General features: G+C 68.4%; 42 protein-coding genes. 19 read left to right on the top strand and 23 right to left on the bottom strand.

From position 1 onward, the window contains the following. Positions 1-507: 507 nt before the first annotated feature. Positions 508-1371: a helix-turn-helix domain-containing protein gene (locus ACFWMR_RS18120; RefSeq protein WP_378379174.1), complete on the top strand. Its 864-nt coding sequence runs from the start codon at positions 508-510 to the stop codon at positions 1369-1371. A 6-nt stretch (positions 1372-1377) separates the two neighbouring features. Here ACFWMR_RS18120 and ACFWMR_RS18115 read toward each other — a convergent pair whose 3' ends face one another. Beyond that, positions 1378-2475 (bottom strand): ThiF family adenylyltransferase, encoded by a 1098-nt coding sequence (locus ACFWMR_RS18115; protein ID WP_378379173.1) that lies wholly within the window; start codon positions 2473-2475, stop codon positions 1378-1380. Positions 2476-2776: 301 nt separating this feature from the next. Here ACFWMR_RS18115 and ACFWMR_RS18110 point away from each other — a divergent pair, with 301 nt between their 5' ends. Both ACFWMR_RS18110 and ACFWMR_RS18105 read left to right on the top strand, forming a co-directional pair. After that, on the top strand, positions 2777-3646 hold the full coding sequence (locus ACFWMR_RS18110) for a helix-turn-helix domain-containing protein (RefSeq protein ID WP_378379172.1): 870 nt from the start codon (positions 2777-2779) through the stop codon (positions 3644-3646). Then, a complete protein-coding gene (locus ACFWMR_RS18105) occupies positions 3636-3869 on the top strand; it encodes a DUF397 domain-containing protein (RefSeq protein ID WP_378273655.1) in 234 nt (77 codons plus the stop codon). Before ACFWMR_RS18110 ends, ACFWMR_RS18105 begins: the two co-directional genes overlap by 11 nt. Positions 3870-3933: 64 nt before the next feature. Here ACFWMR_RS18105 and ACFWMR_RS18100 read toward each other — a convergent pair whose 3' ends face one another. After that, positions 3934-4800 (bottom strand): TetR/AcrR family transcriptional regulator, encoded by an 867-nt coding sequence (locus tag ACFWMR_RS18100; protein WP_378379171.1) that lies wholly within the window; start codon positions 4798-4800, stop codon positions 3934-3936. 87 nt (positions 4801-4887) lie between these two features. On the opposite strand from ACFWMR_RS18100, the gene ACFWMR_RS18095 reads away from it, so the two are divergent. Further along, entirely contained in the window at positions 4888-6687 is a 1800-nt protein-coding gene (locus ACFWMR_RS18095; protein WP_378379170.1) for a right-handed parallel beta-helix repeat-containing protein, read from the top strand. 39 nt (positions 6688-6726) lie between these two features. Continuing rightward, a complete protein-coding gene (locus ACFWMR_RS18090; RefSeq protein ID WP_378379169.1) occupies positions 6727-7356 on the top strand; it encodes a hypothetical protein in 630 nt (209 codons plus the stop codon). 18 nt (positions 7357-7374) lie between these two features. On the opposite strand, the gene ACFWMR_RS18085 is transcribed toward ACFWMR_RS18090, so the two are convergent. Continuing rightward, complete coding sequence (locus ACFWMR_RS18085) at positions 7375-8757, bottom strand: aminotransferase-like domain-containing protein (protein WP_378379168.1); 1383 nt, start codon at positions 8755-8757, stop codon at positions 7375-7377. Here ACFWMR_RS18085 and ACFWMR_RS18080 point away from each other — a divergent pair. Then, positions 8756-9979: an aminotransferase class V-fold PLP-dependent enzyme gene (locus tag ACFWMR_RS18080; protein WP_378379167.1), complete on the top strand. Its 1224-nt coding sequence runs from the start codon at positions 8756-8758 to the stop codon at positions 9977-9979. The two genes, ACFWMR_RS18085 and ACFWMR_RS18080, sit on opposite strands and share 2 nt — an antisense overlap. A gap of 57 nt (positions 9980-10036) precedes the next feature. On the opposite strand, the gene ACFWMR_RS18075 is transcribed toward ACFWMR_RS18080, so the two are convergent. The 4 genes from ACFWMR_RS18075 to ACFWMR_RS18060 all read right to left on the bottom strand — a co-directional run bounded on the left by ACFWMR_RS18075 (position 10037) and on the right by ACFWMR_RS18060 (position 14884). Then, positions 10037-12079, bottom strand: coding sequence for a M3 family metallopeptidase (locus ACFWMR_RS18075; RefSeq protein WP_378379166.1), 2043 nt, complete (start codon positions 12077-12079; stop codon positions 10037-10039). A gap of 103 nt (positions 12080-12182) precedes the next feature. Next, on the bottom strand, positions 12183-12893 hold the full coding sequence (locus ACFWMR_RS18070) for a histidine phosphatase family protein (protein WP_093935232.1): 711 nt from the start codon (positions 12891-12893) through the stop codon (positions 12183-12185). Between the two features lie 105 nt (positions 12894-12998). Beyond that, positions 12999-13838: an undecaprenyl-diphosphate phosphatase gene (locus ACFWMR_RS18065; RefSeq protein ID WP_093935183.1), complete on the bottom strand. Its 840-nt coding sequence runs from the start codon at positions 13836-13838 to the stop codon at positions 12999-13001. Next, positions 13838-14884, bottom strand: coding sequence for an LLM class F420-dependent oxidoreductase (locus tag ACFWMR_RS18060; protein ID WP_378379165.1), 1047 nt, complete (start codon positions 14882-14884; stop codon positions 13838-13840). The genes ACFWMR_RS18065 and ACFWMR_RS18060 overlap by 1 nt, the downstream gene beginning before the upstream one ends. 136 nt (positions 14885-15020) lie before the next feature. On the opposite strand from ACFWMR_RS18060, the gene ACFWMR_RS18055 reads away from it, so the two are divergent. The 3 genes from ACFWMR_RS18055 to ACFWMR_RS18045 all read left to right on the top strand — a co-directional run bounded on the left by ACFWMR_RS18055 (position 15021) and on the right by ACFWMR_RS18045 (position 17330). Beyond that, complete coding sequence (locus ACFWMR_RS18055; protein ID WP_167406181.1) at positions 15021-15986, top strand: aldo/keto reductase; 966 nt, start codon at positions 15021-15023, stop codon at positions 15984-15986. A 112-nt stretch (positions 15987-16098) separates the two neighbouring features. Then, entirely contained in the window at positions 16099-17112 is a 1014-nt protein-coding gene (locus ACFWMR_RS18050; RefSeq protein ID WP_378379164.1) for a YncE family protein, read from the top strand. Next, positions 17109-17330, top strand: coding sequence for a DUF5703 family protein (locus ACFWMR_RS18045; RefSeq protein WP_093935187.1), 222 nt, complete (start codon positions 17109-17111; stop codon positions 17328-17330). Before ACFWMR_RS18050 ends, ACFWMR_RS18045 begins: the two co-directional genes overlap by 4 nt. On the opposite strand, the gene ACFWMR_RS18040 is transcribed toward ACFWMR_RS18045, so the two are convergent. The 7 genes from ACFWMR_RS18040 to ACFWMR_RS18010 all read right to left on the bottom strand — a co-directional run bounded on the left by ACFWMR_RS18040 (position 17323) and on the right by ACFWMR_RS18010 (position 25835). Continuing rightward, positions 17323-18066: an SRPBCC family protein gene (locus ACFWMR_RS18040; protein ID WP_378379162.1), complete on the bottom strand. Its 744-nt coding sequence runs from the start codon at positions 18064-18066 to the stop codon at positions 17323-17325. The two genes, ACFWMR_RS18045 and ACFWMR_RS18040, sit on opposite strands and share 8 nt — an antisense overlap. A gap of 1 nt (position 18067) precedes the next feature. Then, positions 18068-18664, bottom strand: coding sequence for a winged helix-turn-helix domain-containing protein (locus tag ACFWMR_RS18035; protein WP_093935189.1), 597 nt, complete (start codon positions 18662-18664; stop codon positions 18068-18070). A 40-nt stretch (positions 18665-18704) separates the two neighbouring features. Further along, positions 18705-19583 (bottom strand): alpha/beta fold hydrolase, encoded by an 879-nt coding sequence (locus tag ACFWMR_RS18030; RefSeq protein WP_378379161.1) that lies wholly within the window; start codon positions 19581-19583, stop codon positions 18705-18707. After that, positions 19583-20905 (bottom strand): M20/M25/M40 family metallo-hydrolase, encoded by a 1323-nt coding sequence (locus ACFWMR_RS18025; protein ID WP_093935191.1) that lies wholly within the window; start codon positions 20903-20905, stop codon positions 19583-19585. The genes ACFWMR_RS18030 and ACFWMR_RS18025 overlap by 1 nt, the downstream gene beginning before the upstream one ends. A gap of 266 nt (positions 20906-21171) precedes the next feature. After that, a complete protein-coding gene (locus ACFWMR_RS18020) occupies positions 21172-21687 on the bottom strand; it encodes a hypothetical protein (protein WP_378379160.1) in 516 nt (171 codons plus the stop codon). A 97-nt stretch (positions 21688-21784) separates the two neighbouring features. Next, positions 21785-25306 (bottom strand): ALF repeat-containing protein, encoded by a 3522-nt coding sequence (locus ACFWMR_RS18015; protein WP_378379159.1) that lies wholly within the window; start codon positions 25304-25306, stop codon positions 21785-21787. 13 nt (positions 25307-25319) lie between these two features. Further along, positions 25320-25835 carry a hypothetical protein gene (locus ACFWMR_RS18010; protein WP_378379158.1) on the bottom strand — a complete coding sequence of 172 codons (516 nt, stop codon included), beginning with the start codon at positions 25833-25835 and terminating at the stop codon, positions 25320-25322. A gap of 381 nt (positions 25836-26216) precedes the next feature. On the opposite strand from ACFWMR_RS18010, the gene ACFWMR_RS18005 reads away from it, so the two are divergent. Both ACFWMR_RS18005 and ACFWMR_RS18000 read left to right on the top strand, forming a co-directional pair. Beyond that, entirely contained in the window at positions 26217-28619 is a 2403-nt protein-coding gene (locus ACFWMR_RS18005) for a ricin-type beta-trefoil lectin domain protein (RefSeq protein ID WP_378379157.1), read from the top strand. Between the two features lie 29 nt (positions 28620-28648). Further along, entirely contained in the window at positions 28649-28918 is a 270-nt protein-coding gene (locus ACFWMR_RS18000) for a hypothetical protein (protein WP_378379156.1), read from the top strand. Positions 28919-29092: 174 nt separating this feature from the next. Here ACFWMR_RS18000 and ACFWMR_RS17995 read toward each other — a convergent pair whose 3' ends face one another. Together ACFWMR_RS17995 and ACFWMR_RS17990 are read right to left on the bottom strand one after the other, a co-directional pair. Next, a complete protein-coding gene (locus tag ACFWMR_RS17995; protein ID WP_378379155.1) occupies positions 29093-30205 on the bottom strand; it encodes a hypothetical protein in 1113 nt (370 codons plus the stop codon). Between the two features lie 160 nt (positions 30206-30365). Beyond that, on the bottom strand, positions 30366-31232 hold the full coding sequence (locus ACFWMR_RS17990; RefSeq protein ID WP_378379153.1) for an AraC family transcriptional regulator: 867 nt from the start codon (positions 31230-31232) through the stop codon (positions 30366-30368). 92 nt (positions 31233-31324) lie between these two features. On the opposite strand from ACFWMR_RS17990, the gene ACFWMR_RS17985 reads away from it, so the two are divergent. Further along, the gene (locus ACFWMR_RS17985; protein WP_378379152.1) at positions 31325-34639 is read left to right on the top strand and encodes a DUF5107 domain-containing protein; all 3315 of its coding nucleotides are present in this window, start codon (positions 31325-31327) and stop codon (positions 34637-34639) included. A gap of 35 nt (positions 34640-34674) precedes the next feature. Here ACFWMR_RS17985 and ACFWMR_RS17980 read toward each other — a convergent pair whose 3' ends face one another. After that, positions 34675-36357 carry a beta-N-acetylhexosaminidase gene (locus ACFWMR_RS17980; protein ID WP_378379151.1) on the bottom strand — a complete coding sequence of 561 codons (1683 nt, stop codon included), beginning with the start codon at positions 36355-36357 and terminating at the stop codon, positions 34675-34677. A 128-nt stretch (positions 36358-36485) separates the two neighbouring features. On the opposite strand from ACFWMR_RS17980, the gene ACFWMR_RS17975 reads away from it, so the two are divergent. The 5 genes from ACFWMR_RS17975 to ACFWMR_RS17955 are packed head-to-tail and all read left to right on the top strand — an operon-like array spanning position 36486 to position 42754. Then, positions 36486-37793, top strand: a complete 1308-nt coding sequence (locus ACFWMR_RS17975; RefSeq protein ID WP_378379150.1) for a glycoside hydrolase family 36 protein — start codon at positions 36486-36488, stop codon at positions 37791-37793. A 22-nt stretch (positions 37794-37815) separates the two neighbouring features. Further along, positions 37816-38766, top strand: coding sequence for a carbohydrate ABC transporter permease (locus tag ACFWMR_RS17970; protein ID WP_378379149.1), 951 nt, complete (start codon positions 37816-37818; stop codon positions 38764-38766). A gap of 12 nt (positions 38767-38778) precedes the next feature. Continuing rightward, positions 38779-39615, top strand: coding sequence for a carbohydrate ABC transporter permease (locus ACFWMR_RS17965; protein WP_378379148.1), 837 nt, complete (start codon positions 38779-38781; stop codon positions 39613-39615). A 17-nt stretch (positions 39616-39632) separates the two neighbouring features. After that, positions 39633-40967 carry an ABC transporter substrate-binding protein gene (locus tag ACFWMR_RS17960; protein WP_378379147.1) on the top strand — a complete coding sequence of 445 codons (1335 nt, stop codon included), beginning with the start codon at positions 39633-39635 and terminating at the stop codon, positions 40965-40967. Between the two features lie 11 nt (positions 40968-40978). After that, entirely contained in the window at positions 40979-42754 is a 1776-nt protein-coding gene (locus ACFWMR_RS17955; protein WP_378379146.1) for a bifunctional metallophosphatase/5'-nucleotidase, read from the top strand. Between the two features lies 1 nt (position 42755). Here the strand turns inward: ACFWMR_RS17955 and ACFWMR_RS17950 are convergent, their stop codons facing one another. Beyond that, on the bottom strand, positions 42756-43667 hold the full coding sequence (locus ACFWMR_RS17950) for a phytanoyl-CoA dioxygenase family protein (RefSeq protein WP_378379145.1): 912 nt from the start codon (positions 43665-43667) through the stop codon (positions 42756-42758). 84 nt (positions 43668-43751) lie between these two features. Here ACFWMR_RS17950 and ACFWMR_RS17945 point away from each other — a divergent pair, with 84 nt between their 5' ends. After that, complete coding sequence (locus ACFWMR_RS17945) at positions 43752-44612, top strand: helix-turn-helix domain-containing protein (protein WP_378379144.1); 861 nt, start codon at positions 43752-43754, stop codon at positions 44610-44612. 16 nt (positions 44613-44628) lie between these two features. On the opposite strand, the gene ACFWMR_RS17940 is transcribed toward ACFWMR_RS17945, so the two are convergent. The 4 genes from ACFWMR_RS17940 to ACFWMR_RS17925 form a co-directional block, all read right to left on the bottom strand. Beyond that, on the bottom strand, positions 44629-45375 hold the full coding sequence (locus ACFWMR_RS17940) for an SDR family NAD(P)-dependent oxidoreductase (protein WP_378379142.1): 747 nt from the start codon (positions 45373-45375) through the stop codon (positions 44629-44631). Next, positions 45363-46511, bottom strand: coding sequence for an ROK family transcriptional regulator (locus ACFWMR_RS17935; RefSeq protein ID WP_378379141.1), 1149 nt, complete (start codon positions 46509-46511; stop codon positions 45363-45365). Before ACFWMR_RS17935 ends, ACFWMR_RS17940 begins: the two co-directional genes overlap by 13 nt. Before the next feature lie 2 nt (positions 46512-46513). Continuing rightward, positions 46514-47824 (bottom strand): MFS transporter, encoded by a 1311-nt coding sequence (locus ACFWMR_RS17930; RefSeq protein WP_378379140.1) that lies wholly within the window; start codon positions 47822-47824, stop codon positions 46514-46516. 174 nt (positions 47825-47998) lie between these two features. Beyond that, on the bottom strand, positions 47999-48862 hold the full coding sequence (locus tag ACFWMR_RS17925) for a LysR family transcriptional regulator (RefSeq protein ID WP_378379139.1): 864 nt from the start codon (positions 48860-48862) through the stop codon (positions 47999-48001). 70 nt (positions 48863-48932) lie between these two features. On the opposite strand from ACFWMR_RS17925, the gene ACFWMR_RS17920 reads away from it, so the two are divergent. Beyond that, positions 48933-49661 (top strand): SDR family NAD(P)-dependent oxidoreductase, encoded by a 729-nt coding sequence (locus ACFWMR_RS17920; protein WP_378379138.1) that lies wholly within the window; start codon positions 48933-48935, stop codon positions 49659-49661. Between the two features lie 237 nt (positions 49662-49898). Here the strand turns inward: ACFWMR_RS17920 and ACFWMR_RS17915 are convergent, their stop codons facing one another. Beyond that, entirely contained in the window at positions 49899-50348 is a 450-nt protein-coding gene (locus tag ACFWMR_RS17915; RefSeq protein WP_378379137.1) for a DUF6294 family protein, read from the bottom strand. Positions 50349-50713: the final 365 nt, after the last annotated feature.

Genomic DNA, 50713 nt, shown 5'->3' with positions numbered 1-50713 from the left:
TTTTTTTTTTTTGTTTTTTTTCTTTTTTTTACTGTTTTCTTTTGCTTCTTGTTGGGGGTTTTTTAATAAATTTTGACTTCGAGACCTGCCGCCGCCCTCCCCCACCCGGAGGTTCGACGTGTCCGGCGTCCTCCCTCCCCTGGGGTCGGCTATCTGGCCGATCCCCAAGTGGCGCCCACGTCGGGGGCAGGGTCCTGATACTCCGAAACCAAGCCAGGGTGAGTGAACGTCACTCCCCCGTCGAACGAGGCGCGCTCTTCCTGGCGACAGATTCGCCCAGCGGCGTAGCCGACTCCCAACCCCAGCGGCAGCAAAGCGAGTTCGGCGATTTGGATCCAGTTGGCGAACATCGGTCTCCCCACTCTTCGACCCGGCTGGTGCCACTTGATGCTATTCGCTAACTATGCGCGCACGAAGCGGCTATTCGTGTACTATTCGCGCTCTAGTGCTGAGCCGGAGTATGATCACGCACCGAGCCGCAGCCCCGCCCCCCTGCGAAAGAAGCCCATGCCCACGTCGTCGCCCCACCCCAGCTCCGATCGCGCACGGCTGGCCGCGAAACTCCGCGAGATCCGCGCCGCCACCGGGCAGTCCGGCAACCAATTCGCCAAGACCTTGGGCTGGCCCCAATCGCGAGTGTCCAAAATAGAGACCGCGACCCAGTTCCCGACCGGCGACGACATCACGAGCTGGCTCACCGCGGCTGACGCCGTCGACGAAGAAGACGCAGTCGCCGACTTGCTCAAGCGCGCCCGGGTGGAGTCGGTGTCGTTCCGACAGGAGTTCGGAAAGACCGGCGGAGCGGTCGCCAAGCAGCGATCGGTCCGCGAACGGGAGCGAAAAGCCTCTCGCGTCGCGATCTTCCAGCCCGCACTGGTTCCCGGACTGGTGCAGACACCGGACTTCATGCGGAAGCTGCTCGCGCTCCCCTCCGGCCCGGCACGAACGGGCGGCGCCACTGACATCGAGCAAATGGTGGCCGTCCGGATCGACCGGCAGACGCTGTTGCACGATCCGCGTAAACCCATGCCGCTGGTGATCGGCGAAGCCGCCTTGTGGACCCGGATCGGCGACCTCGAAACCCAACTCGGTCAGCTGGACCGGCTGCACACGCTCGCCGGCCTGCGCACCGTCGACCTGCGGATCGTGCCCTTCGACCGCGTCATACCGGTCGCTCCGTTGCACGGCTTCAGCATCTACGACGACCTGGTCGTAGTGGAACTGTTCGCCGGCGAGCACCTGATCAGGGATCCGGAAGAGGTCGCCTTGTACGAGCACATGTTCGGCCTCTTACAGGCCGAAGCCGTGTCCGGTGCCGCGGCGGCCCGGCTGATCCAGGACGTGGCGCGACAGCTGACGTCCGGCTCCTGACCTCGATCAGACGGCGGCCCGGCACGTCCGGCATTCCGCGTGCGGCTCTTCCAGGCTCGTGACGAAGCTGTGGTCCATCGTGGCGAGACTGAAGCCGTACTGACAGTTCAGCGCGAGCTTCGGCGCGTTGGTGATCAGGCACATCACGGCGTGCGCCACCAGATTGCCCGCGACACCCGCGGTCACCGCGTTGGCGGCGTGTGCCGGAATGCTCGCGGCGGGCCGCCACGTCGCCAGCGGCGGCCGCGCGGCGTCGCGATCCTGCTCGGTGAGGCGGGCACACTCGTAGCAAGGCCCGGCCCCGGGCCGATAGATCCCCAGGTTGACCTGCGGGCCGTGATATCCCCCATAAACCCAAGGCGTACCCGTCGACGCGCACGCCTGGTTCGTCCAGGTCCGGATCTCCGGCGGGCGATCGGCGGTCATGATCAAGACGTCGCAGTCGGCGGCCAGTCTTCGCAGCGACGCCACTCCCCTGATCCTGGTCGACTCTCCGGTGACCTCGACGTCCGAATTGGCCGCTCGCAACCTGGCCACCGCCGCGTCCACCTTCGGCAGACCCAGATGCTGCTCGGTGTACAGGATCTGGCGGCCGAGGTTCGAAAGTTCGACCAGGTCCGGCTCGACGCAGTGCAGCCGTCCCACCCCCGACATGACGAGGCCCAGGGCGGCCGTGCAGCCGACGCCGCCAACGCCGACCAGCACCACCCGCGCCTGAGCCAACAGCACCTGGAAATCCCAGCTCGAAGTTCTTCGCGTCAGATCGATCCACCGGTAGAGCGACCGGCTTCGCGAGTGACGCTCGAGTTGTCGCGCGGTCAGCGCGACCACGGCAGGCTCATCGGCGTCCTCGACGTACCCGAGCTCGGCCAGCGTCTCGATGGCCGCGGCGACCTCGTCGGGACAAGAGTCCGGGAATCGATCAGCCAGGTCGGCGCCGACCTGGCTCACCGTTCGCGTTCCGTCGAGAAGGTCCAGTAACGCCCACACCGCACCGTCGGAGTCCCTCAACTCCGCGGCGATGCCGAACACCTCACCGCCGATCCGGATCCAGCCGTCGCCGAATCGAACCGGACGATGCTCATTCTTGATTCGTGGACGCACGCCGAACCCCTCCCAAGGTCAACCGTTGTCTGAGCTGTAGACGTGGCGAATCGCGTCGTCGCGCTCCACCATCACGATCTCGATCATCACCGGTCACCCCCTTTCCCCCGACCACGCCGAGAAACGAGCCTGACGCGCCGACCCGCCTACCGGCGGAAGAATCTCTACATTGTAGAGTGCCCCGTTGTGGACGCCTCAAATGTAGAGCGATACATTGGAGACGTCTACGTGCTTCTGTGGGGCCAAGCGGGTGATCCTGGGGTCACTCTCAGCAACAAGACTATGAGGAGGTGGTGACTTCGTGGGCACACTGACCCCCACCGCCATCAAGCGCTGGATCGCACTCGAGATGAAGCGCCTCCGGGAAGCGGCGGGCTACGACCGGGCCACCGCGGCCGAGCGCATCGGCAAGGCGACGACGGTCATCGCACATATCGAAACCTCGCGAAATCTGCCTGCGCCCGCCGATCTGGAAATCCTGCTCGACTTTTACGGAGTGCCCGAAAGGGCACCGCGTTTCCTCGACCTGACCAAGCGAGCGAAACGCGGCCGCGACTGGTGGATCAATTTCGACGACGGAGTGTTCGACTGGTTCAATCTGTATCTCGGCCTGGAAACCGGCGCCGCCCGGATCCGCACTGTGGACCTGGTCGTACTACCCGGCTTGTTCCAAACGCGCGACTACGCTCTCGCCATCATCAGGGAAGGCCGTCGCTGGGACACCAACGCCGAACTCGAAACCATGGTCGACCTGCGGATGGCGCGGCAAGAAATACTCGATCGACCTGCAGACGCACCACAGATATGGTCGATATTGGACGAGAGCGTCCTCCGCCGACAGGTCGGCGGACCGGCAGTGATGCGTGATCAACTGCAGCACCTGATGGATTTGACCGAGCGATCGAACATAGACATCCAGGTGCTCCCTTTCACCGCGGGCGCCCACGGCGCCTCGGACGGCATGTTCGTACTCCTGGACTACCCGCCCGAATTCACCGGTGACCCCGGAACCGTGTACGTCGAAAACCGACGAGAAGGCCTCTATTACGACGACAAAGAAGACCTGCGTCGATTCCGCAACACCTTCGAACGTCTCCAGGCACAAGCGGAAAACCCTGGACGGACACGGGCTTTCATTCAAAACTTGGCAAGGGAAATCAATGAACAATGATACAGCCCGTCCCACACTCCTCGGCCTTTCAGGCTGGTGGAAATCGAGCTACAGTGCTGGTTCAGCCGGCTGCGTCGAGGTCAACGACTCGGTGACCGGCTACGTGGGAGTGCGGGACTCGAAGCTCGGCGACAACAGCCCGGTCCTCGTCTTCGAACCGCATGAGATCCGGGCCTTCGTCCTCGGCGCGAAGAACGGCGAATTCGACCACCTGCTCACGTGATGCGAAGTGATCCGCTCCGGCAATCGGGTGATGGCCGGAGCGGAACACTCCGCGAACCCAAGCTTCAACCTTGAGCCTGACGCTGTCGATAGGCGCGTTGCTGACAAGCCCTCGAGCAGTAGTCCCGAGGCCTGCCCCGCCTTCCCGCGTCCAGTGGCTTGCCACAGATGACACACTCCCCACCCTCTGTTTCATCACGCATTACCTCACTGCCCTGGCCTTCGACGAGCATCTGCACTCCGTCGAGAGTGCGACTCAGCCCGAATTCGAAGGGATCGAGCGGCGCGTCCATTCCCCCGCTCTTCCACAGCGCTTCCAAGGCCGGATAGCGGTCGAGGCGCTCGAACAGGGACTCTCGTTCGCTCCACCAGCGCTCATGGGACACGCCCGTGCGCCGCTGCAGTTCCGCGACCTCCCCCGCCTGACGCGCGGCCGACTCGACGAATCCGCCCACCAGGTTCACCACCGCGATCACCTGAGACGGCGCCAGGCCACTTCGCGAAGCCACGTCCAGCGCGTGGTCGTAGCCGACCATGATGTTCGGACCAGGAAGACGACGGGTTCCGGCACTGTGGACCAGCCACGGGTGCCGTCGGTGCATCTCCCACGCCCGTCGCGCCCAGCGTTCGAGACCCGCCCGCCAGCCGAGCTCCGCCGAAGGCTCCACCGGGAACTCGCCGTACACGGCGTCGCGCATGAGTTCCACCAGTTCCGCCTTGCCGGGAACGTACCGGTACAGCGACATGGTGGTGGTGCCGAACCGCTCCGCGACCTTGCGCATCGACAAGGCGGCGAGCCCGTCGGCATCCGCGACGTCGATCGCCGCGGCGACGACGCGGCCGAGGCTCAACCCGGGCCGATCCGGCTCGGGTGCCCCCCAGAGCAGCTCGATCGCGCGCTCCGGATCCGGCTGCGAGTCGTCTTCCGTCACCAGTACTCCCTTGACGCTCGTCACTCACCCATGTTTAGGTAATAAACATCAGTATATCCCATAAACCTCACCCAGGAGCGCTTCAGCATGCCCGAAATCAGGTTCTTCGTATCCCCCGACGGCCAGGACGACTGGCCCGGAACCGCCGACCGGCCGTTCGCGACCCCGCACGCGGCGCAAGAAGCCGTTCGCGCCGTCACCGCCGGGATGACCGGCGACATCGTCGTCACCTTCACCGCCGGCGTCCACTACCTCGCGCGACCTCTTGTTTTCGACGACGCGAAGGGCGATTCCGGCATGAACGGCTTCCGCGTGATCCATCAAGCGCAGGGCTACGGAACGCCGGAGCAGGCGAAGGTCGAACTGAGCGGCGGCCGTGAAATCACCGACTGGTCCATGGACGGCGACGGCGTCTGGTCCGCACCGATCGGCGACCTGGCACCACGACGGCTCACCGTTGACGGCCACCCCGCGACACGGGCTGCCCGCAGCACTGGGCTACCCGGAACCGTGACGAAAACAGCGACTGGTTACGTCACGGACAGCACGGAGCCCCAGTCGTGGCCGGACCCGTCCGGCCTGGAGTTCGTGTACCCCGGCGTCTACCCGTGGTCCGAAGCCCGGATCGCGGTCGCGTCGATCTCCGGCGACGCGTCCTCGACCACCATCACGATGGCCCAGCCCGCCTTCGACCACGCCGGCTCCCTCTACGACTCGAAGTGGTACGGCGCCGGCGGCGACGGGACCTGGGACGGCCTCGCCGCCCCTTCCGTACTCGAGAACAGCGTGGCCTTCCTGACCGAGCCGGGCACTTTCGCCGTCAGTCGCACCGAAGCGGGCGACCACGTCCTGCACTACCGCCCGCGCACCGGCGAGGAGATCGGCAAGACCACCGTCGTCGTCCCCGTGCTCGAAACGCTCATCAGCGGTCAGGGCGTGCACGACCTCGTCTTCCGCGGCTTCACTTTCGCCGACGCGGCCTGGACTGGCCCCACTCGCACCGGCGGCTATCTGCACTACCACGGCAACGCCCGCTACGAACGTGGCGAATTCCAGAAGATCGACCTCGGTGCGGACGTCGGGTACGTCCACGTTCCGGCAGAGCCCGTCCAGTTGCCCGCCAACGTCGGCTTCACCTCGGCCTGCCGGGTCACGGTGGAGGGCAACCACTTCACCCGCCTCGGCGCGGGAGGCCTGCTGGTCGAGGGCGGCACCGACGTCGAGGTCCGGGAATGCGTCTTCGACGAGATCTCCGGCAGCGGGATCGCCGTGCACGCGGGCACCCGGGTCTCCCTTGAGGACAACCTCGTCCACCACATCGGCACCGAGTATCGCGGCTCGTCCGCCGTCCTCGTGGTCGAATCCGAAGAGACCATCGTGGCCCACAACGAGATCCGCGACGTCCCGCACAACGGCATCGTGATCACCGGAGGCGAGCGGGCAAAGGGCACCCAGGTGCTCTCGAACCTCGTCGAACGCAGCATGGGGAAGCTGATGGACGGCGGTGGGATCTACCTCTCGGCACCGCAGGGTTCGTCGTTCGCCGGCGGGGCGATGGTCCGCGGCAACGTGATCCGCGACGTCCTCACCTCGTACAACTTCGGCCTTTACACCGACTACGGCGCCGCGTGGATCACCGTCCTCGGCAACATCGTCCACGGCGCCGACACACCGATCGTGCTCCAGGTGGGTCCTCCGATGGAGAACGTCGCCTTCGTGGGCAACCTCTGGGATGCCCTCCCCGACGGCTACGACGATCCGCCCGAGACGGTGACCGTGGCCGCGAACACCGTGCTCCCCAAGGAGAGCTTCGCCGAAGCGGTCCGGGCCGATCCGGCGGGTGCCGACATCCTCGCGCGGGCGGGACGTCGCCGTCTGGAACGATGATCATCGCTCTCGCCACGATCTCCGAGGAGACCACCTGCCATGCCGACCCAGTCCACGGAAGCGCCCGGGACCCGCCGACGGCTCGCGCGGATCGCGACCGAGGTGCTCGCACCCTGGGTCTGGGTGCTCGGCCTTCCGCTGATCGTCGCCTGGAAGGTCACCGGGTACCACCTCGGCGAGACCTTGCTCTGGGGTCTCATCGTCGGTGTCACCGGCTCGCTGATCCCGATGGCGGTGATCGTGCGTGGCGCCAAGAAGGGCAAGTGGGACAGCCACCACGTCACCGATCGAGCGGGCAGGCTCGTTCCGTTCGCGGTCTGCATCGGCTCGCTGGCCGCCGGATTCATCCTGCTCGTCATCGGAAACGCCCCGCACGAGATGATCGCGCTCGCGGCCGCCGAACTGGTCTGTCTGGTCGCCGCGCTCGCGATCACCTTCGGGTGGAAGTTCAAGATCTCGATGCACGCGATGGTGGCGGCAGGCGCGGCCGTGATGCTGATCCGCGTCTACGGCCCATGGCTGGGGCTGGTCTTCCTCGGCGTCGGCTGGGTCTGCTGGTCGCGCGTCGAACTCGGCGACCACACCAGGGCCGAGGTCACCGCCGGGACGGCCGCCGGTGTTGTCCTCGGTGGTGGTGTTTACCTGGCTCTCGAAATGATCTTGGCCTGACCGACGCCGTATAGGTCGTTATACATTTCTCCCGAGTCGCCGGATGCCTTCGGCGAGTTCGGCGAGGTCGGCCGTGGCGGCGAAGCCCAGTCGCAGGAACGATCCGGCCGGCTCGGCGGCGAAGAAGCGCTCCCCTGCCCCGACGACGACTCCTCGCTCTCTGGCGGCACGGGCGAGCGCGTTCGCGTCACTCCCCTCCGGCAGCCGCACCCAAAGGTGCAACCCTCCCGAGGGAAGGCGCGCGACGGTCCACTCAGGACACTCCCTCGCCAGCTCCGCCGCCGCCTTGACACACCGTTCCCGCAGTCCGGCGCCCAGTTTCCGCACGTGACGTTCCCAGGACGGCGCACTGAGCAGTTCGAGGGCCGCCTCCTGCAACGGCCGGGAGACGAAGAAGTCGTCGACCCGCCGGATCGCCTTCATCCGGCCGAGAACCGGTCCTCGCGCGATCAACGCCCCGATCCGAAGGCTCGGCGCGGCGGCCTTGGTGAGCGAAGTCAGGTGGACGACGGTGCCGTCGCGGTCGTCGGTGATCAGCGGACGCGGCGCCGTGGTCCCGTGCGACAGGTGGCGGGCGAAGTCGTCCTCCAGCACGAACGCCCCCGCCGCCCTGGCCACCTCCAGCACCCGGGTGCGGCGCTCGGCCGCGAGCACTGTCCCGGTCGGGTTGTGAAACGTGGGCTGGCAGTAGAAGAGCCGGGCGCCGGTCATCGCGAACGCCTCGGCGAGCAGGTCCGGGCGGACGCCGTCGTCGTCGATCGGCACCGGCACCGGGCGGAGCCCCGCCGCCCGCGCCGCGGCGAGCGCTCCCGGGTAGGTCGGCGATTCGACGAGCACCGGGCTTCCGGGTGCCGCGATGGCGCGGAACGCCATCGACAGCCCGCTCTGCCCTCCGGCGGTGATCAGGACGTCGTCCGGCGACGCGGCCGCCGGTCCCGCGAACACCGACCTCAGCGCGGTCAGGCCGGTGGCGGGCGCGCGGTCCCAGGCGTCCGGCCGCCTGCCCGCCCGGGCGAGTGCCGCGCTCAGGAACCTGGTCGCTTGCAGGGAGCGGTGCGGATAACCGCCGTCGAGGAGGATCGCGCCGTCGGGCGGCGGGCCGAGGGTGCCGGTGAGGGACCTGGTGTCGACACTGCGGTCGGTCAGCGCGACGGTCTGCCACGCCGTGTCGAGCGGTTCCCCCGCCTTCGTCGGTTTGACCGCCACGTACGTCCCGCTGCCGGGACGGGTCACGACCACGCCTTCGGCGGCCAGCTGGGCGATCGCGCGAGAGACCGTCACCGGGCCGACCCGGTAGCGCTCGATCAGCTCGCGGCTGCTGGGCAACCGGTCCCCCGACGCCGCCGCACGGACCAGCGAGCGCAGCTGGGCAACGAGCGCGGAAGTGCTACTATCCGACATGAAAGAACATGATAGTGCTACTGGACCCGGGACGGAATCACTACTGGACGTTCCGGCCCTGCGGGCGGACACCCCCGGCAGCGAGAAGGTCGTCCATTTCAACAACGCGGGCTGCGGGCTTCTGGCGAAGCCGGTCCTGAAGACGATGCTCGATCATTTGAATCTCGAAGCCGGGATCGGCGGTTACGAGGCCGCTGCCGCACAGGCGGACGAGGTCGCCGGTTTCTACCGCGAGATCGCCGCTTTGATCAACGCGAGGCCGCGCAACATCGCCTTCGCGGCGAGCGCCACCCACGCCTACTCCACCGCGCTGTCCTCGATCCGGTTCGAACCCGGCGACGTCGTCCTCACCACCCGCAACGACTTCATCTCAAACCAGATCGCGTTCTTGTCGCTGCGAAAGCGATTCGGGGTCGAGGTGGTGCACGCACCGGACGCTCCCGAAGGCGGCGTCGACGTCAATGCGATGGCCGCGCTGATGCGCGCGCAAAGGCCGAAATTGGTCGCCGCTACGCACATCCCGACCAACTCGGGACTGGTCCAGCCGGTCGCCGGGATCGGACGGCACTGCCGGGAGCTCGAACTCCTCTACCTCGTCGACGCCTGCCAGTCGGTCGGCCAGTATCCCGTCGACGTCGAGGAGATCGGCGCCGATCTGCTCACCTCGACCTGCCGCAAGTTCCTCCGCGGTCCTCGCGGTTCGGGGTTCTTGTTCGTCTCCGACCGCTTCCTCGAAGCCGGGCACGAGCCGCTGTTCATCGACATGCACGGTGCCCGGTGGAACGCGCCCGGCGAGTACGAAGCCGCGGCGTCGGCCGCCCGGTTCGAGGAATGGGAGTTCCCGTACGCCGCGGTGCTCGGCTGCGCCGCCGCCGCGAAGTACGCCCGTGAGGTCGGCCTGGAGGCGATCTCACGGCGCACCCCCGCGCTCGCGGCTCGACTGCGTGCGGGCCTCGGCGATCTCTCGGGCGTCCAGGTGCTCGACCGGGGTCCGGAACTGGGCGCGCTGGTGACGTTCTCGATCAAGGGCTGGGAAGCCGTCCCCTTCAAGGAGGCCATGGACGCCCGGAGGATCAACTCGGCACTCAGCTACCGGGAATTCGCGCAATTCGACTTCGGGGACAAGGACGTCGACTGGTGCCTGCGGCTGAGCCCGCACTACTACAACACGGAGCGAGAGGTGGACGACGTGGTCGCGGCCGTCGCCGAACTCGCCGGCTGAACGCGGTTCCCCCGCCTGGGCACTGGGGGTGTCCGGGCGGGGGAACCGTCAGGCGGGTCAGGCCCCGGAAAGACCGCGGCGCTTGAGCAGCGGCTCGATCTCCGGGTCGCGGCCGCGGAACGCGCGGAAGGCGGCCATCGGGTCGATGCTGCCTCCCCGGCCGAGCAGTTCGCGGCGGAAGTGGTCGCCGTTCTCCCTGCTGAGCCCGCCGTTCTCGCGGAACCACTGGACGGTGTCGGCGTCGAGGACCTCGCTCCAGATGTAGGAGTAGTACCCGGCGCTGTAGCCGCCGCTGAAGATGTGCGCGAAGTAGGTGGTGCGGTAGCGCGGCGGCACGGCTTCCAGCGCGACACCGGCCTTGGTCAGCGCCTCGGCCTCGAACCGCTGGACGTCGTCGACCTTGTCCTCGGTGCCGAGCCCGTGCCACGCCTGGTCGAGGAGTGAAGCCGCGAGGTACTCGGTCGTCGAGAAGCCTTCGCCGTACTGCTGCGACGCCAGGAGCTTGTCGACCTGCTCCTGCGGCAGCGGCTCACCGGTCACGTGGTGCTTGGCGTAGTTGGCCAGCACCTCGGGCCACAGCATCCACATCTCGTTGACCTGCGAGGGGTACTCGACGAAGTCACGCGGGACGTTGGTGCCGGAGAACATCGGGAACTCGACGTCGGACAGCAGCGAGTGCAGCGCGTGCCCGAACTCGTGGAAGGCGGTCACGACCTCGTCGAAGGTCAGCAGGGTCGGCTCCCCCGCCGGCGGCCTGGCGACGTTGAGCACGTTCACCACGACCGTCTTGGTGCCCAGGAGTTTCGTCTGGTCGACGAAGTTGTTCATCCAGGCGCCGCCGCGCTTCGAATCGCGGGCGTAGTAGTCGAGTAGGAACAGGCCGAGTGCCGTGCCGTCGGCGTCGAAGACCTCGAAGATCCGGACCTCGGGGTGGTACTTCGGCAGGTCTTCCCGCTCGGTGAAGCTCAGGCCGTACAGCTTGGACGCGGCGAAGAAGACGCCGTCGGCCAGCACCCGGTTCAGCTCGAAGTACGGGCGCAGCGCGGCGGTGTCGACCTCGAACCGGTCCTTGCGGACGCGTTCGGCGTAGAACGACCAGTCCCACGGCCGCAGGATCGCGCCCGGGATGTCGGCTTCGAGGTAGCGCTGCAGCTCTTCGGCCTCCGCCTTGGCGTTGGCGGCCGCGACCGGGGCGAGGCGTTCGAGCAGTCCCACCGCGGCTTGCGCCGTCTTCGCGGTCTCGTCCTCGATGACGTACGAGGCGTGGTCGGGGAAACCGAGCACGGCGGCCCGCTCGGCGCGCAGCCGGACCATCCGGGCGACGACCTCGTTGTTGTCGAACTCGTTGCCCCGGTTGCCGCGGGACACCGACGCGGTGAAGATCCGCTCGCGCAGCGCGCGGTCCTCCAACGGGGCCAAAGCCGCCTGCGCTGTCGGCAGGGTCAGCTTGAGGACGTACTTGCCCTTCTCCCCCGCGGTTTCGGCGGCAGTGGCGATCTCGTCCTCGCTCAGCCCCGCGAGTTCCGAGACGTCGTCGACGACCACGGCGAGGTCGTTGGTGTCCTTCAGGAGGTTCTGCTGGAAACGGGTCGACAGGGTCGAAAGCTGCTCGTTCAGCTCGCGCAGGCGTTTCTGGTCGGCTTCGGGAAGTCCGGCGCCCGCGCGGCGGACGTCGGTGTGATGACGCTCCAGCAGGCGGAGCGACTCGGTGCCGAGGCCGAGTTCGTCCTTGCGCTCGAACAGGGTGTTGATCCGGGCGAACAGCGCCGGGTTCAGGTTGATGGCGTCGGCGTGCGCGGCCAGCCGCGGCGCCATCTCGGCCTGCACGCGCTGGATCTCGTCGTTCGCGTTCGATCCGGCGAGGTTGAAGAACACGCTGGACACACGGGACAGCAGCCTGCCGGACTTCTCGAGCGCGACGATGGTGTTCTCGAAGGTCGGCGGCTCGGCCGAGCCGGCGATCTCCTCGATCTCGGCGGTGTGCTCGGCCAGACCCGCTTCGAAGGCGGGAAGGAAGTGCTCGTCGGCGATCCGGTCGAACGGAGGAAGGGAGTAGGGCAGCTCACTCGGCGCGGCGAACGGGTTGTCCTGCGAAATCATCGGTGTTGCTCCCGGGTCGTCGAATCTGCTGTTCTGGCCACCTTACGGGCAGTGAGGGGCCGGTGGATGCCGTCCGTGGCGGTGATGCCACCGACTGCGATGGTCACGCTCCGGTGGTACCGCCCACCACCGCGTCGGAGCTCTGCTTTCCCTTGCCGCGCTTGGCTTTCGCCTTCGGTTCGGGTGGGGCGATTCCGGCCAGGTCGCCGCCGTTGTCGTTGACCCGCAACACGAACGGACGAGTCTCGGTGTAGCGGACGACCGAGACCGACGCCGGGTCGACCACGATCCGCTGGAAGGAGTCGAGATGCTGGCCGAGCGCGTCGGCGAGGATCGACTTGATCACGTCGCCGTGGCTGCACAGGAGCCAGACCGCGTTCTCGCCGTGCTTCGCGGTGATCCGGGCGTCGTGCGCGCGGACGGCCGCGACCGAGCGGGCCTGCATCTCGGCCAGGCCTTCGCCGCCGGGGAAGACCGCGGCCGACGGATGCGCCTGCACGACCCGCCACAGGGGTTCCTTGACCAGATCCTTGAGCGCGCGACCGGTCCATTCGCCGTAGTCCACTTCGGACAAACCGGGCTCTTTGACCTTGTCCAGGCCGCGCGCCTCGGCCAGCTTCGCGACCGTCTGGCGGCAGCGGAGCATCGGCGAGACCACCAGCTCGGCGAGCGGGACCGGCGCCAGGCGCTCGACGAGCGCGGCCGCCTGCGCCTGACCGGTCTCGTCCAAGCCGACCTTGGGCGTGCGCCCGGCGAGGACGCCCGAACCGTTCGCCGTGGACTTGCCGTGGCGCAGAAGGATCACAGTACTCACGTGGCCCACCCTACGTGTCGTGCTTTGCCCGCTCCCGCGTTCAGTCCTCTGAATGCGGTCCTTGCGCGTTGCAACTACCGCAATCAGAGGACTAAATGCGAGGGGTTACACGTGCGGGCCGGCCTGCGGGTCCAGGACGCCGGCGAAGATCAGCACGAACAGCAGGACACCGAGCACGAGCCGGTAGATCACGAACGGCACGAAGCTCTTGGTCTTGATGTAGGACATCAGCCAGGCGATGACCGCGTAGCCGACGCCGAACGCGACCAGCGTGGCCAGGATCGTCGGCCCCCACTGCGCCGGGGCGCCGTCCTTGCCGATGTCGGTCAGCTTGTAGAGGCCCGAGCCGAACACCGCCGGCAGCGCCAGCAGGAACGAGTACTCCGCGGCCTCCGCGCGGGTGTAGCCCAGCAACAGCCCCGCACTGGTGGTACCGCCGGAACGGGAGACGCCCGGGATCAGCGCCAGCGCCTGTGCGAACCCGAACCCGAGACCGTGCGGCACGGTCAGGTGGTCGAGCGTGCGCTGCTGCTTCCCGATGCGGTCGGCCACCAGCAGGATCAGGCCGAACACGATCAGCGTGGTCGCGGTGATCCGCAGGTCACGGAAGGACTCGTCGATGGCGTCCTGCAACAGCAGGCCCAGCACCACGATCGGCAGTGAACCGACGATGATCAGCCAGCCGAGCCGGGCGTCGGGGTCCTGTCGCCAGTCCTTCTTGTAGATCGAGAAGAACCAGGCGCGGAGGATCTTCCCGATCTTGGTCGAGAAGTACAGGATGACCGCGAGTTCGGTGCCGATCTGGGTGACCGCGGTGAACGCGGCGCCCGGGTCGTCCCAGCCGGCGAGCGCCGCGGTGATCCGCAGGTGCGCGCTGGACGAGATCGGCAGGAACTCGGTCAGGCCCTGGACGAGGCCGAGGACCAGTGCTTCGAACCAGCCCATCAGGCGACACCGGCCAGTTCGATCGCTTCGGCCGCGACCTCGAGAGCGTGTGCGGAGCTCTCGGGGTCGGGCATCGAGGGTGCGACGGTCAAGGTGGTGACGCCTGCCTCGGCGAAGGCACGCATCCGCTCGGCGATCCGTTCCTTGGGTCCCAGCAGCGACGTCGCGTCGATGAACTCCAGCGGGACGGCCGCCATGGCGCCCTCGTAGTCCCTGCCCAGGTACTTCTGCTGGACGTCGGCCGCTTCGCGTTCGAAGCCCATCCGGCAGGCGAGCTGGTTGTAGAAGTTCTTCTCGCGGCTGCCCATTCCGCCGATGTACAGCGCCGCGTACCCGCGGACCGCGTCGGCACAGGCCTTCCAGTCGTCACCGACCACGAGCGGGACGGTGGGGACGACGTCGAAGCCGTCGAGGGAGCGCCCGGCCTTGTCCGCCCCCGCCTGGATCAGTTTCAGCTGCTCACCGGCGTGCTCGGGCGAGAAGAACACCGGCAGCCAGCCGTTCGCGATCTCACCGGTCAGTTCGAGGTTCTTCGGGCCGATGGCGGCCAGGTACACGGGGATCTCTTCGCGAACCGGGTGCACGGTCAGGGTCAGTGCCTTGCCGGGTCCGCCGGGCAGGGGCAGCTGGAAGTGCTCGCCCTCGTACTTGACCCGGTGACGGCTCAGCGCCTTGCGGACGATCTCGACGTACTCGCGCGTGCGGCCGAGCGGCGACGCGAACTTCACGCCGTGCCAGCCCTCGGAGACCTGCGGACCGGAGACGCCGAGGCCGAGACGGAACCGGCCGCCCGAGAGCGTGTCCAGGGTCGCAGCGGTCATCGCGGTCATCGCCGGTGTCCGCGCCGGGATCTGGAGGACCGCGCTGCCCACGTCGATGCGTGAGGTCTGCGCCGCCACCCAGGACAGCACCGTCGGGGCGTCCGAGCCGTACGCCTCCGCGGCCCAGACGACCGCGTAGTCCAGTTCGTCCGCCTTCTTCGCCAATGCCAGGTTGGCCGCGTCGTTTCCCGCGCCCCAATAGCCCAAGTTCAGTCCGAGTCGCACGGCGTGAATGTATCCATCGGAGTGTCACTCCTCCGTTCAGGGTGTTGACAGCCGATGACCCGCCCGGTGGTACTCGATCACGACACGCTCACCTGCTCCGCGTCCCGCACTTGCCTTCCGGCTAGGCTCGCCCGTCGTGGAAAAGCGACAGCTCGGCCGGTCGGGACTGCGGGTCTCGCGGATGGCCCTCGGGACCATGACGTGGGGTGGCGACACCGACTCGGAGGAGGCGGCCAGCCAGCTGGTCGCGTTCGTCGACGCCGGGGGCACCCTGGTCGACACCGCCGACATCTACGGTGAAGGCGAGAGCGAACGCGTCCTCGGAGGGTTGCTCGGCGACCTCGTGCCCCGGGACGACATCGTGCTCGCCACCAAGGCCGTCGCCCGCCGCACCGACGGCCCGTTCGGCGGCGGGGCCTCGCGCGGCGCCCTGCTGAGCGCGCTCGAAGGTTCGCTGCGCCGTCTCGGCACCGACCACATCGACCTGTGGCAGCTGCACGCGTGGGACACCACCGTGCCGGTCGACGAGACCCTCGCGGCGCTCGAATACGCCGTGAACAGCGGGAAGGCCCGCTACGTCGGCGTCTCCAACTACTCCGGCTGGCAGCTGGCGACCGCCGCGTCCCGCAGTTCCGCCGTCGCTCCCCTGGTCTCGACGCAGGTCGAGTACTCGCTGCTGGAGCGCGGGGTCGACCGTGAGGTCGTCCCCGCCGCGGAGCACCACGGCATCGGGCTCCTGCCTTGGGCGCCGTTAGGCCGGGGCGTGCTCACCGGCAAGTACCGCACCGGGACGCCCGCCGATTCGCGCGGCGCTTCGAGCGTTTTCGCGGGCTATGTCGAACATCACCGGACCGATCGCGCGGCCCGGATCGTGCAGGCGGTCGCGACGGCCGCCGACGGCCTCGGGACCTCACCGCTGGCCGTCGCGCTGGCCTGGGTCCGTGACCGGCCCGGAGTGGTCGCGCCCGTGGTCGGGGCCCGTGACACCGGTCAGCTGACCGGTTCGCTCACGGCCGAGGAGATCACGCTCCCGCCCGCCATCCGATCGGCGCTCGACGACGTCAGCGCGATCGAGGTCGGGTACCCGGAACGCGGCCTTTGAGCCTCTCGAATACTGGATTAGGTGACTGTTGGGTGACACAGACGTGACGCGGTGGGGTTCCAGGAGGATGCTGGAGAGGTCCATTCGACGAGTAGCAGGTGGAGGCACCAAGGTGGGTCGGCTGTCCGCCGTTTCCCGGATCGCGATCCCGCTCGCCGGTGCCCTGGTGCTCTCGTCCTGCAGTACGGACGACACACCGAACGACACCTTGCAGATCGTGCAGAACCCCGTCGCGGCGACAGCGGCGGTCTCCCCCGCGGTCGCGGTCAAGCCCGCCGGTTCGGTGTTCGCCGCGCCGGGGGTGAAGGCACTGGTGACGGACGAGGCGAGCAAGACGCTCGTCGTCGCCGTCTCGGAGCCGCCTTCCCTGCGTGTCTACGACCTCGCGGCCCTGGACGCCCCGAAGACGACCGTGCCCCTGCCCGGCCCTGCCGAGCGGCTCACGGTGTCGGGTTCGCAGGTGCTCGCGAGCGTTCCGAGCAAGAGCCTGCTGGCGAAGGTCTCCCTGCCCGGTGGCGCGCTGGAGACGGTCCCGGTCGCGGGGCAGCCGTCGGCCGGTCTCGCCGACGGCGACGCGACGCTGGTTTCGGTGCGGGACCGCAAGGCCGTGGAGGTGCTGTCCGGGACCGGCGGCCCGAAGACCATCACCGGCCAGATCTACAGCGCCGACGACGTGCTGAACACCGGTGACGGCGTCGTCGTGCTCGACAAGCTGCGCACCGCGTTGTTCGCCGTCGACCTCACCGAAGGCAAGATCGGCGAGGGCCTGCGCGCGGGTGACGGCGCCGCCAACGCCGTCACCGACGACCTCGGACGCGTCTTCGTCACCGACGCGCGAGCGGGAGCGCTCCTGGCGTTCTCCACGACTCCGTTGCTGCTTCGCCAGCGCTACCCCGTCCCCGGCGGGGCGTACGGCATCGCCTACGACCGCACCCGTGGCCTCGCCTGGGTCACCCTCACCGAACGCAACGAGGTCGTCGGCTTCGACGTCCGCGGCGGGGAGCCGATCGAGAAGCACCGGTTCCCCACCTTGCGGCAGCCAGATTCGGTCACCGTCGACGAGCAAGGCGGCCGCGTGGTCGTCGGTTCGGCCATCGGAGAAGGGATCCAGGTGATCACGCCATGACAGTCGTGGACGAGGCGGTGGTCGAAGGGGATTGGGAATACCGGCGGCTGCAACTGCCTCCCGGTGTTTCCCGGCGGGCGGCGGCGACGCAGCTGTCGATCCACGCCGAGTTCGCCGGATGGGAGCTTTCGACCGTCCGGCTCTACTCCGACGGGACCAGGAGGGTGTGGTTGCGCCGCAAGCGCACCGCCACCCCCCTGCCCGGCATCATCACCTGAACACGCGGCCGAGCCAATCGGCCCAAAGCCCGTCCTGTCCGGCGGAATCGACGTCGCCGAACAGGTGATGCATCACGACCACCGGGCCGACGAAGCCGCGGACGAACCTCAGCAGCGCGTCCGGGGTCCGGATCCCGACGGTCTGCGCGTTCGCGAAGTAGACCTCGCCGTCCACAGTGGACACCGCACTGGTGGACAGGCGGACCCGGTCCCCCGTCTCCGGCCGTCCGGCCAGCCCCAGTTCCCGGCCCAGCGCCAGCCACGCGCTGTCCCAGTCCTCGATCATCGGCCCGAACACCGTCACCGGCACCGCCTTCCGGCCAGCGAACCGGTTGAGGTACTCGACCAGGGTGCGCAGGAACAGCTCGCCGCCGGCGGTCATCGCCTCGAATTCGTCCTCCCAGTCGTCGCCGGGCAGGAAGCCGCTCGTCACGGTCCTCAGTACGGTGCTGCCGCCGGAACGGCCCTCGATGAGGAACTCGTACGCGACGAATCTCCCGTCCGGTTCCGGTTCCGTGCCGTAGACGAGCCGCTCCAGTGGGTCCCAGGCGGTGATCGCGGACGAGGGTTCGTAGCCGCCGAACGCGGTCTTCACGGTGCCGCCGACGCCGCCTTCGACTTCGTTGCGGCCCATGAACCAGGACGTGATGCCCGGCCCGGTCGCGATCGCGTCCCAGACCTGTTCCGGCGTCGCGTCGACCTCGACTCTGTCAGAGATCTCGAATTCGTGGCCCACTTCAGCGCTCCTCAGGCTCGGTTCCGACGCTCGGGTGGACGGCGACGACGATCCGGTGGTCGCGGCCCTGTTCGGCGCCTTCGTCGTGGTATTTGCCCACCAGGTTCGTGATCGCGACGGTGAGTTCCTCGGCGAACGCGGCCCTGTCCGCGGCGGAGGAGAAGCGCACTTCACCGTCGATCGCGAAGGTCGCCACCCGCTTGCGCGCCTTGGTGGAGCCGGTGATCAGCAGGCCGACGTCGCGCACCAGCCTGCCCGCGACCGCGAGCAGCCAGCGCGCGGAGAGGCGGTCCGGCGACTGGGCCGGATCGGGCTGCACGGCCGAGAGCGCCGTCGGCGAGATGACGTACGAGGACGCCGTCGCGCGCATCATGCGCTCGGTGACGTTGCCCTTGCGCCGCTCCTCGACGAGCTCGACGAGCCCGTGCTTCTCCAGCGCGCGCAGGTGGTAGTTCACCTTCTGTCTCGGCAGATCCACCCGTGCGGCGAGCATCGTGGCCGACGCCGGTTCGGCCAGTTCGGCCAGCAGCCGGGCCCGGACCGGGTCGAGTGAGACTTCGGCCGCTTCCGCGTCCTCGATCACCGCAACGGAGAACATGGCAAGAAGGTGCCACCGAAAACAGAATTTGTCAAGAACGTCAGTCTTGTCGGCGGGCCCGGTTCGCCAGGGCCAAGAGCCGGGGCACCACCTGCGGAGCCGCTTCCAGCGGGACGACGTGCCCCACCCCGGGCAGCACCACGGACGTCCCGTTCTCCACCGCGCCAGCCAGTTCTTCGACGTCCGCCGTGGGCACGAGCTTGTCCCGCTCCCCCACGATCGCGGTCACCGGCACCGCGCCGACCTGCGACAACGCCGATTCCCGCGTGTAAGCGTCCAGAGCGGGGCGGAACGCCGACACCGTCTGCGGCCAGTTGCCGCGGATCATCCGCACGGCGAGTTCGACGTCGCCGGGCACCGGGTCGTCCCCGAAGAGCCACCACCGCAGCCCGGCGGTCACCGCCTTGCTCGTGTGCTCCCGCACCAGGCCGATGAGCTTCGTCCCGAACACCATTTCGAGGTCCCGGCCGAGCTTCCCGAGCGCGTTCGGCCAGATCGCGTCCGGGGTGACGCCGCCCGCCGACATGGCGAGCAGCCCGATTCCCGCCACCCTTGCCGCGAAGACTTCCGGATGGCGCTGGGCCAGCGACAGGATCGCGAGCCCGCCCATGTCGTGGCCGACCAGGACGACCTTGCCCTTGGGGATCACCTTGTCCAGCAGTTCGGCCAGGTCGTCGGCGAGATGCCCCATCGTCGCCGACTCCGCCCGGACCTCCCCGGATTCGCCATGGCCGCGCTGGTCGTAGGCAAGCACCGCGAGGGGCTCCTCCGCGGCCTCGGCCAGCACCGGTCCAATGGCCCGCCAACTCCGCCTGTCGAGGGCGTATCCGTGAAGGAGTACGACGGTCACCGGCGCCGACGGATCGCCCCAGCGCTCGAAGTGCAGGGGTGTCCCGTCGGCGGCCAGCAGACCGGGCATCAGGCCGAGCGGAGGAAGCGGTCGAGCACGCGCACGCCGAACTTCAGCGCGTCGACCGGGACCCGCTCGTCGACCCCGTGGAACAGCGCCGAGAAGTCGAGGTCCGCGGGCAGCTGCAACGGGGCGAATCCGAAGTTGCGGATCCCGAGCGACTGGAACGACTTCGCGTCCGTGCCACCGGAGAGCATGTACGGGAGCGTGCGGGCGCCCGGGTCTTCGGCGAGGACCGCGTTGGTCATCGCGTCGACGAGGGCGCCGTCGAAGGTCGTCTCGACCGGCGGGAGCTCCATCCACTCCTTCTCGATGTCCGGGCCGAGGATCTCCTCCAGCTCGGCGTTGAACGCCTCGAGACGGCCGGGAAGGATCCGGCAGTCGACCGAAGCCTCCGCGACCGAGGGGATGACGTTCGACTTGTACCCCGCGGTGAGCATCGTCGGGTTCGCCGTGTCGCGCAGGGTCGCGCCGATCATCCGGGAGATGTTGCCGAGTTTGGCGACGGAACCCTCGATGTCGTCCTCGGGGAAGTCCCAGCCGGTGATCTCGGTGACGCCGTCGAGGAACTCGCGGACGGAGTCGGTCATGACCAGCGGGAAGCGGTGGTTGCCGAGCCTCGCGACGGCCTCGGACAGCTTGGTGACGGCGTTGTCGCGGTGGATCATCGAGCCGTGGCCCGCGGTCCCGCGCACGCGCAGCTTCATCCAGCGGATGCCCTTTTCGGCCGTCTCGATGAGGTACGCGCGGACGTTGTCCTTCAGCGTGATCGAGAACCCGCCGACCTCGCTGATCGCCTCGGTGACGCCCTCGAACAGCTCGGGCCGGTTCTCCACCAGCCACTGCGCGCCGTACTTGCCGCCCGCCTCCTCGTCGGCGAGGAACGCGAAGACCAGGTCACGGGGCGGGACGATGTTGTTGATCTTGTAGTGGCGGGCCAGCGCGAGCGCCATGCCACACATGTCCTTCATGTCGACAGCACCGCGTCCCCAGACGTAGTCGTCCTGGATCGCACCGGAGAACGGGTGCACCGACCACTCCGAGGCGTCGGCGGGGACGGCGTCGAGGTGACCGTGGATCAGCAGCGCACCACGCGACGGGTCTGCGCCCGGCAACCGGACGATCACGTTGTGGCGGTTCTTGCCGCCGGACTCGACATAGGTGATCTCGTAGCCCGCGTCGGTGAGCTTCTCGGCCACGTACTCGGCGGCGGCGCGTTCACCGACCAGCGTGTCGGGGTCACCGGTGTTGGTGGTGTCGATGCGGATCAGTTCACTGGTGAGGGTGACTGCCTCGTCGGCGGCGGCTTCGATCAGATTCGGTTCGGTCACCAGGCATTCCTACCATTGGTGACGCCCGCCGACCCGCCTCGACCGCCTCGTGGACGGCGTGTGTCCGCCCACTCCCGCCGGCTCGGCGCCGTGTCGCCGCTCTCGCGCGGCAGAAGCCTCATCCAGCGATCCAGGTCAGCCTCGGAAGGCTCGGACCGAGCCGGCCCGCGGTTGACGTCGTCGGTCCGCGGCAAGCCGAACTTGGCGCCGCTCCGCCGGCCCACAGTGGGCCCAGCGTTCCTGGCACCGACGAAATCCCTCTCGACTCAGTCCCACCACATGACCATGGCAAGTCGGCGGGAGGCGGCTTCGTCGTAGAAGTCACGCAGAATGGCATGCTGCTCGGCGAGCAACACTGCGAGATCGCCTATCACGTCTCGCACATAGGCCCCCAGTGAAGCCGCCGCCTCGTCTCGTTCTGCGGGCACGGCGGCGTGCACTCGCTCAGGAGCGAGTGCACGTAACACATTCGCGACCTCGGCGACCTGATCGGGATTCAGAGCTGTGACGGGGTGCTCGAAGATCGTATTCGGGAAGTCCCGGTAGGCCGGATTGACTTCCTCTGCACCGTCGAAGCCGCGGTGCAGCACATCCAGCGACAGTGCGTCGACGCCTATCAGTGCCCAAGTCCGCTTCAGTGCGCTGGGCCACCAATTCAGATCCAGATAGTCCGCCGATGGCGCCGAGCGGAACGAGCAGAGTTCGTCCAGCTCCGCGGCGGAGTCGCGACAGGCCGACAACTGTGGCGGGGGGATACGGGCGAGCTGCTGTGTCACTGCCATAAGGCGCAGTATGTCAAAACCACTCCTCCGGGCTCGACCGGATTACCACATCGCCGATTCCAGACCATTCACGGTCCTCCGGGTCCAATACGAGGGATCACGGGTTGTTCCATGTTCGCCATCTCAACCATTCGTCGAGTGGGATATGTGTTTCGTTCGGGTGGTCATCGGCCTTGGTTCCGCCTGGGAACCGCACCCCACCGCGGCCGACTATACGACCGTTGTCGTTGATCCGAACGTGATCGACTTGCTGCGATGGGTATTGGTGATTCGGGTTCCCCTTGTCGATCCGGACATTTGAACCGCTTGGATTGGCCGGGTCATGCCATCTGGTGCCGACTTTCTTTTGGTTCGGAGTTCCGGGCCCCCAACTGTCGGGAATCTTCTTGACAGCCCTCGGGTCGAGCCAGCCGCCGACCTTGGGTCCCCCCGGGACCAAGCCGTCGGCGATCGCCTTCTGCAGGCCCTTCATCGCCAACCCATTGACCAGCCCACTGAGGGTCGAGACGAAGTCCATGCCTTTGTCGAACGCGTCCTTGATCTGCACCAGATACTTGGTGAACAGCTCGTTGAGCATCCACTCGAGGTGTTCCCGGGTCTGGCAGAACTCGTTGACCCTGCACGCGTTCGCGACCTCGACGGCGACTGCCTTTCCGAGTGCCTGCCCGTCACCGCCCCTGCCGCACTCGATGGAGGGATTCAGCCCTAGGCAATGGGATCGCAGGAACTGAACGATGGCGTCGGCCTTCTCGCGGGTTATCGGCTCCGGTGGGACGCCGCCGTCCTCGTCACCGTCATTCGCCGCGCGCTCGGCCTTGCTGGCCAGGCGCTGAGCCTCCGCTGCGTAGTCGGCGGCTTCTCTCGCGGCTTTCGCCGCCTCCGCGGCGCTCCGGCCCGCCGCTTCCGCAGACGCCCGGGCGGCGGCGGCCGACGTCGCCGCCGAAGCTGCCGATATACGGGCCTGCGCCGCCGATCTCGCGGCGCTCACTGCGGACCGGGAGGCAGACGCGGCGGACTGCTGTGCCGCTGTGGCGGCTTCGCGTGCTTGCCGAGCTGACTCCGCAGCGTCATTCGCCGAGGCTTGCGCCGCGTCGGCGGACTCCTTGGCCTTCGTCGCCCAGTCGGAGGCTTCCTTCGCCGACTGGCTCGCTTGCTGCGCGTAGCGCTCCGCGTCAGCAGCCGCGTTGCGGGCGATCGCCGCCACCCGCTGCGCCTCAGCAGCCAGAGAGTTCGCCGCGGCCGCCGACGCGGCGGCGTCGGCGACGTGGCCGCGCACTGAGGCTACGTGCGTGGCTGTATCGAGATCTCGTTGGCGCGCTTTGGGGTAGCCGACGGTCAGGAACTCGGTCAGATAAGAACGGGGCCCCGCGAGCGCGATCTCGGCAGCGGCTTTCACCTCGGAGCCACCGGCCTGCATTCGCCGGGTGACCTCGATGCGGTCGTCGTGTTCAGCCGCCTCGTACTGGCCCGTGCGCAAGAAGGTGAACCGGTCGTGCGCGGTTCCTGCCAGCGCTTGCTGCGCTGCGGACTTCGTCGCCGGTCCTCCCGCTTCCATGAGCTGCGCGATCCGGACACGGTCGTCGTTCTCGCGCCCCTCGTACTGTTGGGTCCGCAGGAACGTTTCCACCACCTCGTGGGTGCCGGCGAGGGCTGCCTCCCCTGCGGCCCTCATCGGCGGGCCGCCGTATTCGATGAGAGTCTCCACCCGTGCGCGGTCGTCCTGTTCGGCGGCGAGTTCTCGGGTGTGGAACACGAATTCACGGACTTCGGCGTCAGTGCCGCCCAGTGCGTTGACCGCGAACTGGACCGTCCACGGACCACCGCGCTTCGCCAGTTTGGCCGCCGCCTTGCGGCCGTTGGCGACCGCGATGGCATCAGGGGTGCCCGGTGCCGTCGCCTCGGCGAGCAGTCGCTGGGTCTCCTCGTCCAGTCGAGCCTGTTCCTGGGTGTCGAACAACGCCGTGGCCCGTTCCTCGTCCTCCTTTTGCCGAGCTTCCGCGGCTTCTTGCTTGGCGAGATCGGTCCGGGCGACGAGTTGCGCGGCTTCGGTCCGGCGGGCGGTCTCTTCGACGGCGCTCGCCTTGTCCGCCGCGGCGGTCGCGTCGGCGGCGGCGGCTGTCGCAGCATTTGCGTGTTCAGTCGCCTTTCTCGCTGCCGTAGCTGCGTCCCACGCGGCGTTCGCTGCCTCGTCCGCCGCAGCCGCAGCCGCTTCCGCATGCGCCGCCGCCGCGTTGGCGGCGTCCCGGGCCTCCAGCGCGGCACTGCCCGCCTCCCGCGCCAAAGCTTCAGCCGCGTTGGCAGCCCGCACCGCCTGCTGGGCCTTCGCCCGTGCCTGCGCCGCCGCCCGCTTCGCTCGCGCTGCCTCAGCGGTGGCTACATTGGACTGCCGGGCGGCCTGATCTGCGGCGTCCGCGGCAGCTACCGCATTGGCGGCCGCACTGCCCGCGGCGTTCGACGCGCCCGCCGCGGCGTTCGCAGCGTCACCGGCCGCCTTCGAGGCGTCGGCCGCGAGCTTGGCACTTGCCGCGACGTTGCGCGCGTCAACAGCGGCGGCGCGAGCGGCGTCGGCCGTCGACGCGTCGGTCGCCGCGTTCGCGGCGGCCCTGTACGCACGCGACGCCGCCTGCCCCGCCAGTATCGCCGCGTTGGCCGCACGAGCGGCGGCGCTCGCCGCGACCCGCGCAGCTTGACTCGCCGCGGCAGAGGCGTCGATCGCGGTCCGCGCAGCCTCTGCTGCCCGGTTCGCGGCGTCGGCGGCCCGGCCGGCCGCGTTCGACGCCGTGATCGCCGAATCCTTAGCCGCGGCCGTCTCCGCGGCCGCGGCCTCGGCCGCCTGCCGAGCCAGTTCGGCGGCAGCGACGGCCTTCTCCGACTCGTCCTTGGCCTGCTGGGTCTCGACGGCCGCGAGATCCTTGGCTTCCCGCGCGAACGCGGCCAACTGGACGACGGTCAGTATCTCCTGATCGCGGTCCCTGGCGACGTGCTGACCCAGTTCAAGATACTCACGCCGGTCTTGCGGCGTCCCCGCCAGCGCGATGGCGGCGGTGCGTTTCACCTCCGGCCCGCCCGCCGACAGGATCTGCGTGACCCGCACCCTGTCGTCGATGTCACGAGCCGCGTACTGACCGGTCGCGACGAACTTCCGACGATCGTCATCCGAGCCGTTCAGCGCCTGTTGCGCCGCCGCCTTGACTCCAGGCCCGCCTGCGGAAAGGATCTGCGTGACCCGCACCCGGACGTCTTCGGCGTCGGGCCCCTGCCAACCGCTGTCAAGGAAGGCCTTTCGGTCGGCCGCGGTACCGGCGAGCGCTCGGCTCGCCGCATCCCGGACGCCACGTCCGCTGATGCCGACGATCCGGGCGATCCTGGCTCGCTCGTCGTTCTCGGCTGCGACCGCCTGGCCGGTCGCGAGGAACTCCCTCAGATCGACGTCGGTGCCCAGCAGCGCCGCCTCCGCGGCGCGCGTCGTGGCCAGGCCGCCGCCACGATAGAACTCCAGGACACGCTGCCGGTCTGTCGACGGGGGTGGGTCAGCGGCCGCCATCCCAGGTGTGACGACCTGACCGGCGACCATCAGCACAAGCAGCGTCGTCGTGATCAGCCTGCTGAGCGGCCCCATCCTGGTCCCCATCTCAGGCCGCCGCGCTATGGAACTCGAGCAGGGTCGCCGGACCGCTGTTCGGATCACTGCCTTCGCCGATCCCCCGGAATTCACCCTTGGCGACCGTGACCGTGCTGGGAACACCGTCCACCACGATGTCGGCCACGATGGTGTGCGCGCCCGCGCCCGTGATGAGGTAGGCCTCGGGAACCTCCATCGTCAGAAGCCCGGTGGCACCGCTGATCTTGAAGCAGAGGTGCCCCTTCGTCCGGCTCCATACCTCCGCTTGTCCCGTACCCGCCGCGCAGTCAGCGAAAAGGATGTGGCCATCGCCTTTGATCAGCTTGATTCCTCGTTCGGCGAGGATCTTCGCCGCGTCGGGATAGCTGTAGTCCTCCACGATCGCCGGCGGCAGGTCATCCGTGGGTGCGCCGATGGCGGATTCGGCGGCCCCGGCGGACAGGAACGCCGCGGCCGAAACCACTGCCACCAGCGGCAGTATGCGCTTTGGCACGCGAAAATTTTCCGCTCGAACGAACTTCTTCACGGTTTTCGGCGCGCCGTCTCGAAATCCTGGACCAGGCATAGCTTTCCACATTCGCGGATCCCCCACATTCATAATTCCGACCACAGGCGTTCATCCGCCGAAAATCTGGCGACCACACCAGAGAACCAACACTAAGTCGGCATCAAAATTCAGGTAAGGGGCCATTCGCAGCAATCTTCAATCTGTCGGCGGACCGAAACCGGGCAACTGATTCGTTACCCAAAAGAGGCGATTTCGATATCGTCGCACCGCACACTTCCGAAGGGCAAATACCTTGCCGCATCAGCACATTCATCAAACCTGCGCATTCGCGAAACAGCGACCCGGCGACTTCCTGCAGCCTCAGCGCTGTGGATTTCGTTGTTTTCTCTGGGGGTAATCATGGATCGCTTTCTGAAACGACGTCGGTCACGGTCCGGCGCGCTGATCGCCTTGTCCTGCCTGGCCTTGGCCGTCGGCATGATCGACGCGACGCCCGCGGCGGGGATCGCCGGCGGGACACCGGCATCGGACGGCGCCTACCGGTTCGCGGTCAAGATCGAGGTCGGTGGCGATCGGGCCTGCAGCGGGGCCTTGGTCGCACCCCAGTGGGTGGCGACAGCGGCCCGCTGCTTCACCGGCGGCGAGGCAGGGCAACAGGTGAACCCAGGCGCGCCCGCTCTTCCCACCACGGCGAAGATCGGGCGGCCGAATCAGGCGCAGACCACCGGTGCGGTGCTGCCGATCGTGGAACTGGTCCCGCGTACCGATCGCAACCTGGTGCTGGCGAAGCTGGCCACCACGGTCACCGACATCCCGCCGATCCCGATCGCAGGAACCGCACCGGCACAGGGCGAGGCACTACGGGTGGCGGGCTTCGGCCGGACCACCACCCAGTGGGTGCCCGATCAGCTGCACACCGCGGCCTTCTCCCTCACCACCGTCAAGAACCCCGGCCTCGACCTGGCAGCAGCCGCGACGAACACCGGCCTCTGCCCTGGTGACGCCGGGGGTCCGGCCTTCCGCGAGTCCCCGGGCCGGACCGAGCTGCTGGCGATCGCCGACACCGGCTTCCCGCGTGGATGCCTCGGGTCGGCCGAAACCCGCTCCGGGGCGACGGCGACCAGGGTGGACGACATCGCGGACTGGATCCGGCAGCAGACCGCGCCCAGGGTCGTCGAGATCGCCAACCTGTTCACCAAACGGTGCATCTCGGTGTACGGGGTCAACAACGTCAACAATTTGCCCGCCCAGCAATACGACTGCTACCGGACCATCACCGACCGGGTGTGGGAGCTCGAGCCGGTTCCCGGGGGCACGCAGATCCGCAACCGGTTCACCCGTCGTTGCCTGGCCGTCTACGGAGCGGACAACGTCAACAACCGGCAGGTCGAGCAATACGACTGCGACCACCACGCCACCGACCGCGTGTGGCTGCTCGAGCCGGTCGCCGGCGGGCTGCAGATCCGGAACCTGTTCACCCGCCGCTGCCTGGCCGTCGACGGCAGGGACAACGTCAACAACAAACCGGTCGTCCAGTACGACTGCGTGGCCAGTGTGACCGACCGGGTCTGGCAGCTGGGGCCGGTCCCCACCAGCCTGCAAGTCCGCACCGGGACCACCGGCGCCTGTCTGTCCGCACCGGGCACGAACAACACCAACGGGGCACCCGCCGGCGTGATCGGCTGCGACCCCACCAAACCGGACCGGGTCTGGGAGGCCGAACCGGTCACCAACGGGGTTCTGGTGCGCAACCGTCACACCCGCCGCTGCCTCGGCGTTCCGGACAACAGCGCCCATGCCGGGCAGGTTTACCAGTACGACTGCGATCCGGTAAAAACCCAGCAGGTGTGGGAAATCGAACCGGTACTGAACGGCGCGCTGTTGCGCAACAACAAGTCCCGTCGCTGCCTCGGCCTGCCGACCGGTGGCAGCAGCCCGGACGGACTCGCCAGGGAGTACAACTGCGCACCAGTCGCCGAACAGACCATCGCGCTGGACCCCACCCGCATCCCGGATCTCGAGATCGACTGCAAGTACGACGCTCCCGTGTTCGTCACGCGCCCGGACGGCCAGCTGCGCCTGTACAAACACACCAGCCCGCGCTACGGCGACTACACCTGGGCCAACGGTCTCGGCGAAGCCATCGGTGAAGGCTGGCTGGGTGGCCGTACGGTCGCCGGGCCGGACGGCGTCGTCTATCAGGCAACCGGAACCGGAGAACTGCGCCGCTTCCGCTGGAACGGCACCGGCTGGGACTCCGCGCCCGGCGGAGGACAGTACTCGGTCCTCGAACCCACCGGCTGGGACCGGTACACCACACCCCAGTTCCGTAACCGGATCACCGTGGACACCAAGGGACACATCTACACGATCGAACCGGACGGCAAACTCCACTGGCGCAACCACAACCCCGCAACCGGCACCTGGGAACACCGGATCCTCAAAGACAACTGGAGCCACTACGACCTGATCGTCGCCGCAGGCGAGGGCGTCATTTACGGCCGTACACCCACCGGCGAACTGCTCCGCCACGTCTACGATGCCACCACCCAGAAATGGAGCCAAGACGGCAAATTCGTCGGCGGCGGCTGGCAGATGTTCAACGCCGTGTTCTCCGCGGGCGCCGACACCCTCTACGGCGCACGTGCCGAGAACGGCGGGGAACTCCTCTGGTACCGCTATCAGCCCAACAACGACACCTGGGCACCAGGAGGTGCCAACGGTCTCGGCCGGCAGATCGGCAATGGCTGGTACGGCGAGTACAACCTGACCGCCGCCACGGACAGCTGCAGACACGTATAGCCGTATCCGGCGCATTCGTTTCGCGACCGGTGGCCGAATTCTCGGCCACCGGTCGCTTCATGCACTGCGCCGCATCCGACCATCCGGCGAACGACTCAAGCGACGACGCCGAGTCCGGTTACCCCCGGCTGGTGATGGACGCGTTCCAGCCCGTCCCCGACCTGCCGCACACCCCGCGGATCACGGTGGACCGCCTGGTCGTCGCACGGGAGACCTGGCGGCCGCGGGCGGATGAGCTCGCCTTCGCCCAGTCGAAGACCGAGTCCGGACGGTCCTGGCGAAGGCCATCCGTCGTCTGACCAGAAAGGACCCGGACGCGCCCCTGGTCCTCACCGAAATGCTGCCCACCCCCGAACAGACCTGGCTGACGGACGGCCACGGCGACACCTACACTGCCGAACTCCGCCTCGTTGCAGTGGATCAGCTGGCCTGACCCGCTCACCGAAGCCGGGACGTGAAACCGGAAGAGCCCTTCAACCGTCTCGACTCAGCACGTCGGCGGCTTCCTCCAAGACGGCGACGATCTCCTCGATGCTCAGCCGCACCACGCCTTCGCGGTCGCCGACCTGCTCGATCCGTGAACGCAGCCGGTACCGGAGTGTGCCGTCGGAGTGCAACTCCGCGTCCAGGTCGTCGGTGGTCGGACCCCAGTAGGCGAAGTCCGGTGACCGCCCGGCCCGATAGCGGGCGGCGTCCAACCGCAGCGAGTGGACGAACTGCGGCACGTACGCCATGTTGTCGAACGGAGTCGCGATCGCACCGTCCAGCCACAACGTGCAGACACGCAACCGATCGCCGCCAGGGTCGGCCGGTCCGATCTCCAATGCGATACGTGACCGGTCGCCGACCAGGATTTCCGTCACGCACCAACGGGAAACGTCGAAGTCGAAGTCGAGGGCCGCGGCAACCGCGTCCAGGGTCGCCGCGGTCGCGACCTCGTCAAGGGCGATCGGCTCAGGCAACCCGCCGAACCCCAGCTGTTCCAGGGTGGCGCGCAGATTCGGATAGTCGGGCACTCGATCGGGATAGGTCGTGTACACGCCGACATTGCGCAGGGACGGCACATGCGGTCTCTCCGGACCGGCCAGCCGGACGCCGGCCAGGAACACCCTCGCGACCCGGTGATGAGGCGCGACATAGTCGGCAGGCCCCAGCTCCACCGCGAAACTCGCCCGGTCGCCGTAGACCCCCGCGGACCGCGTGCCGAACGCACCGAGCACCTCATCGGCAACGGCACGCCAAGCAGCCGGATCGGCGCCGGCGACCTGCGCGGACCTGCCGTCGGCCGTGAGGTCGGGTGGTTGTCCGGCCAGTCCGAGCAGACTTTCGCCGCTGCGGTGACGCACCAGCGGATCCGGGTCCGACATTCCCCGGTGTAACGCGGCCAGCGAACGCGGGGTGATCGGCAACTCCCGCAGCGCTTCGGCCGCCGCCACCCGAGCGTCCCGCTCGCCGAGGCTCTCCAGTACCGCGGCCACTTCGGACACGTACTCGTCGTCGCCGGTCGCCTCCCACAGCGCTCGCGCGGTCCGTACCCGGGCCGTGGAGGTGGCCCTATCCAGGCGGAATTCGCTTGTGTCGTCCACTCGGGTGAGGTTAACCGTGATGATCGGCGCGTGGGAGCGGACGTCCGTGTAGCAGCACCGAAGACCGCAGCGGTTCACGACGCACAAGGATGACGTTCAGCCAGCCGGTGTACGTTCGACGGAATCCGCGAACGAGCTACTGCGTCGAAACCCGCGACGGCTAGTTCTTCCCGAGTCGGTACTCGCTGGGGCTGCAACCGTGTTCTCTCCGGAAAGTGCGCGAGAAGTAGAACGCGTCGTTGTAGCCGATGGTCCTGGCGATCTCGGAGATGTCGCGGGACGTGGTGGCCAGCAGCTCGCGCGCTCGGGCCATCCTCAGGCGCTTGGCGTATTCGACCACGCCGCAGCCCGCCGCCATCCGGAACAGGGCCGCGAAGTGCGAGGGAGACAGGCCCGCCGTGCGCGCCAGCTCTTTGACGACCACCGGCTTCGCGAAGTTGTGCCGCAGATACTCCAGCGCCTGACGAACCGGCTCGGTGGGCTGGTGGGCTTCGGTCAGCGCGTCCGCGGCCAGCTGCGCCAGCAGGGTCCATCCCGCGCCGGAAGCCGAGATGAGGTGAGGGAAGGTCTCGTCCCGTTCGAGGAAGGCGATGGCGTCGTCGATCGCCGAGACGGCCCGGTAAGCGTCGCGCACTTCGATGACGGCTTCTCCCCCGTCTGGAGAGACGACCGAGAGCAGCTCCGAGACCTGCGAGCCCGCGGCGTGCAGCCACCAGATCGTCCAGGGGTCGCGCGAATCCGCCCAGTAGAAATGCGGGCGGGATGGGGGCAGGACCAGAGCGTTTCCCGGCCTGATGACGCTCACGTTGCCGTCGACCTCGCAGTGCCCGACCCCGTCGGTGCAGACGATCACGATGGCTTCCGGTGTGCTGCGCGGGCGATGCATGCCGTGGTTGGCCGCGCTCGGGAAGTACCCGGCGTCGGTGACGAGCAGGCCCGAGGTCGGAGCTCTGCGCAGGGCCGACGCCACCAGCGGCCGCGGCAGCACACGCAACCGCTGACCTGGGAAGCCATCGGGCAGCAGCATCCCCACACCGTACAGCCGGCCGTCGAATCGTCCAGGTGACTCGGTCGATTCGGCCATCCCGCCGAACGGGTGCCCGGGCATAGCGTTGCCGCATGTCACAGGGTGAATCGACGCTGATCCTGCCGACCCGCCCCGCCGAGTATGCCGAGACCGGGGTCGCGGCGTGGCGGGAGGGGGTGATGATCGACAGCTACCTTCCCGAGGCGCCCGACCGATATCCCGCCTACCTGGACCGGCGCGTCTACCAGGGCTCCTCCGGGCGGGTGTACCCACTGCCGTTCCATGACCGGATCAGCCGGGTGAAGGCTCCGGTGGAGTGGGACGCGGTGCACCTGGAGAACCGCTGGCTCCGGCTGATGGTGCTGCCCGAGCTCGGAGGCCGCATCCACGTCGCTTTCGACCGCACCCGGAACTACGACTTCTTCTACCGCAACCCGGTGATCAAGCCCGCTCTCGTCGGCCTGACCGGCCCGTGGATCTCCGGCGGAGTCGAGTTCAACTGGCCGCAGCACCATCGTCCCGCCACGTTCCTGCCGTCCGACGTCGAGATCGAGCACGAGCCCGATGGCGCCGTGACCGTGTGGTGCTCCGACCACGACCCCTTCGACCGGATGAAGGGGATGCACGGCGTCCGGATGCGGCCCGGCAGCGCCGTCCTGGAGTTGCGGGTCCGGCTGTACAACCGCTGCGAGCGGACGCGGACGTTCCTGTGGTGGACCAACATCGCCGCGCGAGCGGATGAGAACTACCAGTCGTTCTTCCCCCGGGACGTGCGAGTGGTCGCCGATCACGCCAAGCGGGCGACGACCGGCTTCCCCGCCGCGGATCGGGCCTACTACGGGGTCGACTACCCGGCCCGGCACGACGAGATCGACACGGTCGCCGGTGACCTGCCGGTCCGCGGCGACCGCCTCGACTGGTACCGCAACATCCCGGTGCCGACCTCGTACATGTGCGTGGGCAGCAAGGAAACGTTCTTCGGCGGCTATGACCATGCCGCGCGGGCCGGGTTCGTGCACGTCGCCGATCGGCAGATCGCCGTCGGGAAGAAGCAGTGGACCTGGGGCGCTTCGGAGTTCGGTGACGCGTGGGGCCGCAATCTGACCGACGACGGTTCGGCCTATGTCGAGTTGATGGCCGGCGTCTTCACCGACAACCAGCCGGACTTCTCCTTCATCGCCCCCGGGGAGACGAAGGTGTTTTCCCAGTTCTGGTATCCGATTCAGGAGATCGGTCCGGTACAGGCGGCGACCGTGGACGCCGCGGTGCGGGTGGACCTCCGGGAAACGAGCGCGCGGGTCGGAGTCGCGGTGACGGCCGACCGCCCCGGCTGCCGTTTGTCGCTCGTCGATGGCGCCGGGACCCAGATCGCCGAGGTGCGCGCCGACATCGCACCGGGCAGGCCCTTCCAGGAGAGCATCCCGCTTACTCAGCCCGCTGATCGACTCTTGCTGCGCGTCCGCCACGGTGACGAACTGCTGGTGGAGTGGGATTCCCTGGTCGCCGGCGCGGACGATCAAGTCACCCCGGCACGCGAGCCCGCCGCGCCCGAGGACGTGCCGACCGTGGAAGAGCTGGCCGTGATCGGCGCGCACCTCGATCAGTACCGGCACGCGACGCGCTCGCCGGAGCTGTACTGGCGTGAGGCGTTGCGCCGCGATTCCTCGCATGTCGCGGCCAATGTCGGACTCGCCGGGCGCGCGTATCAGCGTGGTGACTTCGCGGAAGCCGAGAGGCTACTGCGGGTGGCCGTTTCCCGGCTGACGACGTTGAACCCCAACCCTGTCGACACGACAGCGCTGTACTGCCTCGGTCTCGTGCTGGAGCGACTCGGCCGGGCCGACGAGGCGTACGACGCCTACGGGGCCGGCTCCTGGGCGCGTGCGTGGCGGGCACCGGCGGGCTATCGCATGGCGCGCATCGACGCCGCACACGGGCGGAACAAGGAAGCGCTGGCCAGGCTTCAGGATGTGCTGCGCACCGAGCCGGAGCACCTGCAAGCCCGTGCGCTCCGGGTGATCGTGTTGCGCCGTAACGGAAAGGACGAGCAAGCGGCAGAACTCGCCGAAGCCACCCATGCGCTTGATCCCCTGGACTGGTGGACACGCGATCTGCTCGGCCTTCCTCTCACCACGGACGCGCAGACCTGCCTTGACATCGCGCTGGAGTACATCGGCGTCGGTGAGCACGATGCGGCGCTGCGGGTGCTCGACGTCGCCCGCGAGCGGGAAGGGGGTCGCGCGATCGGACAGACAGCGGCCGGACCGTTGCTGGAGTACTACCGAGCCGAAGTGCTGCGCGAGCTCGGCAGAGACCACGAGGCGCGCGAAGCCCTTGTGAGGGCGCAAACTCTCGACGCGACGTGGTGCTTTCCTTCACGGTTGGACGACGCGTTGATGGTGGAGCGTGCGGCGAACTCCGACGACACGGACGCGCGAGCCCGCGCGCTGCTCGGACACTGGCTCTACGCCAACGGACGCCCTGATGACGCGTGCGCGGCCTGGAATGCCGCGGCGGCGATCGACCCGGACGATCCCGTGGTGTGGCGGAATCTGGGACTCGCGGCCTTCAACCATCTCGGTGACGCCGACCAGGCATGCGCGGCCTACGACACCGCGCTCGCCGTCGCGGGGGAAGACGCCAGGTTGATCTTCGAGCGTGACCAGCTCAGCGCGAGGCTCGGCGTGCCGCCCGGGCAACGACTGGCCTGGCTCCTGCGGAACCGCGCCCTTGTCGAGACTCGGGACGACGCCACCATCGAGCTCGCGCACCTGCTGATCACCGCCGACCGGCTCGACGAGGCCCGCGAACTGCTGCTCGGCCGCACCTTCCAACCGTGGGAGGGCGGCGAGGGCGATGTGCTGCGCGTGTGGGACCGGCTGTGCCTCTCGCAATCCACAGTGGACGACGCGCTCGCGCCACCGGAATCCCTCAGCGAAGCAAGGCATCCGCTCGCGAACACCGCGCGGCTGCACCTGACGCGGGGTGATCTGCTGGGCGATCGGGCGGCGTGGGAGCTGGCCGCCGCACAGCAGGGCGACTTCCTGGGGATGAGTACCCAGCCCTACTCCGAGGCGACCTACTCTTCGATTCTCGCGCTGCGCAGGCTTGGCCGCACCGAGGAAGCCGACCGGCTCACCGAGGCATTGCGGGCCTTCTGCGACACGTTGGAGGCGAGCCCGGCGGCCGTGGACTACTTCGCGACTTCGCTGCCGTCGATGTTGCTGTTCACCGAGGACCCGGCCGCCGCGCAGCTGCGCCGAGTCCACTTTTTGCGGGCACAGCTCGACATTCTCGATGGGCAGCACGCACGCGCGGGTGACCGGCTGGCCGCGCTGCTGGCCGAGGACCCGCATCACGTCGACGCGCTGGACCTCGCCCGAGCGATCCGGACTCCGACGCGGTGACGGCGTCTGTGCACCGTCACCGCGTGCGGGATTCCTTACACGTCGGGAATGTCCGCCACGGTTCCGGTCGCGGCCGCTTCGGCGTAGTTCGCGAGGCGCTCGGCCATCGGGACCCCGGCGCGATGGGCTCGCGTGCCGGTGCCGCCGCGCTGCCATGGCGCCGGGCCGGTCAGCGGGCGGAACTCGACTCCGGCCGCCGCCAGCCGGTCGAGGTGGCGGGGCAGCCTCCGGTGGAGATCCTGCGCGCGGGACGCCCAAGCGATCTCCGCGAAGGCACAGGTTCGCGGGTACAGGAGGTAGTCGACCAGTCGTGGATCCTCGACGAACTCGGTCCACATCTGACACTGGATCCCTTGTACACGAGCACTTTCGTCCTCGGACCAGTCCGGCGGGATCGGTTCCCACGAGATGACGTCGCCGAGGGTGACCGGGCCGCCGATCGCGAGCGGCTCGTCGGGGTGGGCCTCCTGGAAGTAGTCGAAGTAGGTCGGCATGACCGGGGAGAGCACGACGTCGTGACCAGCCGCCGCGGCCCGGCGGGCGACCTCCGCGCCACGCCACGCCATGACCAGCGTGGTGGTCGATTCCGCGTCGGCGGCGGTTCCTTGCGCGGCGAAGCTGTCGTCCCACGTGATCGGTGTTTTGCCGTGCTCGGCCAGCATCTGCCGCACTTCGGCCATCAGGGCGGCGAAGATCTCGGCGCTCCCGGAAAGCTTCCGCTCGTCGGCGAACGCACGCACCACCGGGTCGTCGTCCCACGCCCGCAGGACGGACTCGTCGCCACCCACGTGCACGTAAGGAGAAGGGAACAGCGGGAGCAGCTCGTCGAACAGGAGGCGCAGGAACTCCAGGGACCGTTCCGACGGAGCCAGGAGCGCGTCGTGCACACCCCAGTTCGTGTGCACCGCACGATCCGGCACGGCCGGGGACCCGAACTCCGGGTAGGCGGCCAGCAAAGCGCCGGTGTGGCCGGGAACGCCGATCTCCGGGACGACCGTGATCGCGCGATCAGCCGCGTAGGCGACGATCTCGGCGAGGTCGTCGCGGGTGTAGTAGCCGCCGTGCGGTGTGCCGTCGTGGACGACCTCGTCGGAGTAGTGGCTGACCTGGCTCGTCGCGCGCCAGCTGCCGACTTCGTGCAGGCGCGGGAAACGAAGGCTCTCCACCCGCCAGCCCTGGTCGTCACTGAGGTGCAGGTGCAAGGTGTTCAGCTTGTGCCCGCTCATCAGGTCGAGGTGGCGCAGCACCTCCCGCTTGGGCAGGAAGTGCCGGGCGACGTCGAGGAGCATTCCGCGCCAGCGGAATCGTGGGCTGTCCTCGACGCGGACGACCGGCGCGACCCACACGATGTCCGACGGCGCGACTTGCCGGTGTGCGGCGTCGGGAAGGACCTGGCGCAGGGTCTGCACGGCATACACGACACCGGAACGGTCCGCCGCGGTGATGGTCACGCCGGCCTCGGTCACGTCGAGCACGTAACCCTCGGGAGGGGTCGCGCCCGCGCGGAGCACCACCTGCAGAACCGCGCGTTCGGTGACGACCTTGCCGGCCATGGGCAGCAGCGCGAGCGCCCGCAGGACCGCCGCCCGTTCCTCCACCGGCACGTCCAGGCGCACCGGGAGTTCGGCCGGAAGCCGGAGCACCCCCGCACCGAGCAGCACCGAGTGCGGCTGGGGAACGAGGTGCGCCGCCCGCTCTCGCGCGTCGTCGTGGCTCATTGTCACTGCCTCCTTGTCTGCGTGCAAATGTTTTTTTCTGCTCATTCAACATCTAGAGTAAGCACATAGTGCACATTTCAGGCACAGTATGCGCATAAACAAACGAAAACCATCACGAAGGGACGACGATGTACCTTCCGATCGCCGAGGTCGCCTGCGTGCCCGCCCGGGCACGCGTCTTCGAGCAGGGCTGGCAGTCCTGGAGTCCCACCGGCACCTACCCGGGCGACACGACCTCGCCCCGGCCGTCCTCGGCGCAGATCGCGGCGAGCTGCTTCCGCTTCGACCGGCCGATGCCGGAGTCCGGCTTCCAGGGCGAGGGGCTCATCGTGATCGACCCGGGTGACGGCGGCCCGGTGCGGTCGTGGTCCGCGGTGGATCACTCCGCCGAAGTCCCGTCCATCCGGGTTCAGGCGCTCGGGGACCGGCTCGTCGTCTCCAGCCTGGGCGCTGTCCGGGAGACCCAGCACGCCGACCTCCCGCGCGCGCTCGTCGCCTGGGCCGAAGAGGTGGCGGCCGCCGGTGGTGTGAAGGCGGTCCGTCCGCTCGGCCCGGGGTGGAGCAGCTGGTACGGGCACTGGAACAAGGTCACCGAGCAGGACATCGCCGACACCCTGGCGCACGCCGAACGACTGGAGCTGCCGCTGGAGATCATCCAGCTCGACGACGGCTACCAGAGCGCCATCGGGGACTGGCTCGACATCCGTCCGGGCTTCGGATCCCTTGAGGGAGTGACGAAACGTGTCGCCGACACCGGGCGGCGCGCGGGAATCTGGCTGACGCCGTTCTTCGTAGCCGCCGACAGCCGGGTGGCGACAGAGCATCCGGACTGGCTGGTGCGGGACACCCCCGCGATGCGCGAGTGGGACCGGGACATCGCGGTGCTCGACGTGACACACCCCGGCGCGGCCGAGCATCTCGGAGGCGTGTTCAGATCCCTTGTGGCGACTGGGTTTTCCTTCTTCAAGATCGACTACATCTACGCCGGAGCACACCCCGGCGCGCGGCACGCCGACGTGTCGGGGCACGACGCCTACGTGGCGGGGATGCGGATCATCCGCGAGGCGGTCGGGCCGGACTCGACCGTTCTCGGTTGCGGGGCACCGCTGCTGCCCAGTGTGGGACTCGTCGACGCCATGCGGGTCAGCCCGGACACCGCGGTCGCCGTCGAACCCGAGTCCGGGGACGTCAGCCAGCCCTCGCAGCTCGGCGCGCGGCTGGCCGGGGCCGCGCGGGAGTTCATGCACGGCCGGTTGTGGGTCAACGATCCCGACTGCCTGCTGGTCTCCCCGCGCGTGGAAGACCGCGCCGGCTGGGCGGATCACGTGGCCTCCAGCGGTGGGTGGAGGTGTTCGAGCGATCGCCTCGCCGACCTCGACGAATGGGGAGCCACTCGCACCCGCGAGCTGCTCACGCCGTCAACCGGTCCCGCCTGATCTCTCCGGAAGGGAGTCCGCCATGGCTCAGATCCTCACGGTGCCGACCTCGCCGCCACCGGTCCCGACCCGGCAGGCGCCACCACGGGGACGTCGGCGGCGGGTCCGGGAAACCCTGACGGCATACGCCTTCGTGGCCCCGAGCCTGTTCGGCGTCGTCGCGTTCCTGTTGCTGCCGGTACTGATCGTCGCCGGGCTGAGCCTGTTCGACTGGAAACTGCTGGCCACACCGGAGTTCGTCGGGCTGGCCAACTACGAGCGGCTCTTCGCCGACGGCGGGATCGGCCACTCGCTGCTGGTGACCATCGCCTACGTCGTCCTGACCATCCCGGTGCAGACGGTGCTGGCGCTGTTGCTCGCGCTGCTGCTCAACCAGCGGGTGCGCGGCGTGAAGATCTTTCGCGCGATGTTCGTCCTGCCCTGGATGGCGACGCCGGTGGTGATGGGCCTGGTGTGGGGTTGGATCTTCGACCCGGCCAACGGCGCGGTCAACACCTTCCTGGGAATCTTCGGGATCGACGGGCCGAGCTGGCTGTCCTCGGCGAGCCTCGCGCTGCCCTCGGTGGCGGCGACGCAGGTGTGGCAGTTCGCGGGCTACAACATGCTGTTCTTCCTCGCCGGGCTGCAGTCCATCCCGAAGGATTACTACCAGGCGGCCTCGCTGGACGGGGCGTCGACGGTCCGGCAGTTCTTCTCGATCACGCTGCCGCTGTTGCGCCCGACGCTGTTCTTCGTCCTCGTCACCAACGTGATCGGCTCGTTCCAGGTCTTCGACACCGTTTTCGTGATGACCAACGGCGGACCCGCCAACAGCACCGAGGTCATCAACTACACGATCTACCAGACCGCTTTCCGGCAGTTCGATTTCGGCTACGCCTCCGCCATCGCGATGGTGCTGTTCCTGATCATCCTCGCGGTCACCATGGCGCAGGTCCGGTACTTCAACCGCACCACGACCTACGACCTGACCTGAGAGGGGCCGACCGTGTCCACCACCACCCGGCGAAGGCGGCCCTCCCGCCGCGCCACCCTCTACGCGACGCTGATCCTCGGGGCGGTCATGTCGGTCTTCCCGTACTGGCTGATCGTCTCGACCGCGTTGAAACCGCGCGATGAGCTCTTCCAGGCGGCACCGTGGGCGCCGCCGTCCTCACCGACGCTGGAGAACCTCGGCGCGCTCCTGAGCTCGGACTTCGCGCAGTCCATCCTCAACACCTTCATCTTCGTCACCGTCCTCACCGCCGGGCAGCTGATCTTCACCACGCTGGCGGCGTATGCGTTCGCGCGTTTGGAATTCCGGGGCCGCAACTCGCTGTTCTGGCTGTACCTGGCCACCCTGATGGTGCCGAACGTGGTGACCCTGATCCCGCTGTTCCTGATCATGCGTGAACTGGACCTGGTGAACAGCTGGTACGGGCTCGTCGCGCCGTACGTCTTCGGCACGCCGTACGGGATTTTCCTGATGCGCCAGTTCTTCCGCAGCATCCCGCGCGAGATCGAGGAAGCCGCGCGAGTGGACGGCGCGGGGCACCTGACCATCCTGTGGCGGATCATCCTGCCGATGAGCAGGCCGATCCTGGCCACGCTGGCGATCGTCACGGTGATCTCGTCCTGGAACAACTTCCTGTGGCCGCTGATCATCACCAGCAGCGAGGACACCCGCGTGGTCACCGTCGCGATCGCCGCCCTGCGCTCGGAGATCGGCATCGACTACACCCGGATGATGGCGGGCAGCCTGCTCACGTTGCTGCCGATGCTGCTCGTCTTCGTCTTCTTCCAGCGCTACATCGTCCGGTCGGTCGCCCTGACCGGACTCAAGTGACACAAAGGAGTGTCCCCATGAAACTCTCGGCTTTCCGGCGGAAGACGCTCAGCGCGCTGACCGTCGGCGCGCTGGTCGGGCTGGTCGCCGCGTGCGGCGGCAGCGGCGACGGCAAGACGACACTGACCTACCGGATCTGGGACGAGCAGCAGCAGAAGGGCTACGAGAAGGTCTTCGCGGCGTTCAAGGAAAAACACCCCGACATCGACGTCAAGATCGAGCTTCAGCCGTACGACCAATACTGGACCAAGCTCGTCACCGAGATGGTCTCCGGTACCGCGCCCGACGTGTTCTGGATGACGCCCGCGAACTTCCCCGAACTGGCGACGCAGGGCGCGTTGATGGACGTCTCCGACGCCGTCGAGCAGTCCGGCCTGGCCAAGGACAAGTACCACCCCAATGTCGTAGATTCCTTTACCTACAAGGGAAAGATGTACGCCGTTCCCAAGGACTGGGGCGTACCGGGGATGCTCTACAACAAGCAGGTCTTCGCCGAAGCCGGCGTCGAGATGCCCACCGAGCCGCTGACCTGGGCGCCCGACGGGTCCGGGACGTTCCTGCCGCTGATGCGGAAGCTCACCGTCGACGTGAACGGCAAGCACCCCGATGAACCCGGCTTCGATCCGGCCAAGGTCAAGCGGTGGGGCTTCGCCTCCTGGAACCACTCGGGCACCCAGTGGCTGAACTGGATCCCGAGCAACGGCGGCACGACGATCACCAAGCCCTACGGCGCGTTCAACTTCAACGAGCCCGCTTCGGTCGAGGCACTGCAGTGGGGCGTCGACCTGATCAAGAAGTGGCACGTGTCCCCGCCCGCCGACCAGACCAACCCGCCCGCCGGCCGCGCGACCGAGATGTTCCAGCGTGGCGAGGTCGCGGTCTTCCCGGCCAACAACGCGCTACTCCCCTTCGTCGCCCCCGGCTCGGCCTTCCCGATCGGCACCGCGTCGCTTCCCGCGGGCAAGGCGGGTCGCGTCGTGATCATCAACGGTCTCGGCGAGGCGGTCTACTCCCGCAGCGACCATCCCGAGCAGGCCAAGCAGCTCGTGTCGTTCCTGGCCACCCCGCAGGCGCAGACGATCATGGCCGAGGGCGGCTATGTCTTCCCTGCCATCAACGACCTCGCCCCGCGCTACGTCGAGCATTGGAAGGCCAAGGGCATCGACACCCAGCCGTTCCTGGACGAGGCGCGCGGCAAGACGGTGAACTTCCCGATCGTGTCCGGCTTCGCCGCGGCGGAACCCAAAATCAACCAGATCTTCAACGACATGTACCTCGGATCGGTCAAGGTCCCCGACGCCGCCGGGGAGGCTGTCAAACAAGGCAACGCCCTGCTCAAACCCGAGAAGTGAGGAGGTCACCCATGTCCGCATCACCCAAGAGACGGCGCGCGGCGGCGATCGCCACCGCCGCTTTGCTGGCCGTCTCACCGGCACCGGCCGCGACGGCCGAGCCCGCGCCCGGGGTGCCCGTGCAGCTGCTGTCGATCACCGACCTGCACGGCTACTTCGGCGAATACACCACGACCGTGCCCGGCTCGCGGGCCGGTGAACCAGCGCAAACCGTCGGCGGCGGGGCGTATCTCGCCTCGCACCTCGACCGGCTGCGCGCACCGAAGAACTCCGTACTGTTCTCCGCGGGCGACGACTTCTCCGGCTGGCCGTCGGAGACCGCGTGGTTCTGGAACGAGCCGACGATCGAGTACATGAACATGATCGGCGTCGAGTTCTCCACCGTGGGCAACCACGAGATCGACCGGAAACCGGCCTATCTCGAGCACATGATGAAGGGCACCTGCCAAGGCCGCCCCGACCGTGACCTCTGCTTCACCGACTCGACCGGGAAACGCTTCCAGGGCGCGGACTTCGACTACTACTCCGCGAACGTGGTGCACGAAGCCACCGGCAGGCCGCTGGTCAAGCCGTACCACGTGCGGCAGGTCGACGACGGTCGCGGCGGCACGCTCCCGGTGGGATTCATCCACGCCACGACCACCCACACGCCGGAAGAGCAGCTCTCCTACTGGCCGAGCGAACTGAAATTCCTGCCCGAGGCGGAGACGATCAACCGCTATGCCGAGGAGCTGCGCGGCCGGGGCGTTCAGGCCATCGTCGCCGTTGTGCACGAAGGGTTCTCGCAAGCGAACGGGGCCGGGTACAACGACTGCACCGCACCGTTCGGCCCGCTCGCCGACATGAACAAGCAGATCAGCCCGGCGGTGGACGCCATCGTCGGCGGGCACTGGCACGCGCTGGTGAACTGCATGCTGCCCGACCCGGCCGGTGTTCCCCGCCCGGTGGTGGACGCGGCGAACCACGGCAGGCTGATCAACGAGATCAACCTGGAGCTGGACCCGGCGACCGGCGATGTCCGCCGGGACCGGACGAAGTCGGTCAGCCATGCCAACACCCGTGACGTCGCACCGGATCCCGAGGTGCGGCGGATGGCGAAGTACTGGAAGGACCGGCTTCCCGCGCGGGGTGACCAGCGGGTCGCCAAGGTCATTGGCGATCTCACCCGCGCCTCCGGCACCGACGAGGAGTCCACGCTCGGCAACGTCACCGCCGACGCGTTCCTCTGGGCGGCCAACAAGGACGGACGGGCCGATCTCGCGGTCGCGATGCCGGGAATCTTGTTGCGCGACATATCTTTCGCCCCCAATCCGGCCAATCCCGCGGACGCACCGGGACGGGTGCTCTTCTCCGAGCTGGTCTTCGGCACGGTCTACGAGAACGGCATCGGCCCGGCCGTCGTCCGCGGGACGGTGACCGGCGAGAAACTCGACGAGTTGATCGAGAGTCAATGGCAGCGGGGGGCCGATGGTGCCGTGACGTATCGGCACATGGCCGTTTCCGGCAACGTGTCCTACACCTACGACCCCGACGCTCCACTCGGGCAGCACGTCGACATCAAGAAGATCCGGATCGACGGGAAGCCGGTGAAGGCCGGCCGCGAGTACCGGATCGCGACGCTGGCCAACAACTTCTTCGCCCGCAACGCCACACCCGGGTTCACGGCGCTTTTCGATGCCAGGAAACAGGATCGGAGCATCTACTCCGGTGCGGACGCGCTCTGGAAGTACCTGGAGGCGAAGTCGCCGGTCCGGCCGCCGAAACTCGACCGGGTCCGGCCCCGCTAGCTCACCTGAACCGGGACGGAGGGGTCGGCACGTGTTCGCTCATCGAGTCGAACTTGCGGACATAGGTCAGCCCCTCCGGGATCTCGACGCTGGTCGTCGAGGTCCAGCCCCGGGTCAGGGTGGGCCAGTCGGGCACGTCGGGGTGGAAGTGCGGCCGGAACGGCTCGTAGCCGTCGATGAAGGCGGCCGGTTCCGACCTCGCCTGCCACCGGATGTCCGCCGACAACCGCAGCCGGTCGCTGAGGTTGGGGCGGGCCCCGTGCACGGTGAGGCTGCTGAACATGAGCACGTCCCCTTGGCCGAAGTGGGTGCTGCGCCAGTCGTCCAGGCCGCTGCCCTCCACCTCCGCGGTGACCCCGCCGGGGCCTTCGGCCCGGGACACCCCGAGCACGCCGAGCTTGTGCGACCCGGCGAGGACCTCCAGCCCGCCGGCGTCGGCGGGACAGTCGGCGAGCGGGATCCACATGGTCAGGGTGTCGACCGCGCCCTGGATGAGGCGGTAGTCCTGGTGAGCGGGCGTGGGGGTGGCCCTCGGCGTCGGCGCCGTGATGCGGGCGATGTGCATCGGGTGGCAGAAGACCTCCTCGCCGAGCAGCCGCTGTGCCAGGCCGCGCAGTTCCTCCCGTTCGCTGAGTTCGTGGAAGGACTGCGTCGCCTGCACGGCGGAGTACATGCCGAAAAAGGTGGACTTGCCCTCCTCGACCGCCCGGTCCGACGCCCGCAGCTCGTGCGGCTCGGTGCCGGAGGCCAGCCACCTGCTGTCGTGCAGCACGGCCGCGAGGTCGGCGCGAACACCGGTGACGTAGTCGCTGGGCAGCAGACCGGGGAAGTAGAGGTAACCGTCCTCGGACATGCGCTCCCGCAGCGCCGCGACGTCGTCGACGATGTCGCTGGAATCGATCAACTGCTTCATGTTCTGCCTCCGCTGTGGGGGTCCCGACGGATTCGACTGTAGGAAGGACGGGTCATCGCGGACATGGCTGAACCTGCCGGGGAGATGACAGATCCTGCTGCGACGCCCTCGCCTCCGGCCGGGTTGCTCGTCGTCGGCGAGAGCACCTTCACCAAGCGCTTCGAGGCGATCCGGCCGACCGGCTCGCCGAGCTGGCTGCTCATGTGGACGACGCGGGGGCGCGGCGCCGTGCAGCACGGGGACACAGCCCTGACCACCGGCGCGGGGCAGCTCGTGCTGATCGAACCCGGCGTACGGCACACCTACGGAGTCGCGCCCGGCGCCGGGGAATGGTCGCTGCAGTGGGCACATTTCCGGGCACCACAGGGAAACTGGCTCGGGGCGAGTCGTCATCTGACGCCGACGGCGAGTGGCGCCGCGGAGGCGATCGACGCCGCTTTCGACCGGCTCTACCGTTACGCCCGGCTCACCGGTGATCACATCCCGCCGTCGCCGGTCCGGCTCCCGGCTTTCGCCACCCGCCCCGAACAGCAGGCCCTCGCCCTGTGCGCGCTCGAAGAAATCGTGCGCCTGGCCGACCTCGCCGGTGCTCCCGCCGCACATTCAGGCCCTGACCCGCGCATCGCCCGCGTGCGGCGGCTCATCGCCGAGACACCGGAGGCCCCGCACACCGTGAACTCGCTCGCCGCCCTCGCCGGGCTGTCACCATCGCGCTTCAGTCACCTCTACGCGAGGACCACCGGCCACAGTCCCATGCAGGCGGTGCGCGCCCACCGCCTGCACCGCGCGGCCCGGCTGCTGACCGGCACGGGAATGTCCGTCGCCGCTGTCGCCGTCACCGTCGGCTACGTCGACCAGTTCCACTTCAGCCGCGCGTTCCGCCGCGAGTTCGGCATGCCACCGAGCAGTTACCGGCACAACGGCGAGGTTCCCGGCTGGGACTGAGCCGAGAACGACCGGCTCACTCTCGCCTCCGCCGAGTAGGCGGTGCCGGCGGCTCGGGTAGCGCGGCGGTCATCGCGCCGTCCACGGTGACGGTCTCACCGGACACGAACCTGGCCCGATCGCCGAGGAGGAAGGCGATCACGCGCGCGACGTCCTCCGGCTCGGCGAGCTCGCCGAGTGGCTGCAGCCCGGTCAGCGCGTCGCGGGTGGCCGCGTCCTGCCAGCGATGCGCGTTACGCGGCACCTTGACGAACCCCGGCCGGACGACGTTGCACCGCAGCCCGCGCGGTCCGAGTTCCACGGCGGCGGCGCGGCCGAGCGCCTCCAGCGCGGCCTTGGCCATCGCGTACGGTGCCTGCCCGCCCCAGGCCAGGCCCGCGTGGATCGAACTGACCAGTACCGCGGCGCACGGCCGTCCCCCGGCACGGCCGATCAGCTGCTGCAACGGCTCCAGCGCGGACACCGCACCGACGTCCAGCACCCTGCGCAGCGCGTCCGTCGTCTGTTCGGTGAAGGGGGCGCGATGCTCGCTCAGCAGGCAGTGCACCAAGCCGGTCACGCTGCCGAGGGTGTCGAACGCGGCGCCGACCACGGCCGGATCGGTCGCGTCGCCCTGGATCCACGGCACATCGGCGTGTTCCGGTGGTGGTGGCGCGATGTCCACGGCCACCACCGGTCGCCCCTCCCCCAGCAGTTCGCTCACCACGGCCGAGCCGATACCGCCCGCGCCGCCGAGCACCACCACCCCGCTCACGCGATCCATTCGGCCGTCCCCTTGGTGAAGAAGGCGCGCACGACGAGTCCCGCCGCGGCCGTGACCAGGGGGTTGCCTCGGGACCGTGGCCGGACCAGCGTGTGCGGCGGAGTCGTCTCGACGCGATCGCGTACCGCTTCGAGCCATCGGTCCGAGGGCGCGCCGCTACCGCCGAGGATGATCATGTCCGGCCGCATCAGGTCGTACACCGTGTCGGCCACCAGAGCCACCTGGGCGCTGCGCGCCTCGAGAAGCCCGCTCGCGACCGTGTCCGTGTCCGTGTCCGCCAGGCGGATCAGGTCCGTCAGCGAGGTCGCCGCGACTCCTGCGGACCGAGCCGCGGCGAGCAACGCCACGTCCGTCCCGCGTTCGCCGAAGCGCCCGTGACCACCATCGGTGAGGCCGGGCACCAGGAGGCGGCCGAAGCCGCCTTGGATGATGCCGTTCGAGCTCGTACCCCCTCCTCGGCTGAGGAACCCTGTCTCGGCGACGTTGCCGACGAAAAGGTACGACACGTTGTGACGACCCAGTCCGGCGCCGAAGGTGAGCTCGGCGCCCAGCAGAGCGGACACGTTGCCGTCCACCACGACGTCGAGCCCGGTCCGCTCCCGCAACGGGCCGGACACCCGGACGTCGGTCCAGCCCAGCACGTCGTTGCGCACGACCCGACCGGTCTGACGGTCCACCTCACCGCCGGCGGTCACACCGATGCCCAGCACCGGGCCCGGCGCGGAACCCGCCATCTCCGCCGCCAGGTCCGCGGCGTGCCGCAGGGTGGCGACGCTGTCCGCCGGATCACGGTTCTCGGCGAGCGTCCGGACGCAGTGACCGGCCAGGTCGATCAGTCCGGCCGTGGTCCGTTCGAGACCGAGGTGCACGCCGACCGCGTACCGGCTGGACGAGTCCAGTTCCACCGGTACCCGGGGCCTGCCGACCCCGGTGGACTGCTCGGCGAGCTCACGAACGACGCCGGCGGCCAGCAAGGGCTCGATGATCCTGCTGACGCTGCCGTGATTGAGGGACAGCTCCTTCGCGATGTCACCGCGCGCCAGCGGGCCGCCCTGGGCGAGCAGCTGAAGCACGGCAGCCGTGTTGGCCTGCCGGGCCTGACGCGGCCGGGTCCCGCTGAGGCCTGGGTCGTTCATCTTCACACCGGCTTTCCGGACTCGACACCGTTGGTCTCTTCGAGCTCGACACCGGTGGTGGCCAGCCACGGCGACACCAGCACGATCACGGCGCTGACCAAGAACGCGCAGGCGTACCAAGCGACGATCGTGATTCCGTACTTCTGCGCCAGCATGGGCGCCAGGAACACGTTGAGCGCGATCGCGAGCCGGGTCACGCACTGCGCGATCCCGGATCCGAGGCCACGCAGCGAGGTGGGGAAGGCTTCGGTGCTCCACACCCAGGACAACACGCCAGGGCCGAGCCAGGTCAGCATGGCGTACACGACCCAGAACGCGACCAGGCCGACGCCTGCCCGCTCGCCGGTGAACGCGATGCCCACCCCGGCGGCGAACACGCCGAGGCACGTCCACACGCCCAGCCGTCGTCGGTCGACCCGGTCGATGATCGCGGCGCCCGCCACGACGGCGACCAAGCCCACCACGAAACCCAGCAGGGAGAAGTACAGGGTGTTGGAGACCCCGATGCCGGTACTGCTGATGATCAACGGTCCCGCGACCGTCGCCACCGCGCCACCGAAAGCCTGGATGGCGAAGAACGCCGTGACCGTCGCCAGCCGTCGCCACGCACCACCGGAAACCAGCATCCGGTAACTGCGCTTCTCCGAAACCTCGCGCTTCGGCGGGTCCAGCCCGAGTGCGTCGTAGATCCGCTGTGCTTCTTCCCCGCGGCCGCGCGCGCTCAGCCACCGGGGCGACTCCGGCAGGAACTGCCTCGCCACCAGCACCGCGGCCGCGGGCAACGCGGCCAGGCCGAACAGCCACCGCCAGGTCTCGTTTCCGAACAACGGCTGAAGCGCCAGCGCGAGCAGCACCGACGTGACCGCGCCGGACAGCCACATCATGTTGGGCAAACTGCCCGCGATCCGGCCTCGCCGGGTCTTGGGCGCGATCTCGGTGAGGAACGCGTGCGAGGTCGGGATGTCCATACCCACCGCGAGACCGAGCACGAATCTGGCCGCGACCAATTGCCACACGTCCTGGACGAACGCGGCGGCGAGGGACGCCACCACGAAGACCACCAGATTGATCATGAAGATCACCCGGCGGCCGAATCGGTCGGACAGGTCACCGAAGACCACCAGACCGAGCGCCGTACCCACGAAGGCCGTCGCGGTCACCAGGCCGACCTGGAACGCGGTGAGATGGAACGACGGCTTGAGGAACAAAACGGCGGCGCCGATGACGAGCAGGTCGTAGCCGTCGATGAACTCGCCGAACGCGACCAGCCTGCCGGTCCAGTTCCGTACGAACCTCGCCCGTCTCGGTGACATCGACGGAGGTCTCGCAATCCCCGACACCATCAGCTTTCCTCCCCACCGCGCTTTTTGTGCGACAAACACCAAACTACGGCTCACGCGGTGCTTCCCGCCTGGATCCGACACTGTCGGGGACGATCGGCCAACCGGAGCGGGACGATCAGGCAAGCGCCGCTGACCTGTCGATCCTTATTCCGGCACGTGTTCGGCGGCGATCCTGAGGAACCTGGCGATCGAGGGCGACCGGCTCCCCGAGCGCCAGAGCGCCAAGGTCCGATACGGCGTCGCATCGCCGACCGGCCGGTAGACGACGTCCGGGCGGACGTTCACGGCGGCCAGCGAGACGGGCACCAGTGCCACGGCCTGTCCTAGGGAGACGACCTCCAGCAGCTGGGCGGTGTCGCGGACGACCGGGCCGTCGGACCGGCGATCGGAATGGCCCAGCCAGTGGCCGCTGTCGACGACCCGCGAATCCGCCCAGCGCGGAGCGGGCTCGGTGATCAGATCGGCGACGTCGAGCACGTCGCGACCGGCGAGCTCGTGATCGACGGCGAGCGCGGCGACGCGCGGTTCGGTCGCCAGGAGTTCGGTTTCGAGGCCGTCACCGTCCACGCAGGCGGCGATCGCCAGATCTGCCCGTCCGTCGCGGACCAGCTGGGCCTGTTCACCGAACCCGCTCACCACCACGCGGATCTCCGTCTCGGCCGGATCCTCCCGGAAACGTTCGCGGACGCGGTGCAGCAGCCGGGTGGCCACTCCGGGCTTGGCGGTCACCACCAGCGCGTTCCCGGCCCGCCGCGTCCGGCGAACGGCGACGTCCAAGGCGGCGAGGACCTTGGCCGACTCGGCGAAAAGGGTCTCCCCGGCGGGGGTCAGCGCCAACCGCCGCCCGCCGCGGTCGAACAGTTCCGCGCCGATCCGGCGTTCGAGCCCGCGGATGGCCCGCGAAAGCGGAGGTTGCGCGATGCCGAGACGCCGGGCCGCGCGGGTGATGTTCAGGTCTTCGGCGACGGCGCGGAAATAGCGCAGCTCGCGGATCTCCGGATCCGGCATACCGCCAGGGTAGGGCGCGCACACCGGATCGGTGCTTCTGTTCGGGCACGAGGTCGGCTGGGGTGGGGGAATGCATCCCCACGAAGTCGCGCTCGTCACCGGCGGCGGCAAAGGCATCGGCCAGGAGATCGTCCGGCAGCTGGCCGCGCGCGGGCTCACCGTCTACGTCGGCGCGCGGGATCCGGGACAGAACGGCGCGGCCGGACCGGGCATCCGGACCGTCCCGCTCGACGTCACCGACGAAGCGTCCGTGGCGGCGGCGGTCGGGACGATCGAGGCCGAGACCGGCAGACTCGACGTCCTGGTCAACAACGCCGGCATCACCAGCGAATGGGGTCTCCGCACCACCGACTTCACGGCCGCACACCTGCGCGAAGTGTACGAGGTCAACGTTTTCGGTGTCGTCACGATGATCTCGGCCTGCCTGCCCTTGCTGCGCCACTCCCCCAACCCGCGTGTGGTCAACCTGTCGAGCGGCCTCGCGTCCCTCACCCTGCTGAGCGATCCGGAGATTCCGCTGCCCACCGAAGGATTCCTCGCCTACAGCTCGTCCAAAGCCGCGCTCAACGCCTTGACCCTGCTCTACGCCGAAACCCTCCGCGCCGACGGCGTCAAGGTCAACGCCGCCAGCCCCGGCATGGTGCCGACGGACCAGAACGCCGGGGCGCCGTTCCCCCGCGGGCACCGCACCGCGGCCGAGGGCGCGGCCGTTCCCGTCCTCCTCGCGACGATCCCCGTGGACGGCCCCTCCGGCGTCTTCCGCGGCCCGGATTCACTCGCTGAAGTCATCCCCTGGTGAGCGAGCACTGTCGGCACCAGGGTGAAACAACCGAAGGAAGCGATTGCCCGGCGCCCGATCCGGGTACCAGGAAGATCATGTGGATGGTGATGGTGATCCCGCTGCTGGTCATGTCGTTCGCGCTGCTGATGGAGCGTGTCGAAGCGAAAGTGCCCGAACGGGATCCGAGTCGCGCCCCCGAACCCATCTGACTCACCGGGCGTGCGGGGTCCGGCCCGACCGCGCACGCCCGGGTGGTCAGCAGTGGCTGGTCATCCGCATGCTGTTGACCCGGTCGAACAGCCGGGCGTCGAAGGACCCGGCGTCGAACCACCAGTGCCACTGGTTCTTGACCGTGCCCTTGACGAACTTCGGATCACCGCCGTGGTGGATGGGTCCCAGCACGACACCGGCGCTGTCCAGCAGGTTCACCCACATCAGCCAGGCATCGTTGCTGTCGCTGCTGACGATCTTCGCCTCGAACGAAGCACTGCCGTTCGGGAACAGCGTCCATTTCGCGCCGTCCATCGTGCAGTCCCCTGCTCTGATGGGGCCCCAGGTGAACCAGCACGAGCCGGACCCGGTGCACGTGGCCTGCGCGGTGGTGGACGACGCGGTCCCGGCCGACGCGGGTGCGGCGAAGACACTGCCGATCCCGAGTACGAGAATTGTCAAAATGGTCGCCATCCGGCGCGTTTTCGTCATCATGGTGTCTCTCTCCGGTGGTGGTCGAATTCCTGCCGATCGTGAAAGACCGGAAGTCGAAACTAACTTTCCGGAGGTCGCGGAACCGATCACTTAGGTGCGGTCGCGGGGGCCGCCGTTGGTGCGGACCACGCCGACTGGCAGGACAGCCGGGACGGCAAGATCCTGGAACCGTCCTCTCCGCTGGCCAAGTAGAGCGGACCGGTATTTATCTACCCACGCCCGACTGGGCGAGAGTGGCGGTTCCGCGGCTGCCAGGGCGCGACGATGTAGGAATTGGGACGTTGAACCTGCCAAATACATAAACCGCGCCCCGGGCGCCCCGGCTCGGGCCATGTTAAAGGTCGTGGCCGTCACCACCCGGGTCG

The organism is Amycolatopsis thailandensis (assembly GCF_042723255.1).
Lineage (GTDB): Bacteria > Actinomycetota > Actinomycetes > Mycobacteriales > Pseudonocardiaceae > Amycolatopsis > Amycolatopsis thailandensis.
Note: the sequence above shows the minus strand (reverse complement) of the source record. Positions and strands in the feature narration are given on the sequence as shown.

Bases quoted from the DNA above. Each gene is read 5' to 3' on its own strand.
- ACFWMR_RS18120 (WP_378379174.1), top strand. From the start codon at position 508: ATGCCCACGTCGTCGCCCCACCCCAGCTCCGATCGCGCACGGCTGGCC.
- ACFWMR_RS18105 (WP_378273655.1), top strand. From the start codon at position 3,636: ATGAACAATGATACAGCCCGTCCCACACTCCTCGGCCTTTCAGGCTGG.
- ACFWMR_RS18095 (WP_378379170.1), top strand. From the start codon at position 4,888: ATGCCCGAAATCAGGTTCTTCGTATCCCCCGACGGCCAGGACGACTGG.
- ACFWMR_RS18090 (WP_378379169.1), top strand. From the start codon at position 6,727: ATGCCGACCCAGTCCACGGAAGCGCCCGGGACCCGCCGACGGCTCGCG.
- ACFWMR_RS18080 (WP_378379167.1), top strand. From the start codon at position 8,756: ATGAAAGAACATGATAGTGCTACTGGACCCGGGACGGAATCACTACTG.
- ACFWMR_RS18085 (WP_378379168.1), bottom strand. From the start codon at position 8,757: ATGTCGGATAGTAGCACTTCCGCGCTCGTTGCCCAGCTGCGCTCGCTG.
- ACFWMR_RS18075 (WP_378379166.1), bottom strand. From the start codon at position 12,079: ATGATTTCGCAGGACAACCCGTTCGCCGCGCCGAGTGAGCTGCCCTAC.
- ACFWMR_RS18065 (WP_093935183.1), bottom strand. From the start codon at position 13,838: ATGGGCTGGTTCGAAGCACTGGTCCTCGGCCTCGTCCAGGGCCTGACC.
- ACFWMR_RS18045 (WP_093935187.1), top strand. From the start codon at position 17,109: ATGACAGTCGTGGACGAGGCGGTGGTCGAAGGGGATTGGGAATACCGG.
- ACFWMR_RS18035 (WP_093935189.1), bottom strand. From the start codon at position 18,664: ATGTTCTCCGTTGCGGTGATCGAGGACGCGGAAGCGGCCGAAGTCTCA.
- ACFWMR_RS18030 (WP_378379161.1), bottom strand. From the start codon at position 19,583: ATGCCCGGTCTGCTGGCCGCCGACGGGACACCCCTGCACTTCGAGCGC.
- ACFWMR_RS18020 (WP_378379160.1), bottom strand. From the start codon at position 21,687: ATGGCAGTGACACAGCAGCTCGCCCGTATCCCCCCGCCACAGTTGTCG.
- ACFWMR_RS18015 (WP_378379159.1), bottom strand. From the start codon at position 25,306: ATGGGGCCGCTCAGCAGGCTGATCACGACGACGCTGCTTGTGCTGATG.
- ACFWMR_RS18005 (WP_378379157.1), top strand. From the start codon at position 26,217: ATGGATCGCTTTCTGAAACGACGTCGGTCACGGTCCGGCGCGCTGATC.
- ACFWMR_RS17990 (WP_378379153.1), bottom strand. From the start codon at position 31,232: ATGCTGCTGCCCGATGGCTTCCCAGGTCAGCGGTTGCGTGTGCTGCCG.
- ACFWMR_RS17985 (WP_378379152.1), top strand. From the start codon at position 31,325: ATGTCACAGGGTGAATCGACGCTGATCCTGCCGACCCGCCCCGCCGAG.
- ACFWMR_RS17980 (WP_378379151.1), bottom strand. From the start codon at position 36,357: ATGAGCCACGACGACGCGCGAGAGCGGGCGGCGCACCTCGTTCCCCAG.
- ACFWMR_RS17975 (WP_378379150.1), top strand. From the start codon at position 36,486: ATGTACCTTCCGATCGCCGAGGTCGCCTGCGTGCCCGCCCGGGCACGC.
- ACFWMR_RS17970 (WP_378379149.1), top strand. From the start codon at position 37,816: ATGGCTCAGATCCTCACGGTGCCGACCTCGCCGCCACCGGTCCCGACC.
- ACFWMR_RS17960 (WP_378379147.1), top strand. From the start codon at position 39,633: ATGAAACTCTCGGCTTTCCGGCGGAAGACGCTCAGCGCGCTGACCGTC.
- ACFWMR_RS17955 (WP_378379146.1), top strand. From the start codon at position 40,979: ATGTCCGCATCACCCAAGAGACGGCGCGCGGCGGCGATCGCCACCGCC.
- ACFWMR_RS17950 (WP_378379145.1), bottom strand. From the start codon at position 43,667: ATGAAGCAGTTGATCGATTCCAGCGACATCGTCGACGACGTCGCGGCG.
- ACFWMR_RS17945 (WP_378379144.1), top strand. From the start codon at position 43,752: ATGACAGATCCTGCTGCGACGCCCTCGCCTCCGGCCGGGTTGCTCGTC.
- ACFWMR_RS17940 (WP_378379142.1), bottom strand. From the start codon at position 45,375: ATGGATCGCGTGAGCGGGGTGGTGGTGCTCGGCGGCGCGGGCGGTATC.
- ACFWMR_RS17935 (WP_378379141.1), bottom strand. From the start codon at position 46,511: ATGAACGACCCAGGCCTCAGCGGGACCCGGCCGCGTCAGGCCCGGCAG.
- ACFWMR_RS17930 (WP_378379140.1), bottom strand. From the start codon at position 47,824: ATGTCACCGAGACGGGCGAGGTTCGTACGGAACTGGACCGGCAGGCTG.
- ACFWMR_RS17925 (WP_378379139.1), bottom strand. From the start codon at position 48,862: ATGCCGGATCCGGAGATCCGCGAGCTGCGCTATTTCCGCGCCGTCGCC.
- ACFWMR_RS17920 (WP_378379138.1), top strand. From the start codon at position 48,933: ATGCATCCCCACGAAGTCGCGCTCGTCACCGGCGGCGGCAAAGGCATC.
- ACFWMR_RS17915 (WP_378379137.1), bottom strand. From the start codon at position 50,348: ATGATGACGAAAACGCGCCGGATGGCGACCATTTTGACAATTCTCGTA.